This is a genomic window from Pandoraea commovens, assembly GCF_024704525.1.
In the GTDB taxonomy this organism is placed as follows: domain Bacteria; phylum Pseudomonadota; class Gammaproteobacteria; order Burkholderiales; family Burkholderiaceae; genus Pandoraea; species Pandoraea commovens.
The window spans coordinates 3793564-3851234 of sequence record NZ_CP102780.1 but is presented as its reverse complement, the minus strand read 5'-3'; the positions used below and the strand labels follow the sequence as shown (position 1 = coordinate 3851234).

The 57671-nt window shown below is 64.3% G+C and carries 48 protein-coding genes (2 of these 48 only partly in view); 26 read left to right on the top strand and 22 right to left on the bottom strand.

Annotation, left to right across the window (positions count from 1 at the left end; genetic code table 11):
- Both NTU39_RS17440 and NTU39_RS17435 read left to right on the top strand, forming a co-directional pair.
- Positions 1–380: the end of an EAL domain-containing protein gene (locus tag NTU39_RS17440; protein WP_174984367.1), read on the top strand. The gene continues 1216 nt to the left of window position 1, outside the view; 380 of the gene's 1596 nt are visible here — the last part of the coding sequence; its start codon lies off the left edge, out of view; the stop codon is at positions 378–380.
- A gap of 177 nt (positions 381–557) precedes the next feature.
- A complete protein-coding gene (locus tag NTU39_RS17435) occupies positions 558–836 on the top strand; it encodes a hypothetical protein (RefSeq protein WP_150663308.1) in 279 nt (92 codons plus the stop codon).
- Between the two features lie 122 nt (positions 837–958).
- On the opposite strand, the gene NTU39_RS17430 is transcribed toward NTU39_RS17435, so the two are convergent.
- A complete protein-coding gene (locus tag NTU39_RS17430) occupies positions 959–1648 on the bottom strand; it encodes a hypothetical protein (RefSeq protein WP_150663307.1) in 690 nt (229 codons plus the stop codon).
- Positions 1649–2226: 578 nt separating this feature from the next.
- On the opposite strand from NTU39_RS17430, the gene NTU39_RS17425 reads away from it, so the two are divergent.
- Together NTU39_RS17425 and NTU39_RS17420 are read left to right on the top strand one after the other, a co-directional pair.
- A complete protein-coding gene (locus NTU39_RS17425; RefSeq protein WP_150663306.1) occupies positions 2227–3594 on the top strand; it encodes an MFS transporter in 1368 nt (455 codons plus the stop codon).
- A gap of 185 nt (positions 3595–3779) precedes the next feature.
- The gene (locus NTU39_RS17420) at positions 3780–4994 is read left to right on the top strand and encodes a multidrug effflux MFS transporter (RefSeq protein ID WP_150663305.1); all 1215 of its coding nucleotides are present in this window, start codon (positions 3780–3782) and stop codon (positions 4992–4994) included.
- 52 nt (positions 4995–5046) lie between these two features.
- On the opposite strand, the gene NTU39_RS17415 is transcribed toward NTU39_RS17420, so the two are convergent.
- Positions 5047–7416, bottom strand: a complete 2370-nt coding sequence (locus NTU39_RS17415) for a cytochrome P450/oxidoreductase (RefSeq protein ID WP_150663304.1) — start codon at positions 7414–7416, stop codon at positions 5047–5049.
- A gap of 228 nt (positions 7417–7644) precedes the next feature.
- Here NTU39_RS17415 and NTU39_RS17410 point away from each other — a divergent pair, with 228 nt between their 5' ends.
- The 3 genes from NTU39_RS17410 (at position 7645) to NTU39_RS17400 (ending at position 11472) form a co-directional block, all read left to right on the top strand.
- Positions 7645–8556: an IclR family transcriptional regulator gene (locus NTU39_RS17410; RefSeq protein WP_246184451.1), complete on the top strand. Its 912-nt coding sequence runs from the start codon at positions 7645–7647 to the stop codon at positions 8554–8556.
- A 315-nt stretch (positions 8557–8871) separates the two neighbouring features.
- A complete protein-coding gene (locus NTU39_RS17405) occupies positions 8872–9699 on the top strand; it encodes a 4'-phosphopantetheinyl transferase family protein (RefSeq protein ID WP_150663303.1) in 828 nt (275 codons plus the stop codon).
- 150 nt (positions 9700–9849) lie between these two features.
- Positions 9850–11472 (top strand): ABC transporter substrate-binding protein, encoded by a 1623-nt coding sequence (locus NTU39_RS17400; RefSeq protein ID WP_150663525.1) that lies wholly within the window; start codon positions 9850–9852, stop codon positions 11470–11472.
- An 89-nt stretch (positions 11473–11561) separates the two neighbouring features.
- Here the strand turns inward: NTU39_RS17400 and NTU39_RS17395 are convergent, their stop codons facing one another.
- Genes NTU39_RS17395 through NTU39_RS17380 form a run of 4 tightly spaced genes read right to left on the bottom strand, consistent with a single transcriptional unit; the run spans position 11562 to position 16379 of the window.
- Positions 11562–12452 (bottom strand): NAD(P)-dependent oxidoreductase, encoded by an 891-nt coding sequence (locus tag NTU39_RS17395; protein ID WP_150663302.1) that lies wholly within the window; start codon positions 12450–12452, stop codon positions 11562–11564.
- Positions 12452–14194: a dihydroxy-acid dehydratase gene (gene ilvD, locus NTU39_RS17390; RefSeq protein ID WP_257958151.1), complete on the bottom strand. Its 1743-nt coding sequence runs from the start codon at positions 14192–14194 to the stop codon at positions 12452–12454. The genes NTU39_RS17395 and ilvD overlap by 1 nt, the downstream gene beginning before the upstream one ends.
- Before the next feature lie 53 nt (positions 14195–14247).
- The gene (locus NTU39_RS17385) at positions 14248–15036 is read right to left on the bottom strand and encodes an SDR family NAD(P)-dependent oxidoreductase (protein WP_257958150.1); all 789 of its coding nucleotides are present in this window, start codon (positions 15034–15036) and stop codon (positions 14248–14250) included.
- On the bottom strand, positions 15033–16379 hold the full coding sequence (locus NTU39_RS17380; protein WP_150663299.1) for an MFS transporter: 1347 nt from the start codon (positions 16377–16379) through the stop codon (positions 15033–15035). The genes NTU39_RS17385 and NTU39_RS17380 overlap by 4 nt, the downstream gene beginning before the upstream one ends.
- A gap of 272 nt (positions 16380–16651) precedes the next feature.
- On the opposite strand from NTU39_RS17380, the gene NTU39_RS17375 reads away from it, so the two are divergent.
- Positions 16652–17608, top strand: a complete 957-nt coding sequence (locus tag NTU39_RS17375) for a LysR family transcriptional regulator (RefSeq protein WP_150663298.1) — start codon at positions 16652–16654, stop codon at positions 17606–17608.
- Positions 17609–17681: 73 nt separating this feature from the next.
- On the opposite strand, the gene NTU39_RS17370 is transcribed toward NTU39_RS17375, so the two are convergent.
- Positions 17682–18509 carry an SDR family NAD(P)-dependent oxidoreductase gene (locus NTU39_RS17370; protein WP_257958149.1) on the bottom strand — a complete coding sequence of 276 codons (828 nt, stop codon included), beginning with the start codon at positions 18507–18509 and terminating at the stop codon, positions 17682–17684.
- Positions 18510–18737: 228 nt separating this feature from the next.
- Between NTU39_RS17370 and NTU39_RS17365 the strand changes: the two genes are divergently transcribed.
- The 4 genes from NTU39_RS17365 to NTU39_RS17350 all read left to right on the top strand — a co-directional run bounded on the left by NTU39_RS17365 (position 18738) and on the right by NTU39_RS17350 (position 22314).
- Entirely contained in the window at positions 18738–19685 is a 948-nt protein-coding gene (locus NTU39_RS17365) for a GlxA family transcriptional regulator (RefSeq protein WP_150663296.1), read from the top strand.
- Positions 19686–20103: 418 nt separating this feature from the next.
- Positions 20104–20718 (top strand): hypothetical protein, encoded by a 615-nt coding sequence (locus tag NTU39_RS17360; protein WP_257958148.1) that lies wholly within the window; start codon positions 20104–20106, stop codon positions 20716–20718.
- A 456-nt stretch (positions 20719–21174) separates the two neighbouring features.
- The gene (locus NTU39_RS17355; protein ID WP_150739907.1) at positions 21175–21975 is read left to right on the top strand and encodes a MetQ/NlpA family ABC transporter substrate-binding protein; all 801 of its coding nucleotides are present in this window, start codon (positions 21175–21177) and stop codon (positions 21973–21975) included.
- Between the two features lie 177 nt (positions 21976–22152).
- Complete coding sequence (locus NTU39_RS17350; RefSeq protein ID WP_174984361.1) at positions 22153–22314, top strand: hypothetical protein; 162 nt, start codon at positions 22153–22155, stop codon at positions 22312–22314.
- A gap of 51 nt (positions 22315–22365) precedes the next feature.
- On the opposite strand, the gene prpR is transcribed toward NTU39_RS17350, so the two are convergent.
- Positions 22366–24420, bottom strand: a complete 2055-nt coding sequence (gene prpR, locus NTU39_RS17345) for a propionate catabolism operon regulatory protein PrpR (protein WP_246184450.1) — start codon at positions 24418–24420, stop codon at positions 22366–22368.
- Between the two features lie 337 nt (positions 24421–24757).
- On the opposite strand from prpR, the gene prpB reads away from it, so the two are divergent.
- The 6 genes from prpB (at position 24758) to NTU39_RS17315 (ending at position 33114) form a co-directional block, all read left to right on the top strand.
- Entirely contained in the window at positions 24758–25648 is an 891-nt protein-coding gene (prpB, locus tag NTU39_RS17340; RefSeq protein ID WP_039397405.1) for a methylisocitrate lyase, read from the top strand.
- Between the two features lie 27 nt (positions 25649–25675).
- Positions 25676–26827 carry a bifunctional 2-methylcitrate synthase/citrate synthase gene (gene prpC, locus NTU39_RS17335; RefSeq protein WP_150663293.1) on the top strand — a complete coding sequence of 384 codons (1152 nt, stop codon included), beginning with the start codon at positions 25676–25678 and terminating at the stop codon, positions 26825–26827.
- A gap of 160 nt (positions 26828–26987) precedes the next feature.
- A complete protein-coding gene (gene acnD / locus NTU39_RS17330) occupies positions 26988–29588 on the top strand; it encodes a Fe/S-dependent 2-methylisocitrate dehydratase AcnD (protein ID WP_257958146.1) in 2601 nt (866 codons plus the stop codon).
- Between the two features lie 11 nt (positions 29589–29599).
- Positions 29600–30805 (top strand): 2-methylaconitate cis-trans isomerase PrpF, encoded by a 1206-nt coding sequence (prpF, locus tag NTU39_RS17325; protein ID WP_150663291.1) that lies wholly within the window; start codon positions 29600–29602, stop codon positions 30803–30805.
- Between the two features lie 49 nt (positions 30806–30854).
- The gene (locus tag NTU39_RS17320; protein WP_257958145.1) at positions 30855–32312 is read left to right on the top strand and encodes a bifunctional 2-methylcitrate dehydratase/aconitate hydratase; all 1458 of its coding nucleotides are present in this window, start codon (positions 30855–30857) and stop codon (positions 32310–32312) included.
- Positions 32313–32325: 13 nt separating this feature from the next.
- Entirely contained in the window at positions 32326–33114 is a 789-nt protein-coding gene (locus NTU39_RS17315) for an NAD(P)-dependent oxidoreductase (protein WP_257958144.1), read from the top strand.
- Here the strand turns inward: NTU39_RS17315 and NTU39_RS17310 are convergent.
- Complete coding sequence (locus NTU39_RS17310; RefSeq protein ID WP_373275318.1) at positions 33051–34307, bottom strand: MFS transporter; 1257 nt, start codon at positions 34305–34307, stop codon at positions 33051–33053. The genes NTU39_RS17315 and NTU39_RS17310 overlap by 64 nt on opposite strands.
- Before the next feature lie 155 nt (positions 34308–34462).
- Between NTU39_RS17310 and NTU39_RS17305 the strand changes: the two genes are divergently transcribed.
- Positions 34463–35356, top strand: coding sequence for a LysR family transcriptional regulator (locus NTU39_RS17305; RefSeq protein ID WP_150663288.1), 894 nt, complete (start codon positions 34463–34465; stop codon positions 35354–35356).
- Positions 35357–35365: 9 nt separating this feature from the next.
- On the opposite strand, the gene NTU39_RS17300 is transcribed toward NTU39_RS17305, so the two are convergent.
- Entirely contained in the window at positions 35366–36517 is a 1152-nt protein-coding gene (locus NTU39_RS17300; RefSeq protein WP_150663287.1) for a glycerate kinase, read from the bottom strand.
- Positions 36518–37013: 496 nt separating this feature from the next.
- On the opposite strand from NTU39_RS17300, the gene NTU39_RS17295 reads away from it, so the two are divergent.
- The 4 genes from NTU39_RS17295 (at position 37014) to glpK (ending at position 41780) form a co-directional block, all read left to right on the top strand.
- Positions 37014–37517 (top strand): hypothetical protein, encoded by a 504-nt coding sequence (locus NTU39_RS17295; RefSeq protein ID WP_150663286.1) that lies wholly within the window; start codon positions 37014–37016, stop codon positions 37515–37517.
- A 115-nt stretch (positions 37518–37632) separates the two neighbouring features.
- Positions 37633–38466 (top strand): DeoR/GlpR family DNA-binding transcription regulator, encoded by an 834-nt coding sequence (locus NTU39_RS17290; RefSeq protein ID WP_246184449.1) that lies wholly within the window; start codon positions 37633–37635, stop codon positions 38464–38466.
- A gap of 213 nt (positions 38467–38679) precedes the next feature.
- Entirely contained in the window at positions 38680–40200 is a 1521-nt protein-coding gene (gene glpD, locus NTU39_RS17285; RefSeq protein ID WP_150663521.1) for a glycerol-3-phosphate dehydrogenase, read from the top strand.
- Positions 40201–40277: 77 nt separating this feature from the next.
- A complete protein-coding gene (gene glpK / locus NTU39_RS17280; RefSeq protein ID WP_150663285.1) occupies positions 40278–41780 on the top strand; it encodes a glycerol kinase GlpK in 1503 nt (500 codons plus the stop codon).
- 764 nt (positions 41781–42544) lie between these two features.
- Here glpK and NTU39_RS17275 read toward each other — a convergent pair.
- Positions 42545–43249: a fumarylacetoacetate hydrolase family protein gene (locus NTU39_RS17275; RefSeq protein WP_150663284.1), complete on the bottom strand. Its 705-nt coding sequence runs from the start codon at positions 43247–43249 to the stop codon at positions 42545–42547.
- A gap of 119 nt (positions 43250–43368) precedes the next feature.
- Complete coding sequence (locus NTU39_RS17270) at positions 43369–43788, bottom strand: VOC family protein (protein WP_150574797.1); 420 nt, start codon at positions 43786–43788, stop codon at positions 43369–43371.
- A gap of 168 nt (positions 43789–43956) precedes the next feature.
- On the opposite strand from NTU39_RS17270, the gene NTU39_RS17265 reads away from it, so the two are divergent.
- Positions 43957–44883 carry a LysR family transcriptional regulator gene (locus NTU39_RS17265; RefSeq protein WP_150663283.1) on the top strand — a complete coding sequence of 309 codons (927 nt, stop codon included), beginning with the start codon at positions 43957–43959 and terminating at the stop codon, positions 44881–44883.
- On the opposite strand, the gene NTU39_RS17260 is transcribed toward NTU39_RS17265, so the two are convergent.
- The 4 genes from NTU39_RS17260 to NTU39_RS17245 are packed head-to-tail and all read right to left on the bottom strand — an operon-like array spanning position 44855 to position 49581.
- On the bottom strand, positions 44855–46438 hold the full coding sequence (locus NTU39_RS17260) for an efflux transporter outer membrane subunit (RefSeq protein ID WP_257958143.1): 1584 nt from the start codon (positions 46436–46438) through the stop codon (positions 44855–44857). The genes NTU39_RS17265 and NTU39_RS17260 overlap by 29 nt on opposite strands.
- Positions 46439–46442: 4 nt before the next feature.
- Positions 46443–47609 (bottom strand): ABC transporter permease, encoded by a 1167-nt coding sequence (locus NTU39_RS17255; protein ID WP_257958142.1) that lies wholly within the window; start codon positions 47607–47609, stop codon positions 46443–46445.
- Positions 47606–48634: an ABC transporter ATP-binding protein gene (locus NTU39_RS17250; RefSeq protein ID WP_257958141.1), complete on the bottom strand. Its 1029-nt coding sequence runs from the start codon at positions 48632–48634 to the stop codon at positions 47606–47608. Before NTU39_RS17250 ends, NTU39_RS17255 begins: the two co-directional genes overlap by 4 nt.
- Positions 48631–49581, bottom strand: coding sequence for an HlyD family secretion protein (locus NTU39_RS17245; RefSeq protein WP_257958140.1), 951 nt, complete (start codon positions 49579–49581; stop codon positions 48631–48633). Before NTU39_RS17245 ends, NTU39_RS17250 begins: the two co-directional genes overlap by 4 nt.
- A 274-nt stretch (positions 49582–49855) precedes the next feature.
- Between NTU39_RS17245 and folE the strand changes: the two genes are divergently transcribed.
- On the top strand, positions 49856–50422 hold the full coding sequence (gene folE, locus NTU39_RS17240) for a GTP cyclohydrolase I FolE (protein WP_150663278.1): 567 nt from the start codon (positions 49856–49858) through the stop codon (positions 50420–50422).
- Positions 50423–50528: 106 nt separating this feature from the next.
- On the opposite strand, the gene NTU39_RS17235 is transcribed toward folE, so the two are convergent.
- The 6 genes from NTU39_RS17235 to NTU39_RS17210 form a co-directional block, all read right to left on the bottom strand.
- Positions 50529–51137, bottom strand: coding sequence for a YbhB/YbcL family Raf kinase inhibitor-like protein (locus NTU39_RS17235; protein WP_257958139.1), 609 nt, complete (start codon positions 51135–51137; stop codon positions 50529–50531).
- A 10-nt stretch (positions 51138–51147) separates the two neighbouring features.
- Positions 51148–51357: a hypothetical protein gene (locus NTU39_RS17230; RefSeq protein ID WP_257958138.1), complete on the bottom strand. Its 210-nt coding sequence runs from the start codon at positions 51355–51357 to the stop codon at positions 51148–51150.
- Positions 51341–52339: a cytochrome d ubiquinol oxidase subunit II gene (cydB, locus tag NTU39_RS17225; protein ID WP_257958137.1), complete on the bottom strand. Its 999-nt coding sequence runs from the start codon at positions 52337–52339 to the stop codon at positions 51341–51343. The genes NTU39_RS17230 and cydB overlap by 17 nt, the downstream gene beginning before the upstream one ends.
- Positions 52330–53703: a cytochrome ubiquinol oxidase subunit I gene (locus NTU39_RS17220; RefSeq protein WP_257958136.1), complete on the bottom strand. Its 1374-nt coding sequence runs from the start codon at positions 53701–53703 to the stop codon at positions 52330–52332. Before NTU39_RS17220 ends, cydB begins: the two co-directional genes overlap by 10 nt.
- Before the next feature lie 271 nt (positions 53704–53974).
- Positions 53975–54646, bottom strand: coding sequence for a DUF1345 domain-containing protein (locus NTU39_RS17215; protein WP_257958135.1), 672 nt, complete (start codon positions 54644–54646; stop codon positions 53975–53977).
- Positions 54647–54747: 101 nt separating this feature from the next.
- Entirely contained in the window at positions 54748–56580 is a 1833-nt protein-coding gene (locus NTU39_RS17210; RefSeq protein WP_257958134.1) for a CPBP family glutamic-type intramembrane protease, read from the bottom strand.
- A 325-nt stretch (positions 56581–56905) separates the two neighbouring features.
- Between NTU39_RS17210 and NTU39_RS17205 the strand changes: the two genes are divergently transcribed.
- On the top strand, positions 56906–57671 hold the 5' portion of the coding sequence (locus NTU39_RS17205) for a hypothetical protein (protein WP_257958133.1). Its footprint extends 143 nt past the window's final position; 766 of the gene's 909 nt are visible here — the first part of the coding sequence; its start codon is at positions 56906–56908; the stop codon falls past the right edge of the window.

Here is a 57671-nt window from a genome sequence, read left to right as displayed (position 1 = left end):
TCGACCGACTGCGCGTGGACGGCTATCAGATTCACATCGACGATTTCGGCACCGGGTTTTCGAATCTGGCGTATTTGTCGACGCTCAATGTCGATGCGTTGAAGATCGATCGCATGTTCACGCAGGCCATCGGGACCGATACGGTGGGCAGCGCCATCGTCGACCAGATCTGCAAGATGGCGGCGCTGCTGAACGTCGAGGTCATCGTGGAAGGATTGGAAAGGCAGGCGCAGGCGGACTACATGCTGGCGATTTGCCCCGATGCAATCGGTCAGGGATGGTTGTTCGGCAAGGCGGTACCGGCGGACGAACTTGAGGATTCAGGTCCGCGTATCAGGCAAATTACCGAGAATAACGACAGCGATTCGGGACTAGAGTGAAATCACCGTGGTCCTGATGTGCCCCCGACCTCCACGGACTGTCCGGCTCGCCGCCCTGGCGAGCCGCTTTTTTTTTCGAACGTCGGTCGGAATTGATGAACATGTTACGATTCCTCAAAAAACAGCATCGGCTGGCAGGCCGGCAGACCTTTAGCTGTCGCTTGAGAGAGGGGACATATGACAGATTCGTTCAAATTCCAGTGGCACTATGTCAGCAATACGGCGCCTGGACGTCCGTTCGAACTGACGGGTGCAATCACACCGCGTGCCGACAAACGCTTTGACGGCGCAGTCGACGCGTATTGCGAAGGCGATTACATCGGCCGTTGCGAGTTTTCGAGCATCGACGCGGATTGCGCGTCCGATGCCGCCGCACAGATCCGAAAACGTATCGAATGCCGCATCGAGGATCGCGTCGCGAGAGAGAACGAGACGGCGCGCAATACGACGCATTAAGCGCAACGTCCCGCGCGACGACACGCAAGCCGCTCGGCTTGCGTCGCTCATCCACCACGCGTAATGACGCGCAGCCTCAGCGCGCTTTAAACGCTCGCGTTGCCTGAGCGGCCTACGGCCGTTTAGCGCCAGCGATGACAGCAACGGCCACCCCAGCCGCCCCAGCCACGCCCCCATGAGAACGAAAGCGACACATTGCTGAGCCACGGCGATGGGGCGTATGCCGGATAGACCGGCGCGTACGCAGGGTAAGCGGCATAGGCGGGGTAGGCCGCATATGCAGGATAGGTAGGATAAGCGGGATAAGCGGCGTAAGGCACGAAGCCCGGATCGGGCGAATACGACGAGTAGGCGGAATACGTCGAGTAAGCGGCATTACCCTGCGGCGGTTGCGACGTCTGCGGCGGCACGTAGTCGGGTGGCACCGGCGAACCGTTCGGATAGTTCGGATAGGCTGGGGTTGCACCAGGACGTGCTGTTTGCCCCGAAGGTGCGGGCGGCCGATAGTCCGGTGGGACGGGCGAGTTGTTGCCGGGCTGGAAGTCGCGCGGCACAGGTGAGCCGTTCGGATACACCGGGGCAGGCGTGGGCGCGGGGCGGACCGGCGTCGCCGCTACGGTCGGTGTCGGCACGGGCGCCGTCGCAACGTCGCCGCTCAGGACAGTGCCCGGTGCAGCGCGCACGGCTTGCGGCGCTGTAGGCGTTGGGGAAAGCGTCAGCGCGCCGCCGGGGTACTGCACGACGTAACAGCCGGCAAGCGAGCCGACCAGCGGCACAACACAAAGCAGGGTGGCGAGCGGTGCAATTTTCATGGCGTCGAGTGTAGCGCAGGAAAGTGCGTCTGCTACGTCGCTGCCCGTGCGCGTGCATTACGTTCGATTAGCGCCCCTGCGCCCTGACGCGATGTGCCGAAGACGTTACGAATACGACAGGCAAAAAAAACGGCCAGCGCGTTGCTGGCCGTGAAATCCACCAGGAGGAGGTGGAGGAGACAGGTGCAACTATATCAGGGAAATCCCTAGACGGGTAAACCTTTGTCAAAAAAATCTGTAGAAAAACCACATCTGCGACAATTCGTCGCTTTTTTGCTCGCGAATCGCCCAATTCCCCGTCCCATATAGCCATTCGGTGCATCACCGGGGCGTCCTCCCATCGTTCGGATGGAGAAAAACCACAAAGATAACGACCGTTTGCCACGGCGACGGACATTTCGCGCGCTTCCAAGCGACATCCGACGCGCATCCGACAGTACTCGCAACCCCTGGAAATCTAAGTGTTTACACCGAGCATTGATTTACGTTCGGCGATATAAACTTCCGCAAAGCGTAATTTCGCCGGCGACTCGACCGGGACGCAAAACCACGAAGTTGCGAGAACGTTTGGAGACAGGATGAAAGCAGCAGAAGTGAATGTGGGCGCTTTGATCGACGAGAGTCGACTGGGCGGCTATCAGTGGTGGGTGATCGCGCTGTGCGCGATGTGTCTGGTCGTGGACGGTTTCGACGTTCAGGCCATGGGCTATGTTGCGCCGGTGGTCATTCGCGAGTGGGGCATTGCCAAGGAAACGCTCTCGCCGGTCTTCGGCGCGGGGTTGTTCGGCATGCTGGTCGGCTCGCTGACGTTCTCGGCGCTGGCGGACAAGCTGGGTCGCCGTCCGGTGCTGATCGGCGCGACGCTGTTCTTCTCGGTGTGCATGATCGTCACCGGCTTCGCCAACTCGATCACCGAGCTGATCGTCTGGCGTTTCGCTGCCGGGCTGGGGCTGGGTTGCATCATGCCGAACGCGATGGCGCTGGCAGGTGAGTACAGCCCGCGTCGTATCCGCGTCTCGCTCATGATGATCGTGTCGTGCGGTTTTACGCTGGGCGGCGTGGTCGGCGGGCTGATTACGGCCGCCATCATTCCTGATCTGGGCTGGCGCGCCGTGTTCTATATCGGTGGGGCCATCCCGCTGGTGCTAGGCCTGCTGATGTGGGTCTCGCTGCCGGAATCGATCCAGTTCCTGATGTTCAAGAAGGGCACGAAGCCCAGCGATAACGCGCGTATTCGCAAGCAGTTGCTGCGTGTCGCGCCGGGTGCGAACGTCCCGACTGACGCCCGTTTTGTCCTCGACGAGCAAAAGGCGAAGGGTGTGCCGTTCATCGAGCTGTTCAAGGACGGCCGCGCACGCGTGACGATTCTGTTGTGGGTCATCAACTTCGCCAACCTGCTCGACATGTACTTCCTGTCGAACTGGCTGCCGACGGTGATCCGCGACGCCGGATATTCGACGCAAGTCGCCGTGATGGCAGGCACCGCCTTGTGGGCGGGCGGCGTGATCGGTACGTTGTTGCTCGGACGTGTGATCGACCGCGTGGGCTTCACCAGCGTGCTGGCGGTGACGTTCCTGATCGCGATTGCGGCCACGGCGGCCATCGGCAATCCGGTGGTGATGGTGTCGATGGTGGCGGTATTCGTAGCGATCTTCTTCGCAGGCTTCTCGATCATCGGCGGCCAGCCGGCGCTCAATGCACTGGCCGCGACTTACTATCCGACATCGCTGCGCTCGACGGGCATCGGCTGGAGCCTGGGCATCGGCCGTATCGGCTCGGTGCTGGGGCCTGTGCTGGGCGGCGCGCTGATGCACCTGCAGTGGTCGTCGTCGTCGCTGTTCCTTGCGGCAGCGGTACCGGCATGCGTCTCCCTGATCGGCGTGCTGGCGATTGCCCGCACCCAGCGCGGCGACGGTGGCAATCTGCGCACCGCCACGGCGAGCTGAGCGCCGTAGTGCAACGCGCAATGACGGACACATGCACGCGGCAGCGACATAAGCAGCGGTTAAGTGTCCGATAACCATCGAGTATGAAAGTGCGACGCCCGCCAGCGTTATCATGGCGGGCGTCGTCGTTTTTGCGACGTCTCCTGCGATGCGTCAGGCGTCGCACAGCATAATCAAAACGATAAATGACCTCGACGTCCGAACTCTCTCCTGCCTTGCCATCCGAGCGCGTGCTGTTGGGCATTCTCGGCCTGTTCATGATGATCGCGCCTGCGTCGACGGATATGTATCTGCCGGGGCTGCCGACGATGCGTCACGAACTGGGGGCGAGCGCTGCGGCCACCCAACTGACTCTCTCGTATTTCTTCCTCGGCTTTGCGTTCGGACAGTTGGTCTGGGGGCCGCTCGCGGATCGCTTCGGGCGTCGCAAGCCGATGGCGGCGGGGATCGCGTTGTACATCTTCGGCAGCATCGGCTGTGCGTTCGCTGACAGCATCGATCACATGATGATGTGGCGCTTCGTGCAGGCGCTCGGCGGTTGTGCAATGCCGGTGATTGCGCAGGCCATCGTGCGCGACGTCTACGGGCCGCGTAATAGCGCGCGCGCCTTCTCGATCATGTTGCTGGTAATGAGCGTCGCCCCCATCGTTGCGCCGCTGGTCGGCGGACAGATGCTGCGCTTCACGACTTGGCGCGTGATCTTCGGCATTCTCGCGGTGTTCGGCGTGGGCGCGTTGATGGCGCTTTGGCGTCTGCCGGAGACGGGCAACTTGAATGGCCGTCAGGCGGGCGGGCCGCGCGCCATCGCCATGTCGTACTGGCACTTGCTGCGCGACAAGCATTTCGTCGGCTACATGGTGGCGGGCGGTGCCGTGTTCGGGGCATCGTTCACTTACATTACCGGCACGCCGCTCGTGTACATGGAGTACTTCCACGTCTCGCCGCAATTCTTCGGTGTGTTGTTCGGCATCAATATCGTCGGCATGGCCGCGATGACGATGTTCAATTCGCGACGCGTCGGACAGATGGGGCCTTACCGGCTGATGCGCATCGGCATCATCGGGTGTGCGGTGGTGACGTCGGTGTTATGTGCCACGGTGTGGATGGGCTTGGTCCTGCTGCCGCTGATGGTGGCGATGTTGTTCCTGTTCATGTCGCTGCGCGGCATCATCACGGCGAATTCCGTGGCGGGCGCGCTCGCGAATCACCCGACGCGTGCCGGGGCTGCGGCGGCGCTCGTCGGCAGCGTGCAGTACGGCTTCGGCTTTGCAGCGGGCGGCTTACTCGGTCTGCTGGGTGACGGCTCGCCCCGCCCCCTCGTGACGGTGATGTGCGGCTTCGCGATCCTGGCGCTCGTGTCGCTGATGACGATGTTGCGTAAGCCGCAGAGCGCGCATTAACAAGAAGGGGGCCGCAGCCCCCTTTTTATTGCCCTCCAACCCTCGCTTCGACTTACAACGCCAGCACCAGCTTCTTGCCGCAGGCGCGCGAGCAGCAGGACATCATCTTCGTGTTGGCGTCGCGCTCCGTGCGGGTGAGCACCACGTCGCGGTGATCCACGTCGCCCTCCAGCACCTGCACTTCGCACGAGCCGCACAAGCCTTCCTCGCAGTCGCTCTGCACGTCGATGTTCGCCGCACGCAATGCCGTGAGCAGGGTCTGGTCGGCGGGCACCATCACCGTGATGCCCGAATCCTTCAGCGTGACCTCGAACGCATGTTCCTTCTCGGGATCGAGCGTACCCAGTTGCGACTGGAAGTGCTCAACGCGAAGCGTGTCGTCCGGCCAGTGCGCGCAGCATTGCGCCAGACCGTCGAGCATGCGCACCGGACCGCAGGCGTACACCTGCGTGCCGTGCTGCGGCGTTGCCAGCAGCGTCGCGTAGTCCGCGCGTTGCCCTTCGTCCTTCACCCACAGATGCAGACGGTCGCCATGCAGCGCTTGCAGTTCGTCGACGAGCGCCATCGTGCGGCGGCTGCGGCCACTGTAGTGAATCTCGTAGTCGATGCCCAGCACCTTGGCGCGGCGTGCCATCGCGGCAATCGGGGTGACGCCGATACCCCCCGCAACGAAGATGGCGCGCGGCGTCGTTTCGTCCAGACGGAAGTGATTGCGCGGCCCACGAATGCGCAGACGGTCGCCGACCGAGACCTGCGTGTGAACCCAGTTCGAACCGCCACGGCCTTCCGGCTCGTGCAGCACCGCAATTTCCAGTGCGGCGGCGTCCGTCGGGTCGCCGCACAACGAATACTGACGCGACAGCCCCGTCTCGCCGCATTCGATATCGATGTGCGAGCCCGGAGCCCAGCGCGGCAGGGCGCGGCCGCTAGGTGCGACCAGACGCAGCTTGACGATGCCCTCGGCGACCGGCGTGACCGACTCGACCACGACAGGGCGCGTCACGCTATGGCCCGACGGCTCGCCGATGCGCACCGGCGCATGACGCTCCAGCACGGCCGGATCGCGACGCTCCGGATTCTGCGCCGGATCCCATTCCACAAAGACATGCTCCGGACCGCGGAATGACGTGTTGGGCACGTACGTGAATTTCTGCTCGGCCAGCGTCATGTGCGGCAGGCGGCGCGTGAACTCTTCGAGGAAGATCTGCATCTCCATGCGGGCGAGGTTCTTGCCCATGCACTGATGCGAGCCGTAGCCGAACGTCAGTTGATCGCTGGCGTTTTCGCGGCGAATGTCGAACAGGTCGGCGTCGGCGAAATGCGCTTCGTCGTGATTCGCAGACGACGTCACGATCAGCAGCTTCGACCCGGCGGCAATCTCGATGCCGCCGATGTTGACGTCCTTCGTTGCGAGACGACGCCATGCCGCCACCGAACCGTTGTGACGCAGGCATTCTTCCACTGCGTTCGGAATCAGCGACGGATCTTCGCAGATCTCGCGCCAGACGTCCGGATGCGAGAGCAGCAGCTTCATCGCGTTGGCTGTGGCGTTGGCCGTCGTTTCGTGCGCGGCCACAATGCCCGCCATCATCATCGAATGCAGATAGGAGTCGGTCACGACTTCCGGGTGATCTTTCTGCTTGCGAATGCCGTATTGCATCCAGCCCGGGCCGTCCGGGTTCTGACGCATCTTGTCGAGAATCTTGCCCGCGAGTTGCCAGAAATTGCCCACGGCATGCGCCACCGCGACTTGCTCTTCGGGCTTCGGGCGTCCCCACGTGTTGACCGTGTGCGCAATCGAATACTCGCGCAGCTTGTCCATGTCTTCCTCGGGCACGCCGAGGAAGTGGAGCGCCACCGTCAGTGGGACTTCCCACAACATCTGGTCGACGAGATCGGCGCGGCCGTCGTTCACGAAGCGGTCGACGTATTCGCGCGCGAGCTGACGCACCAGCGGCTCGTGATGCTTCAGATGTTCAGGCGTGAACGGCTCCATGAGCACACGGCGGCGCGGCATGTGCGCGGGCTCGTCTTCGTTCACCAGCGTGCGGTTTAGCGCGAAGCCATAGGAAGCGAGCACCTCGTTGGCTTCCGGGCCGGTCGGCGTGATCTTTTCCAGCGCAATCGACGGGCTGAACGTAATGTTGTCGCGGAAGATCGCCTTGATGTCGTCGTAACGGGTCACGACCCAGTAGCCGAGCTTCGGGCTGTAGAACACCGGTTCCTGCTCGCGCGCCCAGCGCACGTATTCGGGCGGGTCTTGCTGATAGCCGTCTTCGAACGGATCGAAGTCGGCCGCGCGGGCACTCACCGGGCAGCCGTTCGGGGCCTTAGCAGCCGACGGGGCCGACGTTTGATGAAACGGGCAGCCGCCGGCGCTGGCTGCCGTGGCGTTGGAAGTGGGGGAAACTGTCTGGCTCATCCGCTCGCTCTCTGAGGCGTTTAGTCCGGTGCGAGAATACGACAGCGACCTGCGAAGGGCCGCGCGGCGACGCACACAATGAATCAAGTGTAGAGGAGCGTAGCCTGTCACATTCTCTGAATCTGTTAAGCGTAAATATAATACGCATAGCGTAAATTAGTGGACTGGGGTTAACCTCTAGACTTGTCGACATCGAGCAACATTGGTTTGCATCTTAAAATCTCGCCGATGACGACAAGCAAACGACCCACAGCAGGCCGCCCGCGAAGTGCGGCTACGCTTTCCCGCGAGGCAGCCGCCGACGCTGCCGCCGTCTCGACCGGCGACGCCCTAGATGCGCCCCGCGAGCGCGGCCGCCGCCAGCGCGTGCAGTCGGCAGAGACCGGCATGGTGGTGCTCAAAGGACTGGCCCGCCTGGGCGGCCGGGCGAGCCTGACGGCACTGGCGCTGCACGTGCAGCAAAGTCCCGCCAAGGTTCACCGCTATCTAATGAGTCTCGTGGAAGAAGGGCTCGTCGCGCAGGACGCCGACTCGCAACACTACTACCTCGGCCTCGAAGCGATGCTGCTCGGTGTCGCCGCAATGCGTCAGGCCGACCCGGTGCGGGCCGCCGAACCGGCACTGGTGCGTCTGCGCGAAGCCTTCGATGTGACCTGCTTCATTGCCGTGATGGGCAACAAGGGGCCGACCATCGTGCGCTTCGAGGAGCCGGGCCTGCCGGTGACGATCAACGTGCGGATCGGCTCGGTGATGTCAGTCCTCTGGTCGGCCGCCGGTCGCGTCTTCCTCGGCCTGCTCGACGACCCGCAGGTGCTGGCCATGGCCGAGAGCGAACTGGCGCACGCCACGCCGGAACACCGCACGCAACTCGACGCCTCGGATCCTATCGGGGCACTGCGAGCCTCGGTGCGTGCGGCGCAAGGTGCCAGCGTGCGCGACACGAACCTGACCGGCATCAGTGCAATCGCCGCCCCCGTCTTCAATTACGACGGCCGCCTCGTCGGCGTCATCACCGCGCTCGGGGCAACGGGCGGGTTCGACGCCCGCATGGACAGTCCCATTGGCGAAGCGGTACGTCGTGAGGCGCTGGCGGCGAGCCACGCGCTCGGCTACCGGCCGCCGCTGCCCGCCGGGGCCTGAAGCGACCGGGGCACCCCGGTCAGCCTCCGAAATTTCCCAATCCGATGCGCTCATGCGGTCGCCGCCTTCGCGGCTGGCCGCGTCTGGGCGTTCTCCCGTTTAAACAAGCGAATTCCCACGCCTTTGTCACTCCTTTCGCGTAGACCTTTGTGTTACTATTTGATAATGATTCTCATTAACAAATAAGCGATTGCCGATGGCGCAGCCTCAAGCGGTGCAAGTCGTCGGCAGTCACGTCTGTGGAGGTCGTCATTGTTGATGTTGAAACGAACGGTCGATCTAACGCCGCGCGTAGCATCGATTCCCACACCTTCCATGACTTACGTGCCGCTCGGGCAGTTCGGACAGGGCGACCGCAAGCTCACGGGTGGCGCGCAGAATCGCGCGCTGGCGAGTAGCGACATCGAAGCAGCAAAGCAGGGCAACGGCGGGCAACACACCGCCGTTTCGCCTTCCCCTCAATGCGGCAGCGACGAGCTTTGGCTGTGGCGTTTTCTGCTGGCGGGTCGTCCCTTCGGGGCGACGGGCGCGGCGGCCGGTGGCCCGGACGACGGCGCGACCTGGCTCTCGGCGGCCGAGCACTCACTGGCGCGCCGGTTGCCGCGCACGCAAATGCGTCATCGGTTTCTGTCGGAGCGCATTGCGTTGCGCTGGATCTTCGGGCGCTGGTTCCGATGCTCGCCTGCGCAGGCCCCCGTGCCGACGGCGACGCCGGGCGTCTCGTCGCTGGAGTGCGACGGTCCGCACGGCAAGGTGTGGATCGACATGGCGCACGCGGGGCTGTGGCTCTTCGTCGCGATGGGGCAGGGCCCGGTCGCACTGGCCGCACACGCGCCGACGCCAGTGGGCACCGACGAAAATGCGTCGCTGATCGCGCACATGAGCCCGACGCCGAGCGCGCTCGATCCGTTCGCTGTGGCGCGCGACACTGCGCATCGCTTGTGTCTGGCAAGACTGGCGGGCGAGGGGGAGTCGTTGACGTCCGGGGCGGATGTGCCGCTGCTCGCGCATCCATATGTCAGCGTCCCGTACGCCGGGCAAACGCGCTACCTCTACGATATGTCCGTCAGTTCGCGACTGACGGTGGTGGCCGCACGTGACAGCATCGTCCATCGGATGCGCGCTTTCGGTTGGCAGAACTGACTTTCCCTTTTTGCGTTCCCTTTTGGTATTTGCACGTGCATATCTATGCATATGCTGCGACGCAAAGGCAGGGGTCCTGAATTTGCGCTATTCTGGCCCGTTGTTTTGCCATTCGTCCTGCCCGTCATCGACTTCCTGGAGAAGAAGCTCATGCGTCGTCGCTCGCTTGCATCCCGCCATCCTCGCCATACCCTCGCCGCCGTACTCACCGCGCTCGCTTTGCCGCTGATTCCGCTGGCAGCGAACGCCAAACCGCTCACCGTCTGCACCGAAGCCAGCCCGGAAGGGTTTGATGTCGTGCGCTATAACTCGCTCACCACGACCAACGCATCGGCCGATCCGGTGTTCAACCGTCTGGTCGAGTTCGATGCCGCGCAAGCCAAGGTCGTGCCGAGTCTGGCGACGAAATGGGAAGTGACGCCGGACGGCCTCACGTACACGTTCACGCTGCGCCCGAACGTTAGCTTCCACAGCAACGATCTCTTCAAGCCGACGCGCGCATTCAATGCCGACGACGTCGTCTTCACGTTCGACCGCATGCTCAACGACAACGCGCCGTGGCACAAGCTCACGCCGTCGGGCTTCCCGCATGCGCAGTCGCTGTCGCTGGGCAAGCTGATCAAGTCGGTGCAGAAGGTCGACGACAACACGGTGCGCTTCACGCTCTCCGAGCCGGACGCCGTGTTCCTCTCGATGCTGTCGATGGGCTTCGCGTCGATCTATTCGGCCGAGTACGCCGACAAGCTCGTCGCGGCGAACAAGACGGATGAACTCAACGCGCGTCCGATCGGCACCGGTCCGTTCGTCTTCCGTAGCTATCAGAAGGACAGCGTGGTGCGGTACGACGCCAACAAGGCGTACTTTGGCGGCGCACCGGCGTCCGAGCGTCTGATCTACACGATCGTGCCGGACCCTGCTGTGCGTGCGCAGAAGGTCAAGGTCGGCGAGTGCCAGATCGCGTTGTCGCCCAAGCCGCTCGACGTGCAGGCCGCGCGTGGCGACAAGGCGCTCAAGGTGGTCGAGACGCCCGCCTTCATGACGGCCTTCGTCGCCATCAACACACAGCACAAGCCGTTGAACGACGTGCGCGTGCGTCAGGCGCTGAACCTCGCGTTCGACAAGACGAGCTACGTGAAGCAGGTGTTCGAAGGCACGGCGACGCCGGCGGTGAACGTGTATCCGCCGAACACGTGGAGCTATGCGAAGAACGTGCCGGACTATCCGCACAACATCGATCGCGCGAAGAAGTTGCTGGCGGACGCCGGTTTCCCGCAAGGTTTCGAGACGACGATCTGGACGCGTCCGGCAGGCAGTCTGCTCAATCCGAACCCGCGCGTGGGTGCCGAGATGCTGCAAAGCGATCTGGCGAAGATCGGCGTGAAGGCGCAGATCAAGACGGTGGAGTGGGGCGAGCTGATTCGTCGCGGCAAGGCAGGCGAGCATGACCTGCTGTTCATGGGCTGGTCGGGTGACAACGGCGATCCGGACAACTTCCTCACGCCGCAGTTCAGCTGTGCGGCCGTCACCTCGGGCACGAACTTCGCTCGTTTCTGCGACGCCAATCTCGACAAGCTGATCAGCGACGGCAAGCGCACGCACGACATCGCGGCGCGCACCGCCAAGTATCAGGCGGCACAGAAGACGATCAAGGACGACGCGCTGTGGATTCCGCTGGCGCATCCGATCGCGGCCGTGATCACGCGCACCGACGTGTCGGGCTATCAGGTCAGCCCGTTCGGCCGTCAGGACTTCTCGGCGGTGAAGGTCAAGTAAGTCTCCAACTCGTAGCAGACGTCCCCGAAAGACAAAAAGCCATGCCCATCGACGGGCATGGCTTTTTTCATGGGGCGGCGAGCCTGACGTCAGGCGTCCGGCGCGCTCTCCGCTTCGCCGATGCGGAACACTTGCGACAGGTCCCAGTCCGCCATGCCGCGCTCTGCGGCGTCCTTCAGCAAACGACGCACTTCCGGCAGCACCCGCTGCACGGTCGCGCTCGCGTGCGCCAGTTCGGCAATCGCATCGAGGTCCTTCAGAATCACGCGCACCGTGCCGGTGGCGAACTCGGGCGGCGTGACCATGCGCGGCCAGAGCGTCTGCATGAGGACGGAATCGGCCCAGCCGCCTTGCAACGCCGACGGCACCGCCGCCGTGTCGATGCCGCTACGCTTGGCCAGCACGAAGGCTTCGGCCAGACCGGCGAGCGTCGTCGCGACGATGGCCTGATTGGCGAGCTTGGTCGTCTGACCCGCGCCAATGTCGCCCATGCGAGTGACGCGCGACGAGAACGCGCGCAACACCGGCGTCACGGCTTCGATAGCCTCGGCGGGACCGCCTGCCATGATAGCCAGCGTGCCTGCCTGCGCGCCGCCCGTGCCGCCGGAGACCGGGGCGTCGATCCAGACGCTGCCGGTGGCCTCAGCCCAGCGCTTTGCGAGATTGCGGGTGAGGGCGGGCGAGAGCGTCGAGTGATCGACGAGATAGCGCGGGGGCGTTGCGGCGTGCACGAGCCCGTGCTCACCGAATACCACCTGCTCGACAGCCTTTCCATCACCCAGACAGAGCAGGGCGATGTCGACGCATTCGCCGAGCGCCTGTGGCGTCACACAGGCCATCGCACCGGCATCGGTCAGCGCGCCGAGCTTGGCGGCAGAACGGTTCCAGACGGCGACGTCGTGGCCAGCGGCGAGCAGCCGCTGCGTCATGGGTTCGCCCATGCGGCCGATGCCGCAAAAGCCTACGCGTGGGGTAGTCATCAATTCGGGTCCTCGTGGGTTGGCGTCTCCCCGATAGCCGCTTCGTAGGGCCATTCCACGGCCCCCGAATGGGTCACCGCGCCCAGCTTGGCGGGCCGCACGAGCGCTTCGTACTTTTCCAGTACGCCGCCCAGACGGCCGCGCACGAACGGTTTGGCCTCGGCGGCCCGCGCGGCGAGTGCTTCGTCGGAGAGTTCGACGTCGAGCTTACCCTCGATTGCGTCGATGTGGATGGTATCGCCGTCCCGAAGTAGGCGAATCGGCCCGCCCGCCGCCGCCTCGGGGCCGACGTAACCGATGCACATGCCGCGCGTCGCACCCGAGAAGCGGCCGTCCGTGAGCAGCGCGACCTTCTCGCCCATCCCTTGCCCGTAGATCGCTGCCGTCACGCTCAGCATCTCGCGCATGCCCGGTCCGCCCTTGGGGCCTTCGTTGCGAATCACGAGCACATCGCCCTCGCGGTACGTCTGCGCGGACACCACGGCCATGCAGTCCTCTTCCGTCTCGAACACGCGGGCGGTGCCGGTGAACGTGAGGTGCTTCAGGCCTGCGGTCTTGAGCGCCGCGCCGTCGGGCGCGAGGTTGCCGCGCAGCACGACCAGTCCCGCGTTGGGCGAGAGCGGTTCGGTGTGCGGCTTGACCACGCGGCCGTCGGGGCCGGGGAAGGCGCGCAGCGCGTCGGCGAGCGTCTCACCCGTTTGCGTGAGCGTGTCGCCGTGAATATGTCCGCCTGCGAGCAGCGCGTTGAGCACCGCAGGCACGCCGCCGACATGATGCAGGTCGACGGCCAGATAGCGTCCGCCGGGCTGCATGTCGCCGATGAGCGGCGTGCGGGCGAGGACCTCAGAGACGTCGTCGAGCGTGAACTCGATGCCCGCTTCGTGGGCAATGGCGGGGATGTGCAGCATGGCGTTGGTCGAACCGCCGGTCGCGGCCACGGCGGCGCAGGCGTTCTCGAGACTCTTGCGCGTGACGAGGTCGCGCGGCAGCGGTCCGCCATTGCGCAGCGCACGCATCACGTTCTCGCCAGCGCGACGCGCAATCGCGATCCGTTCGCTGTAGACGGCAGGCACCATCGCGGACCCGAGCGGCGCGAGGCCGAGCACTTCCGCGACCATCGCCATCGTGTTGGCCGTGAACTGACCGGGGCACGAGCCTGCGGTGGGCGTGCAACGCTTTTCGATGCCGCGCAGCGTCTCGGCGGACATATCGCCGCGCTGGGCCGTGCCGACCGCTTCGATGGCGGTGAGGATGGTGGCCTGCGAGCCGTCGGGGACAACGCCGGGCAGCATCGCGCCACCGAAGAGGAACACGCCGGGCACGTTCACGCGCACCATGCCCATCAGAATGCCGGGCAGCGTCTTGTCGCACCCCGCCACGCCAACGAGCGCGTCGTAGCAATGCGCGCGCACGAACAGCTCCACGCTGTCGGCAATCGTTTCGCGCGAGACCAGCGAGAAGCGCATGCCCGAATGGTTCATCGACGTGCCGTCGGATACCGAGATGGCCGAGCCGCGAATCGGTACGCCGCCACCGGCGGCCACGCCCAGGCGCACGTTGTCCGAAATCTGATTCAGCGACATGGAGCAGGGCGTGTTCTCGCCGAACGTGTCGACGATAGCGACGAACGGTTTGTCGATGGCGGCGTCGTCGAGGCCGGTCGCGCGCAGGAAGGCGCGATGCGGGGTGCGCGTGACGCCTTCGGTGACCGTGCGGGAGCGGTGTTTGTGCAGATCTGTCATGGGGACTTCCTTATGCTTTTGTGGCGGCTGTGCATGCGTCGACCCGAGGTCGATCAGGTATTGAGCAGCAGCCCGTTCTCGATGGCGAGCACCTGACCCGTCATCGCCGGTGCGCGGGCGGCGAGGAACCACGCCAGTTCGGCAACTTCAGACGGTTGCGAGACACGCTTGAGCGGCGAGTTCTCACGCATGCCTTCAACCACGCGGCCGTACGCCTCGTTACCGAGCACGCGGCGCAGCAGGCCGTCGTCGACCATGCCCGGCGCGATGGCGTTCACACGTACTTGCGGCGCGAGGTTGCGGGCGAGCGAGAGCGTGAGCGCGTTGACCGCGCCCTTCGAGGCCGCGTAAGCAATCGACGACCCCGTGCCGTTGAGCGACGCCAGCGACGAGATGTTGACGACCGATGCCGACATCGCCGATGCCGCAGACACCGGACGCTCCCGCAGCAACGGCGCAGCGGCGCGCGTCATCTGGAACATGCCGATGAGGTTCACGCGATAGATGCGCTCGAACTCGACGGCGTCGATGGCGTCGAGATCGCCGTGCGGGATCACGCGCGTGGTCCCGGCGCTGTTGATGAGGGCGTCAAGGCGCCCCCATTTCGCGCCGACGGCGTCCGCCATGCGGCGGCAGGCGGCGTCGTCACCCACGTCGGCATCGACGACGAGCGTTTGCGCACCGGCGTCACGGCATTGCGCCGCGACCGCTTCGGCGGCCGCACGCGTGCTGTCGTCGAAATTGTTGATGGCCACGGCCCAGCCGTCCTGCGCAAAACGCAGGGCGGTGGCCGCACCGATGCCAGTAGCGGCACCGGTCACGAGACAGACGGGAAAACTCATGCACGACTCCGTTGAGGCTTGAGCGACATCACGATGCATGCCCCGCCGACCAGCGCACACGCCAGCACGATCATGCCCGGCAGCAACTGCCCGGTGCTGTCTTTGAGAAAGCCGATGACGTACGGGCTGACGAAGCCCGCGAGGTTGCCGGTCGAATTGATCAGCGCGATGGCGGCGGCCGCGCCTGCACCGCCCATCATCGCCGTGGGAATGCCCCAGAAGACCGGCGCAATCGAGTTGATGCCGATCGCCGCGACGATCAATGCCGCCATCGACCACCAGAGATGCTGCGCGAGCAGCACCGAGGCGACCATCCCGGCCGCGCCCAGCAGGCAGCACACGGCCACATGCATGCGGCGTTCGTTGTGCCGGTCGGCATGACGCGCGACGAGAATCATCGCAACAGCGCTCACCAGCGACGGCACCGCAGAGAGCAGGCCGATGTTGCCAAGGTTGGCGACGCCTGCAGCGCGAATCATCGTCGGCAGCCAGAACACGAGGCCGTAGTTGCCCATCGCGATGCAGAAGTACAACAGGCCGAGCAGCCACACGCGGCCGCTGCCGAACACCTGACGCACGCTGTGATGCGCGCGGGTGCTGTCGTCGGCGGCAAGGTCTTGTGCGAGCAGACGTTTTTCGTCCGCGTTCAGCCACTTGACCGTTTCGATCCGGTCCTGAAGCACGAAGAACGCTGCGATGCCGACGAGCAGCGATGCAATGCCTTCGAGCAGAAACAGCCATTGCCAGCCTGCATAACCGTGCATGCCGCCGAAGTGCTGCATGATCCAGCCGGAGAGCGGGCCGCCGATGGCGCCCGAGACGGGAATGGCGACCATGAACAGCGCAATGATTTGCGAGCGCTTGTTCGACGGGAACCACGTGGCCAGATAGAGCACGATGCCGGGGAAGAAGCCCGCTTCGGCCACGCCGAGCAGGAAGCGCAGCGCGTAGAAGGACATCGGTCCCTGCGTGAACATCGTCAGGCAGGAAATGATCGACCACGTCACCATGATGCGCGCGATCCACATGCGCGCGCCCACGCGATGCAGGATCAGGTTGCTCGGCACCTCGAAGAGGAAATAGCCCAGGAAGAACACACCCGCACCTGCGCCATACACGGTCTCGGACAGCGACAGGTCGGAGAGCATCTCCAGCTTGGCGAAGCTCACGTTCACGCGGTCGATGTACGCGACGATGAACGCGAGAAAGAGGAACGGGATGATGTGCCAGGTCAGCTTGCGGTACAGCGCGTCGCGCTGTTCGGCACTGGCCGCCACGGGGGCAGCGCTGTTGCCGGGATGCGGCTGTGCACCGCCCGGGTAGGACGAGGGGGACGAGCTCATGGGTGTTGTCTCCGTGGTGCGTGCCGTGCGGCACGTCGAGTTATTGGGCAGCCTGACGCGCATCCGGAGAACATTCGGTTATGCGAAGGAGATTCGGCGATGTGCGATGGATCGTCGCTCCGGCGCATCGAATAACCCTGTGCGGCCATGCTGCTCGTACGAAGGGTAAGGGGTCGGTCGGCGTGACGGCAAATCACACTTTGCGCACACGGCATTACCGTTTGGTTATGATCTCGGCTTGGGCGTTCCCACAGAAGCTTTCCGCATCCGTCATGACAACGACCGACAACTCGATTGAGCGCTTTTTCCGCAGTGGCCTGAAGCTCGGCCATCTGCGCATGCTGGTGACGCTGGGCGAACTGCGTCAGGTCACGCGCGTGGCGGCGGCATTTCACGTCACGCAGCCCGCCATCTCCAAGCAGATCGGGGAGATCGAGGAGGCGCTGAGCGCGCCGGTGGTGCGGCGGGTGGGCAATGCGGTGGAACTCACTGGCATCGGACGCGTGCTCGTGGAGCGTGGACGCGAAATCCTGCGGCAGATCGAACTGGCGCGTCGCGACGTGAGCGCGTTGACCACGGGGACGGCCGGGCATGTGCGCTTCGGTGCGGTGGTAACGATTCCCCAGCCCCTGATCGCGCATGCGGTCGAGCTGTTCACGCGACGTGCGCCCAATGCATCGTTCTCGTTCGTGGAGGCTACGCTGGACCGTCTGCTCAAGATGATGGACGAGGGCAATCTCGATCTGGCGCTCGGGCGCAATCGTGTGACGGGCCATCTGGCGGTGATGCGCAACGAGTCGCTGCACCACGAGCCGTTCGTGTTCGTCGTCGGCACCCAGCACCCGCTGGGCGCGGCAGAGGCAGCCGTCTCATGGCGAGACTTGCAGGACGTGCGTTGGATTACACCGATGCGTGGCTCGCCCGCCTTCACCACGATGGCCGAGATTCTGGCCGAGCATGGGGTGACGTTGCAGCGTCCTGCCATCGAGTCGAGTTCGCTTGCGTTGAATCTGTCGCTGCTGCGCGGCGGCGGGTTCGTCTCGATCCTGCCGCTCTCGCTCGCACGACGCTATGCTCAGCGCGGGACTATGCGCGTGCTGCCGCTGCCGCCGTTAGGGCCGCTGGGCGACGCGATTCTGTATTGGCGTGAAGACACGGCAACGCCTGCGTCGCAACTGTTTGCGGCGTGCCTGCGCGAATCGTCGGCAGAGTTGATCGACGCAAACTGACGACGGATTGCGCCGGTGCATGCGTGCCTTGGGTTGGCAGGGGACGCATGCACGGCTTCAACACCCGTGCGCGTCAGGCCGCGTTGGCGACAGCCTTCAATCCGTAACGCTTGCCCGGCGAGGTGTTGCTCAGTCCTTGCGACATCTTGCGACGCAGGGTGTCGTACGCGGTCCATTCGTCACCATCCTGCAACGGCGGGATAGTGACGGTTTCGCCCTGATCGAGTCCGGCCAGCGCCGCGTCCACGAGATCGTCGGACGTCATCAGCCATTCCAGCGGCAACTCCTGATGCGACTTGCCTGCGATATTCCAGAACTCCGTGATCGTGGCACCCGGCAACACGGCTTGCACGTGCACGCCCGTATCGGCGAGCTGATGTTGCAGCGATTGTGAGAACGCGAGCACGAACGCCTTCGAACCGCCGTACACGTCGTTGAGCAGTTCCGGTGCGATCGCGACGACCGACGCGATGTTGATGACGGTGCCGCGCCCGCGTGCCACGAAGCCCGGCACGGCCGCGTAGGTGAGACGCGTGAGCGCGGTCACGTTGACTTCGATCATGTCGGTCAGGTGATCGACGTCCGCTTGCAGCAGCGGTGCGACCGCGCCGAAGCCAGCGTTATTCACGAGTGTGTCGATGCGAGTGTCTTCGCGCAGACGCGCTTCCACGAGCGCCTGCCCTTCACGCGTGGAGAGATCCGCGCTCAGGATATCGACCCGACGGCCTGTCTCGACGTGAAGGCGCTGGGCCGCTTCGAGCAGACGCGCCGTGTTGCGGGCGACCAGAATGAGGTCGTGGCCGCGACGGGCGAGGCGGTCGGCGTAAATTGCGCCGATGCCGGAGGAGGCGCCGGTAATCAGTGCGGTGCCCGGCTGATGGGTTTGAGTGGATGCGTTCATGGTTGTTACGGTTCCGGTTGTTGGGTCCATGACGTCCAGTGTGGTCGGTCATCGCAATGTCTCAAATGACATGAAAACCACTTTTTAGGACAAGCGTGTCCGACACCCGTCCAGCATGCCAACTACAATCGACGCATCGGTCATGCGGTGGCTGTTGGTGTCGCGGCGTGTCCTCCCATTGCGTTGTTCCGGAACCTCCCGTCCTTAGCCTTAGCGGCCCTTTGCGTCATGACGAAACGAATTGCGTTGGTGGTCTATCCCGACTTTCAGATGATGTCGCTGGCCTCGATGTCGGCATTCGAGATGGCGAACTTTGGGCGCGACGAGCCGCTGTACGAAGTGCAGACGCTCTCGGTCGAAGGCGGACTGGTGCGGGACTCTGCCGGGATTGCGGTGGCCACGGAGCCGATGGGCAGGCATCGTTACGACACGGTGTTGGTGGCGGGCGCCACGTACGTGGTGCCGACAGAGCCGGATCTGGTCGAGGCTTTGCGGCGGCTCGCGCCGAAGGTGCGACGCATCGGGAGCATCTGCTCGGGGGCGTTTGTTCTGGCCGACGCCGGGTTGCTGAACGGACGGCGCGCCACGACGCATTGGGGGCAGGCGACGGCGTTACAGCAACAACACCCGGACGTGATCGTCGAAGACGACCGGATCTACGTCAACGACGGGTCGATATGGACGTCGGCGGGCATGACGGCCGGTATCGATCTGGCGCTGGCGCTGGTCGAAGCCGATTACGGCAGCGATGTCGCGCGCGATACATCTCGCCTGCTGGTGGTGCACTACCGGCGCACCGGTGGTCAGTCGCAGTTCTCAACGCTGTCCACGCTCGAACCCAGCTCCGACCGGGTGCGCGCAGCGCTCGCATACGCGCGCGAGCATTTGCGAGAGCCGTTATCGGTCGAGCAACTTGCGGCACAGGTGCACTGGAGCGCTCGCCATTTCAGTCGTGAATTCACGTTGCAGACCGGACTGACACCGGCCAAGGCCATCGAGAAATTGCGGCTTGAAGCGGCGCAGGCGTTGCTCGAAGCGGGCGAGGCGTCGATTGCGCGGGTCGCAATCGTGACGGGTTTCGGCGACGAGGAGCGTATGCGCCGTGCTTTCGTCCGTACGCTGGGCAAGCCGCCGCAGGCCTTGTTGCGCGAGGCACGCGAACGCATGCGTGCATGAACCTTCCCTGTGTTTCATGCGCCTCACGCACCACTCATCTGTCTTTCAGCCAGGCTTCATGAGGGCACCGTCCGTCAGGTTGAGCGCCGAATGCCGTTGCATTGCGTTGTAAGCGTTTCACGAACGATACGTTTTCGGCAGGGGACGTATCGATGTCTCATAAGTTGAGTTATTAATTTCTTTTAAATCAATGGGTTGAATCCGCTGGCACGGAATTCGCGTATGTGAATCGTGTATGGCGAAGCGCCAACCCGGATTCTCCGCAGGCTGTTGGCAAGGGACTCCTGTGCTGTTAAGCACGGGCGGGCCCGCTATTGCCCGCGATTTCTGCTGACGCGCTCTCGTCGTAACGCTGGACCTTCTGGCGGGGTCCGGCGTGTTCCGAAGTGAGTGTGTGCGCGTGCGCGGGGAGGGGACCATGAACAGGTTCAAGGCGACTCTGGTAGGGGCGGCAGCAGCAGCGATGCTCTGCGGCATTTCGATCAATGCGTCATACGCCGCCGGTGGTGGTGGCGGTGGACGTGGAGGAGGCGGTGGCATCGGCTTTGGCGGTGCGGGCGGCCTTGGCGGGTTGGGCGCATTCGGCGGCCCTGGCGGCCCTGGCGGGACCGGCGTCGGCATCGGTATCGGCGGCGCTGGCGGTTGCGGCTGCGGTGGCCACAGTGGCGGCGGCGGTGGTGGTGGCGGCGGCGGTGGTGGTGGCGGCGGCGGTGGTGGCGGTGGCGGCGGTGGTGGTGGTGGTGGTGGTGGTGGTGGTGGTGGTGGTGGTGGTGGCGGTGGTGGCGGCGGTGGTGGCGGCGGCGGTGGTGGTGGTGGTGGTGGCGGTGGTGGCACCGGCGGCGGCGGCGGCACTGGCGGTGGTGGTGGTGTTGGCGCAAGCAGCGGCGGCGGTGGCGCCAGTGGTCCAGGCGGCCTTGGCATCGGTGGCGCTGCAGGCGGAGGCGGATTGGCAGCATTCGGTGGCCCCAGCGGCTTCGGTGGTGGCGGCGGATGCGCGATGAACGGCCAGGCTGGCGAGGAGCCGTGTCCCTGAGCTAGTGGTGGGTGTGGGGCCTGCACGCGTTCGGCACAGCGCGTGCAGGCACTGGCCCTCGCATCGGTTGGTCTTGATGGTGTAGCGAGTCTCGCAGGTTGTTCGTCGGTTCCTGACGCGACCGGCTGACGGCATTGCCGCCAGCCGTGCCACCCCCCCGGCCCGTGATCAGGCTGTTCTCCCGGCGAAGCGCCCCTTCGGTGATCCGAGGGGGCGTTTTTTTGATGGACGCCGTCTATCGATGCGCTCGGGGGGATATCGAAATGCCGATTATGTATTTCGTGTAAACCCGCAGTTGTGGCAGCATCCGGGGTCTGGGTCGCCCGACATGGCCATGCCGCTATATGGCTGGTATGCCTGCGTCGCGCGTGACCGTTGCTGGCTCAACAGGCCCGCTCCCCCTCGCACAGATGCCCAACAGGCGTCGGATCACATAAGCACAAGGAGAATTCGCACATGCTGTCCCGTCAACTGATCAATGCGTTCCTCGGCGCAACGTTTGCGCTGGCCTCTCTCGGCGCCTCGGCCCAGACGGCCGACAAGCCCCTCAAGGTCGGCACGATGGCCGGCTCGGACGCGCAGATCTTCGAAGTGGTGAAAAAGGTGGCCGAAAAGCGTGGCCTGTTCATCAAGATCGTCGAATTCAGTGACTATGCACAGCCGAACGCCGCGCTCGACGCTGGCGACCTGGACGCCAACGGCTTCCAGCACAAGCCGTTCCTCGATAGTCAGGTCAAGGATCGTGGCTACAAGATCACGACGGCTGGCCTCACCTACGTTTCGCCGCTGGGCTTCTATTCGAAGAAGTACAAGTCGCTCAAGGATCTGCCGAACGGCGCGCAAATCGGTATCCAGAACGATCCGTCGAACGGTAGCCGCGCGCTGCGTTTGCTCGCCAAGGAAGGTCTGATCAAGGTGAAGCCGGGGCTGGATGGCAAGAACATCACGCCGCTCGATATCGAGAACCCGAAGAAGTTCAAGATCCGCGAACTGGAAGCCGCACAACTGCCGCGCGCGTTGCCGGATCTGGACGCTGCGTCGATCAACACGAACTTCGCCGCACAGGCCGGACTGGTGCCCAAGCGTGATGCCATCGCTATCGAAGACCTGAAGGGCCCGTACGCCAACCTGATCGCCGTGCGCACGCAAGACCTGAACAAGCCGTGGGTCAAGCAACTGGTCGACGCCTACCATTCGGACGAAGTGAAGCAATTCATCGACACGCAATTCAAGGGCGCACTGATTGCGACGTGGTAAGCATTGAAATGCCGTGGGATGCGCATCTTGCGCATCGCTTGGTAGCGGCTCGCGTCAAATGAAAAACCGGGGTTTCGACCCCGGTTTTTTTACGTCCGCAAGCCTGAGATTTTGCATCGCTGGCATGGTGGCGTTTGACTAGAATGGAAGCGTGATTCCTTTCGACGGGAGGCCGCCATGTCCATGATCAATGTCTCGATGATGCTGGTAGCGCTGCTCGTCGGCTTCGCCATCGGCATGCTGGTCGACCACTTCTGGGTCACGCATCACGATGAGCCTGCCGCGCACAAGCGTCTGGACTGGCACGAGATGTGGGACCGTATCCGTCATCAGCACTGAGCTCAGCACTGAAGTGTTCGCGCCGGGGGCATCGCCGATGCCCGATGCCCGTTACCCGGCGCGAAGTTTGCGCCAGAGCGTCGAGCGGCTGATGCCGAGTGCTTCGCACGCGGCATTGCGATCGCCGCCGCATGCGGCCAGCGTCGAGTGAATGCGTGCCAGCTCCTCGGCGGCACGGCGCTCGCGTCCGGTCATGGGGGCGTCGGGTGCATCGACGGTTGCAACACTCGTCACATCTTTTATCCGGCCACCGTTCGTTTTTGAAACGTCGAACGCGGGCGGTGACGGCGTCGTGCCAAGTTCCGGGGCAATCTCGATCAATCGCGCACGGCTGATTTCGCGGGCATCGACCACATCGGCGCAGACGACCGCGATGCGCTCCAGCAAATTCTCCAGCTCCCGAACGTTCCCCGGCCAGCGATAGCTCGCAAGCAGCGGCAATAGCGACGCCTGCAAGGCATCGACGCTCATGCGCGCACCCGCACGGGCTAGCGCACGTTCCAGGAACAACGGCGTGAGGCGCGGCAGGTCGTCCATGCGTTCGCGCAACGCGGGCAGCACCATGCGCAGGATGTTCAGACGGTAGTAAAGGTCTTCGCGAAACAATCCGGCCGCGACTTGCTGACGAAGATCGCGGTGCGTGGCGGCGACCACGCGCACGTCGCACGGCACCGGTTCGTTCGCGCCAAGGCGCAGGACTTCGCGCTCCTGCAACACGCGCAGCAGCCGAGTTTGCAGCGGCATCGGCATCTCGCCGATTTCATCGAGAAAGATCGTGCCGTTGTGCGCTGTTTCGAACAAACCGGCCTTGCCACCGCGTCGCGCACCCGAGAACGCGCCATCTTCATACCCGAACAACTCGCTCTCGAGCAGCGTCTCCGGAAACGCGGCGCAGTTGATGGCGACGAACGGATAGTCGCGGCGGCGGCTCGCGTTGTGAATCCCCTGTGCGAGCAATTCCTTGCCCGTGCCGCTCTCGCCATGCACGAGTACCGTCGAGTCGGTCTGCGCATATCGGCGCGCGAGTGCGCGGACTTGCGTCATTGCCGCCGAATCGCCGATCAGATCGTCGAGCCGGTAGCGCGCCACGAGATGCCGCGGACGATGCCGTGAGCGCAACGAACGATCCACACGGGCGAACGACTGCGAGTCCTGACACGTCACGAGCGCACCCGTGAGCGTGCCTTGATCCAGCAAGGGAATGCGGTTGATCACCCACGTCTTGCCCGCCATCGAGACGATCGCTTCCAACTCGGCGCTCGCGCTCTCCAGTGTGCGGGCGATGTCGAGCGCTGGCGCGATAGCGTCGAGCGTTCGCCCGACGGCGTCCGCCACCGTGACGCCGAGAATCCCGGCCATCGACGCGTTGATCGCTTCGATGCGTCCGTTCAGATCGACGGCGGCCACGCCTTCGTGCAGATGCCGCAACACCGTATCGAGACGTTCGCGCCGTTGCGCTTCGATGCGCCCGAGACGCGCCACCTCCAGTGCCGTGTCGAACGCTGCGCGCACCGAATCCTGCGAGTAGAGAAAGATGCCCGTGAGGCCGGCGCGCTCCGTCAGTTGCGTGACGAGACCCGGCCCAACGATGACTGCCATGCCGTCGTCGCGCAACCGGTGCACGAGGTCTTCGGCGTTCTGGGCGTCGACATAAGTGTGCTGAGAGATGTCGAGGTGAAAGGCGCTCTTGAAGCGCTCGAACTCGGCTGCGGGGCGTGCGTAGGACACGAGCGCGATGCGCGAGTCGGGAGACGACGCGGGCAGGGCGCGTCGCGCGCGGGCCAGTGCGTGCATGACGTCCGAGCCGGTGACTTTGACCAGCACCACAGGCAACGCAAGCCGTTCGCGCAGAAAGTCGCCGTTCGATCCGGCCGCGACAATGCCGTCGACGCTCCCGGCGGGCAAGCGCTCCAGCGCTTCGATCACGGCTTCGTACCCCTTGTCGACGATGTGAACGTCGGCCTGCGCAGCGTAGTCCGGCACGATATCGCGATACAGCTCGCCAAGCTTGCTGATGCCGACGGCCCAGATCACCGGCTTTCGCATCGCGGGGACCGTGGGCGCTCGCGCCACGCCTGCAGCGGTCGCGGGCAGACGGGACGGCATCTCGGCGGGTATCGAATTCGGCATAGCGGTTGGCAGCAGGGGATTTGAGTTGAATCGTAGCATGTTGCGACTATACGTTTCATTTTGCGTTTCAAATTGAAACGAAATGCGGCCGCCGCATCCACCCTTAAGTGACATTTACCTTGACGTAAACGTCATGCAGGCGAAGAATTTCCGTCGATAAATGAATGCGTTAGCGCGGCGAAGGGATTGGCGATGCGCGAGCGCACGACCTGCTGGCACGGCCATTGCTATTCAAAAGCCTTGCTACTCAACCCACGTGCGATCCGGTGGCATTCCGTTCATCCGGCGCGCAAGACACGACCGAGGGATTCAAGTGACGCAAACCATTCGTTCGGCCGGCGCCGCCTTCCGCGAGGCCGTCAAGACCGAGCAACCGTTGCAGGTTGTCGGTGCCATCAATGCCAACCACGCCCTGCTCGCCAAGGCGGCCGGTTTCAAGGCGATCTATCTGTCGGGCGGCGGTGTTGCGGCCGGTTCGCTCGGCCTGCCCGATCTGGGCATCTCGACGCTCGACGACGTGCTCACCGATGTGCGCCGCATCACCGACGTATGCGACCTGCCGCTGCTGGTGGACGTCGACACGGGCTTCGGTCCGTCGGCCTTCAACATCGCGCGCACGGTGCAGTCGCTGATCAAGTTCGGCGCGGGGGCGATGCATATCGAAGATCAGGTGGGCGCGAAGCGCTGCGGCCACCGTCCCGGCAAGGCCATCGTGACGCAGCAGGAGATGGTCGACCGCATCAAGGCGGCCGTCGACGCGCGCACCGACGAGAATTTCGTCATCATGGCGCGCACCGATGCGCTGGCCGTCGAAGGCCTTCAGGCGGCCATCGACCGCGCGTGCGCGTGCGTTGAAGCGGGGGCCGACATGATCTTCCCCGAAGCGATGACGGAACTGCCGATGTACCGCCAGTTTTCCGATGCCGTGAAGGTGCCCGTGCTCGCGAACATCACCGAGTTCGGCTCGACGCCGCTGTTCACCGTGGAAGAACTCAAGAGCGCGCAGGTCGGACTGGTGCTGTATCCGCTCTCGGCGTTCCGCGCGATGAACAAGGCGGCGGAAAACGTCTATCACACGATTCGTCGCGACGGCACGCAAAAGGCGGTGCTCGACACGATGCAAACGCGCGCCGAGCTCTATGAGAGCATCGGCTACCACGCATACGAACAGAAGCTCGACGCCCTGTTCGCCCAACAGAAATAACGAACCCCTGATCCTGGAGGAAAGAGCATGAGCGAGACGACTGCCACCGGCTTCAAGCCGAAGAAATCCGTCGCCCTGTCGGGTGTGACCGCAGGCAACACGGCACTGTGTACCGTGGGGCGTTCGGGCAACGATCTGCACTATCGCGGCTACGACATTCTGGATCTGGCGCAGACCTCGGAATTCGAAGAAATCGCGTATCTGCTGGTCTACGGGAAGCTGCCGAACGTGGCGGAACTGCGCGGCTACAAGGCCAAGCTCAAGGCGCTGCGCGGTCTGCCCGCCGCCGTGAAGGACGCCCTTGAAGCCGTGCCCGCCGCCGCACACCCGATGGACGTGATGCGCACCGGCGTGTCGGTGCTCGGCACCGTGCTGCCGGAGAAGGACGATCACAACATTCCGGGCGCACGCGACATTGCCGACCGTCTGATGGCCAGCCTCGGCTCGATGCTGCTGTACTGGTATCACTACAGCCAGAACGGCGTGCGTATCGACGTCGAAACGGATGACGACAGCATCGGCGGTCACTTCCTTCATCTACTTCACGGCGAGAAGCCGTCGGACCAGTGGGTGCGTGCGATGCACACGTCGCTGATCCTGTACGCCGAGCACGAGTTCAACGCGTCGACGTTCACCGCGCGCGTGATTGCGGGCACGGGATCGGACATGCACTCGGCGATTACCGGCGCAATCGGTGCGCTGCGTGGTCCCAAGCACGGCGGCGCGAACGAAGTCGCGTTCGAAGTGCAGAAGCGTTACAACTCGCCGGACGAAGCCGAAGCCGACATTCGTCAGCGTGTTGAGAACAAGGAAGTGATCATCGGCTTCGGTCACCCGGTCTACACCGTGAGCGATCCGCGCAACAAGGTCATCAAGGAAGTCGCGCACGAGTTGTCGAAAGAACAGCAGAACACGGCGATGTACGACATTGCCGAGCGTCTGGAATCGGTGATGTGGGACGTCAAGAAGATGTTCCCGAACCTCGACTGGTTCAGCGCCGTGAGCTACCACATGATGGGCGTGCCGACCGCGATGTTCACGCCGTTGTTCGTGATTGCGCGTACGTCGGGCTGGAGTGCGCACATCATCGAGCAGCGCATCGACAACAAGATCATTCGCCCGAGCGCTAACTACACCGGTCCGGAAGATCAGCAGTTCGTGTCGATCGACAAGCGTTAAGTCTGTCCCGCGCCTCGGCGATGGCCGGGGGATGGCAGCGGCGGGATTCCTGCTGCCAGCCCGCGACCTCGCCGGGGCGTCGCTGCTCCGTTATTCGCATCGCGCATCGCACACACCGTGCGCGCCAACTTGTCACCGGCCGGGCCGACACCTTCCTCACATGATGAACACCGAATACCGTAAATCCCTGCCCGGGACGTCGCTCGATTACTTCGACGCCCGTGCTGCCGTCGAGGCCATTGCTCCGGGCGCGTACGACACGCTGCCGTACACCTCGCGCGTGCTGGCCGAGAACCTCGTGCGCCGCTGCGATCCGGCGGCGCTGACCGATTCGCTCAAGCAACTGATCGAACGACGTCGCGACCTCGATTTCCCGTGGTTCCCCGCACGCGTGGTGTGCCACGACATCCTCGGCCAGACGGCGCTCGTCGACCTCGCGGGCCTGCGCGACGCCATCGCGGCGCAAGGCGGCGACCCGGCGCTGGTCAACCCGGTCGTGCCGACCCAACTGGTGGTCGATCACTCGCTGGCCGTCGAATGCGGCGGCTTCGATCCCGATGCGTTCGCGAAGAACCGCGCCATCGAAGATCGTCGTAACGAAGACCGCTTCGACTTCATCAACTGGACGAAGAAAGCGTTTCGCAACGTCGACGTGATTCCGCCGGGCAACGGCATCCTGCACCAGATCAACCTGGAGCGCATGAGCCCGGTGATTCAGGTGGCGGACGGCGTCGCTTACCCCGACACGCTCGTGGGCACCGATTCGCACACGCCGATGGTCGATGCGCTGGGCGTGATCGCCATTGGTGTGGGCGGGCTGGAAGCGGAGAGCGTGATGCTTGGGCGCGCGTCGTGGATGCGCTTGCCGGACATCGTCGGCGTGGAGCTGAAGGGCAAGCCGCAGCCGGGTATCACCGCCACCGACATCGTGCTCGCGCTGACCGAATTCCTGCGCAAGGAAAAGGTCGTATCCGCGTATCTGGAGTTCTACGGGGAAGGTGCGGCGAACCTCACGCTGGGCGACCGCGCGACGATCTCGAACATGGCGCCGGAGTTCGGTGCGACGGCGGCGATGTTCTACATCGACGCACAAACCATCAAGTACCTGAAGCTCACCGGCCGTGACGACGCGCTCGTCGCGCTGGTCGAGACGTATGCAAAGCAAACTGGCTTGTGGGCCGACACGCTGACGAGGGCCGAGTACGAGCGCGTGCTGACGTTCGATCTGTCGAGCGTGGTGCGCAACATTGCCGGTCCGTCGAACCCGCACAAGCGTGTGCCGACGAGCGAACTCGCCGCACGCGGCATCAGCGGCACGGTGGAGAACGAGCCGGGGCTGATGCCCGACGGCGCGGTCATCATCGCCGCCATCACGAGCTGCACGAACACCAACAACCCACGCAACATGATCGCAGCGGGTCTGTTCGCGCGTAACGCCAACCGGGTGGGTCTCGTGCGCAAGCCGTGGGTCAAGAGCTCGCTTGCGCCCGGCTCGAAGGCCGTCACGCTGTATCTGGAAGCGGCGGGCCTGCTGCCGGAACTTGAGGCGCTCGGCTTCGGCGTGGTCGCTTATGCGTGCACGTCGTGCAACGGCATGTCGGGTGCACTCGATCCAGTGATTCAGAAGGAAGTCGTCGAGCGTGACCTGTACGCGACGGCTGTCCTCTCGGGCAACCGCAACTTCGATGGCCGCATCCACCCGTATGCGAAGCAGGCGTTTCTCGCCTCGCCTCCGCTGGTGGTCGCTTACGCCATTGCCGGGACCATCCGCTTCGATATCGAGAAGGATGTGCTCGGTGTCGACGCCGATGGCAAGCCGATCAGACTCGCCGACCTGTGGCCGAGCGATGAAGAGATCGACACCATCATCGCGAGCAGCGTCAAACCGGAGCAGTTCCGTCGTGTGTACGAGCCGATGTTTGCCGCGTCGGTGGACCACGGCGAGCGGGCCGAGCCGCTGTACGACTGGCGCGAGATGAGCACGTACATCCGACGTCCCCCGTACTGGGAGGGCGCGCTTGCCGGTGAGCGCACGCTGCGCGGCATGCGCGCGCTGGCGGTGCTGGGCGATAACATCACGACCGACCACCTCTCGCCGTCGAACGCCATCATGGCCGACAGCGCAGCGGGCGAGTACCTCGCGAAGATGGGCCTGCCGGAAGAGGACTTCAACTCGTACGCCACGCACCGAGGCGATCACCTCACGGCGCAGCGCGCCACGTTCGCCAACCCGACGCTCAAGAACGAGATGGTCGTGGTCGACGGACAGGTCAAGGCAGGGTCGCTCGCTCGCATCGAGCCGGAAGGCCGCGTGACGCGCATGTGGGAGGCCATCGAGACGTACATGGCGCGCAAGCAGCCGCTCATCGTGATCGCCGGGGCCGACTACGGTCAGGGGTCGTCGCGCGACTGGGCGGCGAAGGGCGTGCGTCTGGCGGGCACCGAAGCCATCGTCGCAGAGGGCTTCGAGCGCATTCACCGCACCAATCTGGTTGGCATGGGCGTGTTGCCGCTGGAATTCAAGCCGGGCACGAACCGCAAGACGCTGGGCATCGACGGCAGCGAGACGTTCGACGTGATCGGCGAGCGCACGCCGCGCGCCGACCTGACGCTGGTCATCCACCGAAAGAACGGTGAGCGCGTCGAGGTGCCGGTGACGTGCCGTCTCGACACGGCTGAAGAAGTTTCGATTTACGAGGCGGGCGGGGTGCTGCAGCGCTTCGCGCAGGACTTTCTGGAATCGTCGCAGGCAGCCGCCTGAGGAGAGATGTGATGGCGCATCAGCCACAAATTCGCATTCCCGCCACGTATATGCGTGGCGGTACGAGCAAGGGCGTGTTCTTCCGCCTGCAGGACCTGCCCACCGCCGCGCAGACACCCGGTGCGGCCCGCGACGCGTTGCTCATGCGCGTGATCGGCAGCCCGGACCCGTACGGCAAGCAGATCGACGGCATGGGCGGCGCGACGTCGAGCACCAGCAAGACGGTCATCATCGCCAGGAGCGAGCGGCCCGGGCACGATGTGGACTACCTGTTCGGGCAAGTCTCCATCGACCAGAAGTTCGTCGACTGGAGCGGCAACTGCGGCAATCTGTCGGCGGCCGTCGGCCCGTTCGCGATCAGCGGCGGACTGGTGGACCCGGCGCGCGTGCCGCGCGATGGCGTGGCCGTCGTCCGCATCTGGCAGGCCAACATCGGCAAGACGATCGTCGCCCATGTGCCGATGACGGACGGTGCTGTGCAGGAAACGGGCGACTTCGAACTCGACGGCGTGACGTTCCCGGCCGCCGAAGTGCAGCTCGAATTTCTCGATCCGGCCGCCGAAGAAGAGGGTGACGGGGGCGGTGGCGCCATGTTCCCGACCGGCAATCTCGTCGACGATCTCGAAGTCCCCGGCGTGGGCACATTCAAGGCGACGATGATCAATGCGGGCATCCCGACCATCTTCCTGAACGCCGAAGAGATCGGCTATAAGGGCACCGAATTGCAGGACGCCATCAACAGCGATCCGAAGGCGCTTGCCATGTTCGAGACGATCCGTGCACACGGCGCGATTCGCATGGGACTGATCAAGGATGTGTCGGAAGCGGCCACGCGCCAGCACACGCCGAAGGTCGCGTTCGTGGCGAAACCGGCGGGCTACACGGCGTCGAGCGGCAAGGCTGTGAATGCCGGAGATGTCGATCTGCTCGTGCGCGCGATGTCGATGGGCAAGCTGCATCACGCGATGATGGGGACGGCGGCCGTGTGTATCGGTGCGGCGGCCTCGATTCCGGGCACGCTCGTGAATCTGGCGGCGGGCGGTGGCGAGCGTAATGTTGGTAGTGCTGTACGCTTCGGTCATCCGTCCGGCACATTGCGTGTCGGGGCGGAAGCCAACCAGGAAGGCGGCGAATGGACGGTCACGAAGGCCATCATGAGCCGCAGCGCGCGCGTGTTGATGGAGGGCTGGGTGCGCATTCCGGGAGATGCCTTCTGACCGGACGCGGGTCCGGTACCGAACCGTCTCACCTCACAGGAGGTCGTCAATGTCCGCAGGTGCTTCGAACGTTGCGAATGTGCGTCCCTCGCCCGACAAAGTCCTGACGGACATTGCCGACTACGTCCTGACCTATGAGATCCGTAGCGATCTCGCCTTCGACACCGCACGCAACTGTCTCATCGACACGCTTGGGTGCGGTTTCGAAGCGCTCTCCTATCCCGCGTGTACCAAACTGCTCGGCCCGATTGTGCCGGGCACGGTCGTGCCCAACGGCGCGAAGGTGCCCGGCACGCCATATCAACTCGATCCGGTACAGGCCGCCTTCAGTCTGGGGGCGATGATTCGCTGGCTCGACTTCAACGACACGTGGCTTGCGGCCGAGTGGGGGCATCCGTCGGATAACCTCGGCGGCATTCTGATGACGGCCGACTGGCTCTCGCGCACGGCCGTCGCGCAGGGGCAGCCGCCGCTGACAATGCGTCACGTGCTCGCGGCGATGATCAAGGCGCACGAAATTCAGGGATGTCTCGCGCTGGAGAACTCGTTCAATCAGGTCGGGCTCGATCATGTGGTGCTGGTCAAGGTGGCGTCGACGGCAGTCGTCGGCGAAATGCTGGGCCTGTCGCGCGACGAACTGATCGCTGCGCTCTCGCTGGCGTTCGTCGACGGGCAGAGCCTGCGCACGTATCGTCATGCGCCGAACACCGGCAGCCGCAAGTCGTGGGCGGCAGGCGATGCGACGAGCCGTGCGGTACGCCTCGCGCTCATGGCGCGCACCGGCGAGATGGGCTATCCGTCGGTGCTCACGGCAAAGACGTGGGGCTTTTACGATGTGCTGTTCAAGGGCAAGCCGTTCGCGTTCCAGCGGCCTTACGGGTCGTATGTGATGGAGAACGTGCTGTTCAAGATTTCGTTTCCGGCCGAGTTTCACGCACAGACGGCTGCCGAGGCGGCGATGACGTTGCATCGACAATTGCTGGCGATGGGGCGTAGCGCACAGGACATCCGCTCGGTGAAGATTCGCACGCATGCGGCGGCGATTCGCATCATCGACAAGCAGGGGCCGCTCGCCAATCCGGCGGACCGCGATCACTGCATCCAGTACATGGTGGCTGTGCCGTTGCTGTTCGGACGGCTGACGGCGGCCGACTACGAAGACGATGTGGCGGGCGATCCGCGCATCGATGCATTGCGCGCGAACATTGTGTGCGAGGAAGATCCGCAATTCACCCGCGACTATCACGATCCCGACAAGCGCTCGATTGCCAACGGACTCACTGTCACGCTGAACGACGGTACGGTGCTCGACGAAGTGCTTGTGGAGTACCCGATCGGGCATCGGCGACGTCGCGACGAAGGCATCCCGTTGTTGGTGGAGAAGTTCAAAACGAATCTGGCGCGCCGCTTCGCCGCACGGGCGCAGACGCGCATTCTCGACGTGGCACTGGATCGGCAACGGCTCGAAACCATGCCCGTCCATCAGTTTGTGGACTTGATGGTGTGAGGAGGCGAGGTGTATGACGTACGTCCACGCGATAGGAACGGCGCTGGTCGTAGGTGCGACGGGCGCAACAGGACGATTGCTCGTGCAGCAACTGCTCACGCGTGGTTGGCATGTGCGGGCGATTGTGCGCTCCGGCAAGCCACTTGATGCGTTAGCCGGTCACGCACAACTATCGCTTGTGCAGGCCAGCGTGCTAGATCTGAGCGACGCCGCGTTGGCCGACCATGTCGCTGGTTGCGACGCGGTAGCGTCGTGTCTCGGACACAACCTCACACTCAGCGGTATCTACGGCGAACCGCGTCGACTCGTCACCGAAGCGACGCGTCGTTTGTGCCGCGCCATCAAGGTCAGCGGTCGGGCATCCGCCGTTCGCTTCGTGCTGATGAACACCTCCGGCAATCGCAATCGCGATCTGTTCGAGCCGGTATCGGTTGCGCAGCGGTGCATCATCGGCGCAGTTCGCCTGCTGCTGCCGCCACATGCCGACAACGAGGCGGCTTCGGATGTGCTGCGCGTCGAAATCGGTCGCGACGATCCTGCCATCGAATGGTCGGTGGTGCGTCCGGACAGTCTTGTCGATCATGTCGACGTCACCGCTTACGAAGCGCACCCCTCACCCATCCGAAGCGCGCTGTTCGACGCTGGCAAGACCAGTCGCATCAACGTCGCCCACTTCATGGCCGACCTGATGACGCAAGACGATGTCTGGTGCCGATGGCGGCACCAGATGCCGGTGCTCTACAACGTCGACACACCTTTGCCCGGCGCCTCAGACCTACCGCGCAGTCCGCCGACCCAGTGAAGCGCGAGGGCCAGCACACCGAGCGCAACGCCCAGACTCACGACGCCCGTCCATCCGAAGCGCGCCATCAGCCATCCGCTCACCGTCGCGCCCACTGCGCCGCCAAAGAACGTCGCCGTCATATAGAGGCTATTGATTCGCCCCTGCGCTTTCGGGTCCACCGCGAAAGCACGTGTCTGGTTGGACACAAGACCTGCTTGGACGCCGATGTCGAGCACGATCACCCCGATCACGAGCCACGCCAGCGAGAGGTTCGCGCCCCCGAGCAGCACGTAACTGAGCGTGACGATGGCGATGCTCACGCCGACCACGCCGCGCGGCCCCAGCTTGTCGGTGGCACGTCCGCCGAAAGACGCGGCGAACGCACCCGCCGCGCCGATGATACCGAACGCGCCCGCCCACGCGCTGCCGAGATGCCACGGCCCGTCGGCGAGCAGTGCCGCCAGATTCACCCAGAACGCGTTGAAGCAGGCCCAGAGCAGCGCCTGAATCGTCATCGATTCGCGCAGGGGGCGATGGTCGCGAGCCAACGGCCACAGTGACGCCAACAGACGACCATACGAAAGGTCCGTGCTGGGGCGCCCCTTCGGCAACAACAGTGCGGCGGCGATCCACACCGGGATCATGAAAGCGGCTTCCACGCCGTAGACGGCGCGCCATCCGAACCCTTCACCGACAACGCCCGCAATCGTTCGTCCGAGCAGAATCCCGATCATGATCCCGCTCACGACGGTGCCCACCGCCCGGCCGCGCTGACTCGGCGCCGACATGACGGCGGCGAACGGCACCAGTTGCTGCGGCACACAGCACACGATCCCCAGACCGAACGATGCGCCGATCAACGCCCAGATGCCCGGGGCAAATGTCGCGGCCAGCGCGAAGCAGAAGGCCAGCGCAATTTGCGCGAGCACGAGTTTGCGGCGGTCGTAGCGGTCGCCCAGCGGCAGCAATAACGCGAGCCCGGCGGAGAAGCCCAGCAACGCGGCGGCCGCGACGAGGTCCACCGTCCCGAGATCGACGCGCATGTCCGCAGCGATCAGCGGCAGGATCGGCTGCGTGCAGTAAATGTTGGTGACGACCGCGCCAGCAATCACCCCCATCATCACGATCTTGCTGTGCGAGGCGATTTCCTGTGCCGCGTGTGGCGGGGCGGTAGTGGTGGAAGGGGCGGTGGGGGAATTGGGCGGACGCACGATGCTCTCCTGATGTGACGATGACCGGTGCGGGAAGGGGCGGTGTCGTGTGACGACCGTGACTCACCCCGCTCAGGTCTCGACATTACGTGGTTGCATCCACGTAGAGAATCCATCAAGATCGGGAATCATCTTTCCAAAATTTGGTAGGGTCCATGAATCGACTCGAATCCATGTCGATCCTGATCGCAGTGGTCGATGCGGGCAGTTTGTCGGCCGCAGCACGCGGACTCGGCATGCCGCTGGCGACCGTCAGTCGTAAAGTCGGGGAACTGGAAGCGCATCTGAAAACGAGGCTGCTGCATCGCACGACGCGCCAGTTGTCGCTGACCGAAGCCGGGAGTGCGTACGTGGCCGCGTGTCGCAGAATTCTCGAAGAGATTGGCGAAGCGGAGCGCACGGCGACGGGCGAATATGCCACGCCGAAAGGCGAACTGGTGCTGACCGCGCCCGTCGTCTTCGGGCGTCTGCACGTGCTGCCGGTCGTGGCGGAATTCCTCGCGCAGTACCCGGAGATCGACGTCAGTCTTCTGCTGACCGACCGCGTCGTGCATCTGATGGACGAGCAGGCGGACGTAGCGCTGCGCATCGGTCATTTACCGGATAGCTCGATGGTGGCGTCGCGCATCGGGACCGTGCGACGCGTTGTCTGCGCCAGTCCGGAATACCTGGCGACGCATGGCGAACCGAAGAAGCCGCAGGATCTTACCGGTCAGGCGTGCATTACGTTCGAGGTGCTGGCGTCGCGCCGTGCGTGGGAGTTCGGCGAGGGACGAACCGGGCAGTCGGTGCCCATTCGCTCGCGGCTCGCGGTGAATACCGCCGAAGCGGCGATCTCGGCGGCGGTGCTCGGTGTGGGCTTCGTGCGGGTGTTGTCGTATCAGGTGGCGCAAGCGGTGCGCGACGATGCGCTACGCGTGGTGCTGGACGACTTTGAAGCCGCCCCGCTCCCCGTCAATCTGGTGCACAAGGGGCAAACGCCGTTGCCCCTGAAACTGCGTGCATTTCTCGACTTTGCCGTGCCACGTCTACGGGCACGCATCGCCTGATCCTTGCGCTCAACCCTTGTGCGTATAACGCAGCCGCGTCATCTGTTCGGCGCTATCGGTCAGCAGACCGGCAGCGTCGGCAATGGCTTTCTCCAGCGTGGTCGGACCGAACGTCAGCGAGAAGCAGCCCGAGAAGACGCGCGACAGACTCTCCAGCGCCGTGCGGTCGATGGCCCCTGAGAGCAGCGATGCCGTCGCGCCTGCCTTGATGGCGACCTGTGCGGCGATCATCGGCGTCTTGCCCGAGAGCGTCTGACCGTCGCTGCGGCCTTCGCCGGTGATCAGCCAGTCGGCGCCCTCTACCGCTTGCGGCAGTCCCACGCGCTCGGCCACCACTTCCGCGCCCGAGCGGAACTGCGCGCCCAGCAGGTGCAGCGCGAAGCCAAGACCGCCCGCTGCGCCTGCGCCCGCGCGACTCGCGGCTTCGCTGGCGTTGAACGCGCGGTGTGCGTGCCCGGCGAAGTGGGCGATAGCGCGGTCGAGAGGTTCGACCTGTGCTTCGCTCACACCTTTCTGCGGGCCGAAAATCGCCGTCGCACCTTGCTGGCCGTTCAGCGGATTGTTGACGTCCGACATGGCCACCAGCTCGCAATCCTTCAGACGTGCATCGAGCCCGTTCAAGTCGATCGACGCTACGCGATGCAGTGCCGCCGGGACCGGTTGCACTTCTTCACCGGCTTCGTCGAGCAAACGGGCGCCGAGGCCGACGAGCAGACCTGCGCCGCCATCGTTCGTGCTGCTGCCGCCCAGACCGATCAGCACGCGGCGCGCGCCGGTGTCGAGCAGGGCGCGCAGCAGCTCGCCAAGGCCGACCGTCGAGCGCTCGGCCACCGGCGTCTGCATGCCGACCGGATCGGTAATGCTGACGACATTTGCACTTTCCAGCACGCCCGTACCGTCGGGCATGACACCGTACTCGGCCGTCACCGACGCCTTGCCCGCGCCACGCACGGACAACGGCACGCGTCGCCCGCCTGCGGAGAGCAGGGCGTCGAGCGTACCTTCGCCACCGTCGGCCATCGGGCGCAAGCGCAGATCGGCATGCGGCAGCACGCGGGCGATGCCTGCGGCGATGGCTTGCGCCACTTCAGGCGCGCTCAGCGAACCTTTGAAAGAATCGGGGGCGATGACGATGATCGGGGCTTGCGCATTGCTGGACATGGAAATCGGGACAGTCGCAAAAAGTGAAACGGGTTGGCTGGCGTCACGCGTGCTCGCTGTCCGCTTATTGTTATCGCTTATGGCGTTCCGGCGAGGCGGTGAGTTATCCGCGAACCGGTGGCAGAGCACACGCTGACTCGCTGCCGGATGGGGCGCGAGGCGGTGCGGCGAGTGTGACAGAAACCAGCAATATACGCGATTCGGGCCTGCGCGCATTGCGCGAATTGCCATGCTATGAATAACGCGAGTAAGATGAGCGCCAACTGGCGTCGCCCGATAGGCTACAAGGCCCGTGCAATCGAAGCGCGGGACATGTGCGGGTGAGTGCCGGGCCAGTTGTCTTACAGATCGCGATTTGGCGGTAATCGGGACGACGGGTCGATCAACAAGACCAAGACGGCGCGCGCGATGGCTTCGCACGGATGCATCAAGACATCCGCTGGCCACCGCACCATCGCGCGCCGGGATCAGATACCAGCATGTGTGGAGCGGGGCAATGGACCGGGGCATCAACACGAATTCCGACACGGCGCGCGGGGCGCAGCGCCGTGTGGCCAGCGCGCTTGCCGCGGCGGGCGTGACGTTCGCGGTGCTGCTCGCCGGGTGCGCGCAAACCGCACCCGTCGCCGCGCATGACGATCCGCCTGTGGGCAGCGTCGCCGATGTGGCCCCGGAGAATGTCAAAGTCGAGACCTTGCCCGCGTACCGCGACACCATCGACGACGCGCGGGGCAACGGCGCCGTGTGGCAGGGATCGTCCAAGAAGGCTTTCGCGCGCGTGAGCGCCTGCACGGCCCGGCTGTGGAAGAAGCAACTGCCTTACGCGCGACTGCAACGCGTGAAGGCGGGCACGGGCCAGACCCTCGAACTCTCCTCGAACGACGACGGCATTCTCGCCATCCTCGACCTCGCGCCGCGCAAGCCTGGCAGCGAAGGCTCGCTCTATCTCGGCTCGACCGGCCCGCAATCGCTCGCCGACGCCGTACGCCAGTGCCTTTGACGGCATGACCGGACACACGCCGGTCACGGTGGTGTCATACAACGACGGGGTATCATGACGGCGAACGCGCAGCCAGCCGGGCTGCGCGATGGTTTTTCTTTGCGCGTGCGTGCCGATGTCTCATAACGAATCCGCCGAATCCGTCGATGTCTCCGAAGGTCCGATCGCGGCTGGCGATGCTGGCCAGGCGTCGCTGAACCCGCGTCAGCAGGCGCTTTTCGACGCAGTGCGCCGCGACGGTTTTCTCACGGTCGACGAACTCGCCGCCCGCTTCGACGTCACCCCGCAAACCATCCGGCGCGACATCAACTTCCTCGCCGAGCGCAAATGGGTACGTCGCTATCACGGCGGTGTCGGCTTGCCCGGCGGCGCTGAGAACGAAGCTTACGACGCCCGTCAGACGCAACTGGCCGACGAAAAGCGCCGCATCGCTGTGCGCCTCGCCGAGCAAATTCCCGATCACGCCTCCCTCTTCATCAATCTGGGCACCACGACGGAGGCCGTGGCGCGGGCGCTGTCGCGTCACCGGGGGTTGCGCGTCATTACGAACAACCTGCATGTGGCGGCCATGATGAGCGGTTATGCCGACGCCGAGGTCATCATCACGGGCGGCGTGGTGCGCGCCCGGGATCAGGGCGTGACCGGCGAGGCCACACTCGATTTCATCCGCCAGTTCAAGGTCGACTTCGGCATCGTCGGTATTTCAGCCATCGATGCCGACGGGACGCTGCGCGACTTCGATTACCGCGAAGTACGTGTGGCCGAGGCCATCATCGCGCAGTCGCGCACCGTGTTTCTGGCGGCCGATCACAGCAAGTTCGGACGTCCGGCGCTGGTGCGGCTGGGGCATCTCTCACAGGTCGACGCGCTGTTCACCGATCGCCCGGTGCCTGCAAGCATGGATGCCGTGATTGCCGAGGCCGGCACGCTGGTTCACATCGCAGATTGATCGACGCTGCGAATTCGCACATCGGCCCAATGAAATGTGCGAATTCGAAACTCATGGCGCGTGATCTGTTAGAATTCGAATGTTGATGTTCGGAAACGAACATTGCAACGCATCAAAGCGAACATTTTCGAACTTTCCTGATTTGACCCCCATCGCTGGGAGTAACACGTGCAGACACCCGCTCAAACGCCATTGGACAACGGCTCGGCCCCTTTGGCGTCGGCTCCAACTTCCGCCCCTTACGATTTGCTGGTCGTCGGTGGCGGCATCAACGGCACCGGTATCGCGCGTGATGCCGCCGGTCGCGGTCTGCGTGTATTGCTTGTCGAGCAGGACGATCTGGCGTCGCACACGTCGTCGGCCAGCACCAAGCTGATTCACGGCGGTCTGCGCTATCTCGAGTACTACGAATTCGGACTGGTGCGCAAAGCGTTGCAAGAGCGCGAAGTGTTGTTGCGCGCGGCCCCTCACATCATGTGGCCGCTGCGTTTTGTCATGCCGCACATGCCGAACCTGCGTCCCGCCTGGATGATCCGCGCGGGGCTGTTTCTTTACGATCATCTGGCGCGTCGTGAAATTCTGCCTGGCTCGCGCGGCATCGACCTGCGCCAGCATCCGGCGGGTGCGCCGTTGCGTCAGGACCTCACGCGCGGCTTCGTCTACTCGGACGGCTGGGTGCAGGATGCACGACTGGTGGTACTCAACGCGCAGGACGCGGCCGAGCGAGGCGCGACCGTCCTTACGCGCACGCGTCTGGTGGGCGCAGAGCGCGGCGAGCACTCGTGGACGGCGCAACTGGAGACGACCACCGGCGAGCGTCAGACCGTGCGCGCGCGCGCCATCGTCAATGCAGCGGGGCCGTGGGTCGGTCATCTGCTGGGCGACGTGTTGCGTCAACCGGCAACGCATCGCATCCGCAACGTCAAGGGCAGTCACATCGTGACGCGCAAGCTGTTCGATCACGACCACGCCTACATCTTCCAGAACCCCGACAAGCGCATCATCTTCGCCATTCCGTACGAGCGCGATTTCACGCTGATCGGCACGACCGATCTGGAGTACCTCGGTGACCCGGCGAAGGTCGAGATCAATGAAGACGAGATCGCTTACCTCTGCAAGTCCGCCAGCGAGTACTTCACCAAGCCGATCGTGCCCGCCGACGTTGTGTGGACGTATGCGGGCGTGCGTCCGCTAATGGAGGAAGATGTGTCGAATCCGTCGGCCGTCACGCGCGATTACAAGCTCGAACTCGATGCCCCCGGCACGCGCGCGCCGCTGCTCTCCGTGTTCGGCGGCAAGATCACGACGTACCGGCGTCTTGCGGAAGAAGCGATGTCGCATCTGCACGGTGCGCTGGGTTTTACGCATGGCGACTGGACGGCGGGCGCACCGCTGCCGGGCGGCGATATGGCCGAGCCCGACGCGGGCGCTTTCGAGACGTCGCTGCGCGCGCAGATGCCGTGGTTGCCGTCGTCGCTGGCTCAGCGCTACGCGCATACCTACGGCACGCGCACGCATGTGCTGGTCGGCGACGCGAACTCGCTCGACGGCCTCGGCACCCGCATCTGCGGCGATCTCTACGAAGCCGAATTGCGCTATCTGGTGCAGTACGAATGGGCGCGCACCGCGCAGGACGTTCTGTGGCGTCGTACGAAACTCGGTCTGCACGTCGGCAAAGAAGGTGCGGCCAGCGTTGAGCAATGGTTTGCTCAGCATCTGGAAATGGCCGCCTGAGTCCGTCGGGAAGTCATCGCACTATCGCAACATCGCACAAGCAAGACTAAAAAAGCTGGATCAAGGAGACGAATGCAATGGCAGGAGGCGCCTACATCCTCGCGTTCGATCAGGGCACGACGAGTTCGCGAGCGCTGCTGTTCGATCGCGACGGTCACGTCGTCGCGACCGCGCAGAAAGAGTTCCGTCAGATCTACCCGCATCCGGGCTGGGTCGAGCACGATCCCCGTGAAATCTGGGCGACGCAAGCCGGTGTCGCCGCCGAAGCGCTCACGCACGCGGGCGTCGGTGGCAGCGACATCGCGGCCATCGGCATCACCAATCAGCGCGAGACGACCATCGTGTGGGATCGGCGCACGGGCGAGCCGGTGTACAACGCCATCGTCTGGCAGGATCGTCGCACGGCCGATTTCTGCGACGCGTTGCGTGCGCAAGACAAGGAGGCGCTCGTCGCGCAGCGCACCGGTCTGCGCATCGATTCGTACTTCTCCGGCACCAAGATCCGCTGGATTCTCGATAACGTCGACGGCGCGCGCGAAGCGGCCGACGCGGGGCATCTCGCGTTCGGCACCGTCGATAGCTGGCTCGTATGGCATCTGACCGGCGGCAAGCTACACGTGACCGACGTGTCGAACGCGTCGCGCACGATGCTCTTCAACATCCACTCGCTCGAATGGGACGAAGCGCTGCTGGCGCTGCTCGACGTGCCGCGCAGCATGCTGCCCGAAGTCCGTTCGTCGAGCGAAGTCTATGGGCACACGGCTACACCGTTATTCTCTGCGCCCGTGCCGATTGCGGGCATCGCGGGCGATCAGCAGGCCGCGCTGTTCGGGCAGATGTGTCTGTCGCCGGGCATGGTGAAGAACACCTACGGCACGGGCTGCTTCATGGTGATGAACACCGGCGACAAGCCGCAGGCGTCGAGCCATAACCTGCTGACGACGGTCGCCTGGAAGATCGGCAATCGGGTGGACTATGCGTTGGAGGGCAGCATCTTCATCGGTGGCGCGGTGGTCCAGTGGCTGCGCGACGGGCTGGGCATCATCCGTCATTCGCGCGATGTCGAAGCGCTCGCCACCAGCGTGCCCGATGCCGACGGCGTGGTGCTCGTGCCCGCGTTCGCCGGTCTCGGCGCGCCACACTGGCAGCCGCGCGCACGCGGCACGCTATTCGGCGCGACGCGAGGCACGACCGCTGCACACGTGGCGCGTGCCGCGCTGGACAGCATCGCGTTCCAGACGCTCGACGTGCTGCGCGCCATGGAAGCTGACGCTGGTCTGCATGTTTCGGAATTGCGCGTGGACGGCGGTGCTGCGGCCAACGATCTGCTGATGCAATGGCAGGCCGATCTGCTCGGCGCAGACGTCGTTCGTCCCAAGGTGATCGAGACGACGGCCGCAGGCGCGGCATACCTTGCGGGACTCGCGGTAGGGTATTGGCCGGACATCGACACGTTGCAGCGTCAATGGCAATTGCAGCGGCGCTTTTCGCGCAAGTTGTCCGAAGACGACGTCAATCGCGCGGTCGCTGGCTGGCAGCGCGCGGTGCGTGCGGCGAAGGTCTGGGCGGAAGAAAGCTGATCGGAAATCGCTGATCGGAAAAACAGGCGCACCGCACTCGCGGGCGCCTGTCGCAAAAGAAGTCACCTGACGAGGGAAGACTTCAGACGCAAATCGCATTAACGCAATGCCCGCCCGGGCGCGACATGACGGCGGTCTCCGGCGGCATCATGCCGACGGTGCCGCCAACTCGCACATCGTTCGCGGGGGTGACGTCGGGCCGACTTGGCAGGACTCGCAGGCGCGAGCGACCTGACGCAGGGACTTAGGGCGCAAGGCCCGGTGCGGCGCATTTGCATGATCCTCTCCCCGAATATTCCCAACGCACGATCCGTCTCTTCACACGACGGTCACTGGTGCAATCCGTCCGCACCCGGGGCGCTCCCGGCGAGGGGATAGGCATCGGGCGTGCCGGGGCCATGTGGCGTGCATGGCTTGATTCCCGAGGCGGTCGGCCAGGCGAAGAGACTTCCCCGAGGGCGGACGGCTTGCATCTTCCTTAATGCGAGAACCGTGCCAAAGCACGCAACCCATTGAATCGACAGGGGAGTTCGGCAAATGAAACGGGAGATTTGTCGCTATGCAGCGAAAAACGTTTCAGGAATGAACGAGGACGAACGAGGGGCGGGGAAGGAAAATTCGTGACGCGTCTGACGGCAATTTAGGCAATGCACTTGACAGCCAATGCCGACGGGCGATTGCGCCGTCGGCATGGCACTTATGCATAGGGTTATCAACAGTTGCTGTGGATATCCTTGCCGTCAGAGGTAAGGTTCGTTGCGAACTCAGGCGGCGGGCTTCCGGCCGACGGTGAACGCGATTTCACCGACCCCGGCAACACCGGCGCTCACCTTGTCGCCCGGCTCCAGCGGGCCGACGCCGGCGGGCGTGCCGGTGAAGATCAGGTCGCCTGCGGCAAGTTTCACGCTGCGCGAGATCTCGGCGATCAAGTCGGGCACCGACCAGATCAGTTCGTTGAGATCACCGGTTTGACGGTTTTCACCGTTCACGTCGAGCCACACACGGCCTTCGTTCGGATGACCGACTTCGTCCACGGCGTGCAGCGGGCCGCACGGTGCCGACGCGTCGAACGCCTTGCCCCAGTCCCACGGACGGCGCGTGTCTTTCGCCTGCTGTTGCAGATCGCGACGCGTGAGATCCACACCGACGCCATAACCCCACACCAGAGACAGCGCATCGCCCACATCCACGTTCTCGCCGTCGGCACCGATGGCGACTACCAGTTCGATCTCGTGATGCAGCTCACTGGTGAGCGGCGGGTAGGGCAGCGTGCCCTCGGCGGCGACCACGGCGTCAGCGGGCTTCATGAAGAAGAACGGCGGCTCGCGGTCCGGATTGCTGCCCATTTCGCGGGCATGCGCGGCGTAGTTACGGCCAACGCAGAACACGCGGCGCACGGGGAAACGGGCATCGCTGCCAGCGACGGCGACCGACGCTTGGGGCGGGGCCGAAATAACGAATTGGCTCATGAGAGGACTCTCGACTGATATGAGACGAATACCGACAACAAACACAAAACAACAAACGTCGTCCGACTATCAAGTGCCGGACGACGTGGGAAATTCCGATGCTACGCGCCGTGCGCCGATTACTTGGCGAACACCTGCGACATGTCCGCGAACGCCTTGAACTCCAACGCGTTGCCCGACGGGTCGTAGAAGAACAACGTCGCCTGTTCGCCGACTTGCCCCGCGAAGCGGATATGCGGCTCGATCACGAAGCGGGTGCCAGCGGCGCGCAGGCGCTCGGCCAGTGCGTGCCACGCAGGCATGTCAAGGATAACGCCGAAATGCGGAACGGGAACCTCGTCGCCGTCGACCGGGTTCGTGATGCGCTTACCTGCCTCATCGGGCGAGAGGTGCGCGACCAGTTGATGCCCGAAGAAATCGAAGTCGATCCAGTGATCCGAGCTACGGCCTTCGGCACAGCCCATCACGTTGCCGTAGAACTGGCGGGCAGCGTCGAGATTGTGGACGGGGAAGGCGAGGTGGAACAGCGGCGTTGCCATGAGAGTCTCCGGTGCAATGTGGGGTTGAATTCGGGGAGCGGTTTTTCCGTACGACGCCCCGCGTTATGACGCGTCACCTGCGTGCGCCGATTTCCGGTAAATTCTATCTATCGATAAAAATAATTAAAAACGAATAATTCGACCACTCAGTAGCAAAATTTTCGATTAATGATCCGTTACCTCAAAACCTTTGTCACGGCAGCCGAAACCGCGTCGTTCTCCGCAGCGGGCGCGCGTCTCGGACTGACACAGTCCGCGGTGAGCGCGCAGATCCAACGCCTGGAAGACGACCTCGGGGTGCAGCTCTTCGAGCGCACCGGACGCGCCGTGTCGCTCTCCGACGATGGCCGCCGACTGCTGTCGCAGGCGCAGGGCGTGATCGCGGGCTACCAGTCCATGCGCGGCGAGGCGGGCGCGTTCGGCGGTCAGGCGGCGCTCGCGCCGATCAACGTCGGCGCGATTCTGACTGTGCAGTTGGGGCTACTGCCGGGCGCAGTGCAACGCTGGACGGCGCTGGGGGCGATGCCTCATCTGAACATCGTGCCGGGGATGTCGGTGCAACTGCTGGCTCAACTCGACGCCCGGGAACTGGATCTGGCCGTCATGATTCGTCCGCGCATCGGCGTGCCCGTCGACATGAAGTGGCTCACGTTGATGCACGAGCCGTATGTGGCCATCGCGCCGAAAGGCACGCGCGGGACGGTCGCCGACTGGAGTACGACGCTGCCGTTCGTGCGCTACAACCGGCGCTCGTACGGCGGCGATCTCGTCGAGCGATACCTGCGACGGCATCGGCTCTGGGTGCGCGAGGGCGTGGAGCTGGACGAGCCGGAAGTCATCCTGCGCATGGTGCGCGCAGGGCTGGGCTGGTCCATCGTGCCTGCGACGCTCATCGGATTGCCTGTCGACGCCGACATGACCCGCACGTCGCCGAAGCAGGGTAAGTCTGGGGGCGTGGGCGTTCAGGTATTGCCGCTGTCGGGCGCGCCGCTCACGCGTGAGCTTGGGGTGCTGGCGCGTCAGTCGGCGCTCAAGCGTGCGCCGGTCAATGCGTTGATGAAATGCCTCAGCGAGGAGGCGGCGTCGCGGGGGTAACCGGCCCATGAGGCGTGTCGCCCGCACCGGCGTCGCCATCGCCATCGCCATCGCCATTGGCAGACGGCACGGTGGCCGCCCCTCCCAGCGCTTGCCAAAGCGCCGCAGTATCGGCCAGCCGTGCGCCTTGCGTCTCCAGCCGTGCACGGGTGGCGTCAAGCGCCTGACGTTGCGCGTCGAGCAGGGCGAGATGACTGATGCCGCCTGCACGATAGCGAGCCTCGGCGATGCGGTAGGCATGCTCGGTGCGTTGCGCGGCGTCGGCCTGTGCGACCAGCTTGTCGGCATCGGCGTCGAGCGCACGCATCGCATCGGCGACTTGCGCGAGACCGAGCAGCACCGTGTCCTGATACGACGCGAGCGCTGCGTCATACGCGGCCACCGCCGAGCGACGTTGTGCGCGCAACTCGCCGCCACGCAAGAGCGGTTGCAGCAAGTTCATCCCGATATTCCAGATGTTGATGCCGTTGCCCAGATCGGCGGTGCGCATGCGTTGCGTGCCGAAACTGCCGGACAAGGTGAATTGCGGATACAGGTTCGCCGTTGCGACGCCCACGTCTGCGCTGGCCTTGTGCAATAGCGCTTGTGCTGCGCGGATGTCGGGGCGTCGGCTGGCCAGCGTGGAGGGCAGCGATACCGGCACCGTTTGCGGTAGTTGTAATGTCGTCAGGTCGATCGTCGGTGACGTGAACGCCCCCGGCGGCTGACCGACCCAGCGTGCCAACTGATGGTCGTACTGTGCGATTTGCTGACGAAGCGGCGGCAATTGCGCCGACGTTTGTGCGACCAGCGCGGCCTGATTCTGGACGTCGAGCGTCGCGACGCCGCCAGCTCGTTCCCGCGCGCGCGTGATGTCGAGCTGCTGACGCTGTGCACTCAGCATGCCGTCCAGCGCGGCAAGTTGGGCGCGGGCACTGGCCTGTCGCAACGCGGCCGTTACCACGTTGCCCGCGAGCGAGAGGCGTGCGGCGTCGCGTTCGAAGCGTTGATAGTCGATCTGTGCGGCAAGCCCTTCGAGCGCACGACGGTTGCCGCCGAAGACATCGAGCGTGTACGACACATCGACGCTCGCGTTGTACAGCGTAAACGGGCCGGGACTCGGCACACTGGTGATACCGAACGACGCGAGATCGACCTGCTCGCGCGTGCCGGAGAGCTTCAGGTCGGCGGACGGCAGCAGGCGCGCCCCCGCCTGCGCGCGATAGTCCTCCTGCGCCTGACGCAGTTTCGCCTCGGCTTGCCGAAGCGTCGGACTGTCGGCCAGCGCCTGCGCGACCAACGCGTTCAGCGCGGGCGAACCGAAGCGCGTCCACCATTCGGCGGGCACCTCGTCGCCGGTGATCAGCGTCTGGGGGCCGCTCTGATGGGCGACGTCGCCTGAAGTCCCCGCCGTTGTGACCGGTTGCGTCCCGCTGGTGTACTGCGCGACGGTCGGGCTATCGGGCGTGTGGAAGTCGGGGCCGACGGCGCAGGCCGACAGCGCGCCGGTCAGCCCGATCAACAGACCGAGCTTGAGCGGTGCGAAGCGAGAGGGCGGTGGGCGCATGGCGAGCATGGAGCTAGTCGAGCGTGCGTTTATAGAACCTGACGGCCACCGTCATCAGCACGGCGCAGAAGACGAGTAGCGGCCACAGGTCGTGCCAGGCGTCGGCCCAGCCATTGCCCTTGAGCAGAATGCCGCGAATGAGCCGGTTGAAATACGTGAGCGGCAGCACGTTGCCGATCGCCTGTGCCCATGCGGGCATGCCGCGAAACGGAAACATGAAGCCGGAGAGCAGCATGTTCGGCAGAAAGTAGAAGACCGTGAGTTGCATCGCCTGCAACTGATTCTGCGCGAACGACGACAGCGCGATGCCGACCGTCAGATTGGCGGCAATGAAGACGAGTGCCGACAGATAGATCGCGATCACGCTGCCTTCGAAGGGCACGTGAAACACGAAGCGCGCTGCGATCAGGATGATGCTCGCCTGAATCAGGCCGATGGCGATGTACGGCACGATCTTGCCCGTCATGACCTCGATGGGCAGCACCGGTGTGGCGAGCAGATTCTCCATCGTGCCGCGCTCGCGTTCGCGCACGATGGCCAGACCGGTCATCATCGCGAGCGTCATCGTTAGGATCACGCCCATCAGCCCGGGAATGATGTTGTACTGCGTGATGCCCTCGGCGTTGTACAGCCGATGCACCTGAACGTCGAAGGGCGCATTACCGGATGAAGCGGATGATGAGCCAGACCCACCCAGCGACGCCAGCGGCCCCGTCAGATCCTTCTGCGCGACGGACTGGGCGATGGCGGGCAGCGCGCCAAGCGCCGAGGCCATGGCCATCGGGTCGGTGGCATCGGCTTCGACGAGTAGCGCCGGGCGCTCGCCGCGCAGCAGGCGGCGTGTGAAGTCGGTCGGGATGTTGAGCACGAACTGCACGCGGCCTTGCGCGAGGGCGGCGCGTCCGGCCTCTTCGCTCGTGAGCGTCTCGGTAAAGCGGAAGTAGCCCGAGTGCTGCATGGCGGCGGTGAAGCTGCGTGTGAACTCGCTGTCGTCGTGCATCAGCACCGCCGTGGGCATGTGCTTCGGGTCGGTGTTGATGGCGAAGCCGAAGAGTGTCAGTTGCACGAGCGGCACGGCGACGATCATGGCGAACGTCACCCGGTCGCGGCGCAACTGGAGAAACTCCTTGCACACGATGCTCCACCAGCGCGCGACGGAGAAGCCCAGCGGTGCGCTCATGAGCCGTCTCCGAAGTTGTCTTTCGCGTGACTCATCAGATAGATGAAGACATCTTCGAGACTCGTCTCGATGGGCGTCGCACGCAGCCCGCGCTCGGTTTCGAGGCGGCGCAGGAGCTTCTCCAGTGCGTCGGCGTCGGTGCCGCTCACATGCAAGGCGCTGCCGAACGCGACCGTCTGCGCGACGGCCGGTTGTTCGCGCAACTCCCGCGCGAGATCGACAAGGTCGTCGCCATGCACGGTCCACGTCGACAGATGCTGGCTTTCGATGACCTCGGCCGCCGAGCCTTGCGCGAGCAGTTCGCCGTACGAGATGTAGGCCAGCTTGTGGCAGCGTTCCGCCTCGTCCATGTAGTGCGTGCTGACGAGCACCGAAATACCCTGGGCCGCCAGTTCGTGCAGTTCCTCCCAGAAGTCGCGCCGTGCCGTCGGGTCGACACCTGCGGTCGGCTCGTCGAGCAGTAGCACTTGCGGCTCGTGCAGCATGCACGCCGCGAGCGCGAGCCGTTGCTTCCATCCCCCTGAAAGCGAGCCGGTCAGTTGCTTCGCCCGCGCTTTGAGGCCAAGGCGCTCGATAGCGTGTTCGACGGCCTCGCGCCGGTTGGGCATGCCGTAGACACGGGCGACGAAATCGAGGTTCTCGCGGATCGTCAGGTCTTCCCAGTACGAGAAGCGCTGCGTCATGTAGCCGACGTGCCTTTTGATCTGTGCGGACTCACGCACGATGTCGAAGCCGAGGCATGTGCCGCTACCCGAGTCGGGCGTGAGCAGGCCGCACATCATGCGAATGCAGGTCGTCTTGCCGCTGCCGTTCGGCCCGAGAAAGCCGAAGATCTCGCCGCGCCGCACCTGCATCGACAGGTCCTTGACGACATGTTTGTCGCCGAAGTGCTTATTCAGGCCGCGCACGTCAATGGCGAGTGTGTCGTCGTCCTGCGGGACGTTTTGCCGTCCCCTCTCGGGCGACGATGCGTTTCGTTGCGCGGCGGCGCGATCTGAGCGATTCGCGTTGTGAGGGGCGGTCATCGGCGCGTCACCTGCACGGGCTGGCCGGGGTTCAGCTTGATGGCGTCTGTGGCTGCCGGATGCGCCTCGATCATGTACACGAGCTTATCGCGCGTGTCGTTGCTGTAGATGACGGGCGGCGTGTATTCCGCCTGATTGGCGACGTAGGTTACGCGCGCATCCACGCCCGCACCGCAGCCGTCGCAGGCGATGTGTACGGTCTGCCCGGCGCGCAGTTCGCCGAGCGCGGCCTCGGGCACGAAGAACCGCACCTTGATGTTCGCGGGCGGCAGCAGACGCACGACGGGACTGCCCGCCGCCACCCATTCGCCGACGCGGTACATCGTGTCGAAGACGCGACCGGCGGCGCTCGCGACGGCGTGCTTCTGCGAGAGTTGCCAGTCGGCCTGCGCGAGCGACGCGCGTGCTACGTCGACCTGCGCCGCTTGCGACTGGCGCTGAGCCTCGCGGCCGGGCAGACGGGCGACGGCCAGACTGGCCTGCAATTCCTGCACCCGTGCTTCGGTGGTGCGGGCGTCGGCCCGGCTGGCTTCGAGTTGTTCGCGGGAGATGCCGCCAGCGGCGTATTGCGCCTGATCGCGGTCGAACTGGCTGCGCGCTTTGTCGCGGGCGGCGATGGCCTGCGTGAGCTGGGCCTTTGAGACGTCGATTTCGTCGGGACGTTTGCCTATGCCGAGATCGCGAAGTTGGGCTTCGGCGCTCGCAAGTGTCTCGCGTGCGTGGGCCTGAGCAGCCCTTTCAAAGGTGGATTCGAGATCGAAGAGGACATCGCCCGCTTTCACCTCCTGGCCGCGCGCGACGGCAAGCGACAGCAAGGTGCCCGCCTGCGAGGAGGCGACGTAGACGAACTCACCTTCGACATAGCCTTGCCACGGCTCGGGGCCACGGTTGCCGCAACCGGCCAGCAGCGCGAGCGCAGCGATGGCGGTCGAAGAAGCAAGGGTCATCGCTTTGTTGCACATGCGTGGGAGTGCCGACATGGCGCGCCTCGTGCGTTGCGGTTGTCCGTCGCCACCTTAGCGCAAAAGCGAACCCGGCGGCAATCGGGGCGGGCCGTGTCCGGTGTGCTCAGGACTGGCCTTACGACCGGACTCGCAAACCGGGAAGCCGCATGCGTGCGATGTGACTCTCTGTTATTGTGCGCACATGTCCGGCAGCGCGGGGATGCGCAAGATGCAGCGGCGCAGCGCTGCGGATCCAATGTATGGGAGCTTGATTGATATGTCTCACGACACGTTCGACGAAAACGACTGGAAGCGATTCCTGAAACACATCGGCGAAGATCCGGAACGTTCCGGTTTGCATGAAACACCGGCGCGGGTACAAAAAGCGTGGCGTCAATGGACGGCAGGTTACGGCCAGGATCCGGCCGAAGTGCTCAAGGTCTTCGAAGACGGAGCCGAGCAATACAACGAACTGATCGTGGTGCGCGGCATTCCGGTGTACAGCCACTGCGAGCACCATCTCGCGCCGTTCTTCGGTAAGGCGACCATCGGCTATCTGCCCAACGGCAAGATCGTCGGCCTGTCGAAGCTCACGCGTCTGGTCGATTGCTTTGCGCGTCGCCTGCAAGTGCAGGAGCGTCTGACGACGCAAGTCGCAGAAGCGCTGATGACGCACCTTCAACCGAAGGCCGTCGGTGTCGTGGTGTCGTGCCGTCACATGTGCATGGAGAGCCGTGGCATTCGCACGGCAGGCGAAGAGACGGTGACGTCGGCGATGCTCGGCGAGTTGCAGCCCAACCTGGCGCTGCGCACGGAATTCCTCGCGCTCGCCCGTGAGCGGTAATCGCGTGTAAGGCTGCGTCGGGCGAACGTTGTTCGCACCGTGAAACGAAAAACGCCAGTGGACTATCCGCTGGCGTTTTTTATCGTTGCATCGAAGCGCGCGCCGGTCAGCGGCCGTATCGCGCCACGATGGTTGACCCGTTCAGCGTGTGACCGGCAAGCGCCACAGTGAGTCCGGCGGCGTCGAGGCCCGGCGGCAGGCTGCCCGGCGCAATGTCGGTCGCCGTCACCGTGATGATGTAGTGATGCGGCGTATCGCCCACCGGCGGGCACGCACCGCGATAGGCTTCGGCACCGGAAATGTTCTTCCCGACCGTGATGTTGTCGCCCGACTTGTTGCCCGCACCGGCCGCCAGTGACGTCACCGAAGCCGGAATGTTGTAAGCGATCCAGTGGACCACGCCGCCGCCCTTGGCACCGTCAGGGTCCGTCATCCGGATCACGACGCTGTGAGTGGCTTGCGGCAGATTCTTCCATTCCAGCGGCGGGCTTGTGTTCTTGCCGCCGCATTCGTTTGCGCCCGCGTGCTCCGCAGGCAGCAAACCGCCATCTTTGAATGCGCTGGACGAAACGCTCATGCCTTCGGCATGCGCCGTCCCGGCAAATCCTGCAAATCCGACGACGCCGCCGAGGAGGGCCGCAGCGACGGCCGTGGTGCCTGCCATGCGTTTGACGCCCTTCGTGCGGGTTGCGTCCTGAGATGAAAGCCGATTCATAAGCTGTCTCCTATTTGGCCGTGGCGATGATCAGTTTGAACGGGAGTGCGAGGAGGGCGGTGCCTGCCACACCCGCACACCATAACGCAATAAACCATCCCCAGCCGATCAGCCGTTGTTGCCACGACGTGCGGACGTTCGGCAGCATCGTCTGCGTTGCCGCCGTGGCTTCGCGCTGACGGCGCACACCGGGCCTGACCAGATCAGTGATAGTGCGCATCGTGAGCCACCTTGCCGCGAAAGACCCAGTACGCCAGCATCGTGTAACCGAGGATCACAGGAATGATGAAGGCCGCGCCCCACATCGTGAACGACAGACTGGAGCGGGGGGCTGCGGCGTCCCACAGCGTGATGCCCGGAAGAATCGCGTACGGGTAGGCGCTGATGAGCAGGCCGCTGTAGCCGAGAAACACCAGACCGATGGCGAGCCAGAACGGCGTGGCGTCGTGCGCGCGCTGCAACACACGGCGCATTGCGAACGTCACCCCGGCCACCACGAACGGCACCGGCAGGCAGCGCCAGAACCATTCGCCGTCGAACCAGCGCTCGGCCACGAGCGGCAGGCGCAGCGGCGTCCAGAGGGAGACGATCGCCATCGTGGCGACGAGCGCAAGCGTCAGCGGCCACGCGACCACGCGCAAACGACGTTGCAGATCTCCCTCGGTCTTGCCGATCAGCCAGCACGCGCCGAGCAGCGCATACGTCACGAGCAGGCCCAGACCGGTGAAGAGATTGAAGGCCGTCACCCAGGCGAAGGCGTCGCCCGCGAACTGGCCGTTCTCGACAGGAATCCCCGACAGGTAAGCGCCGAGTGCTACGCCCTGAAAGAACGTTGCACCTGCCGAACCGCCAATGAACGCCAGATCCCACCATTGGCGCGTGCGACGCGACTTGCCGCGAATCTCGAACGCGACCCCACGGAAGATCAGGCACACGAGCATGAGCACGAGCGGCAGATAGAGCGCGGAGAGCAGCACCGAATAGACCATCGGAAACGCAGCGAGCAGCCCGGCACCGCCGAGTACGAGCCACGTTTCGTTGCCGTCCCACACCGGGGCGACGGAGTTCATCATCGTGTCGCGCTCACGGGCATCGGGGAAGAACGGAAAGAGAATGCCGATGCCGAGGTCGAAGCCGTCGAGCACGACGTAAAGAAACAGGCCGAGCGCGATGATAGCGGCCCAGGCTAAGGTCAGATCCATGAGAGTTCTCGCTTGGGTTGGGGGGCGTCGTCGTTCGATTGGCCCGGCAGTACCGGGCCGCCGCGCAGAATCTTGAGCAGGTAGTAGACGCCGGTGCCGAACACGAGGAAGTAGGCGAGCACCAGCACTAACAGCGAGACCTGCACCTGCTGCGCGCTCACCGGCGACATGGCGTGCGCCGTGCGCATCACGCCGTAGACCACCCACGGCTGGCGTCCGGCTTCGGTTGTCACCCACCCGGCGAGCAGGGCGATGAAGCCGGTCGGCGAAAGCAGCAACATCACACGGGCGAAGTTGCGCGAAGCGAACAACGTGCCGCGACGGCGCAGCCACAGCGCTGCGAGCGCTGCACCGATCATCGCCAGACCGAGACCGACCATGATGCGGAAGCTCCAGAACACCAGCGGCACGTTGGGACGCTCGTCTTTCGGAAACTCCTTCAGACCGCGCACTTCGCCGTCCCAGCTATGCGTGAGGATCAGGCTGCCCAGATGCGGGACTTCGAGCGCATAACGTGTGGTCTCCGAATCCATGTCGGGCCAGCCGAACAGGTTGAGCGGCGTGCCGCCCGTCTTCGTCTCCCACAGACCTTCCATGGCGGCGAGCTTGGCGGGCTGATGCTCACGCGTGTTCAGGCCGTGGAGATCGCCCACGAACGCTTGCAGGGGCGCGAAGATCAATAGCAGCCACATCGCCATCGAGAACATGGTCTTGACGGCAGGGTCGCGGCGTCCGCGCAGTAAGTGCCATGCGCCGGTGCCCGCCACGACAAGCGCGGCGACCACGAACGCGGCAATGCTCATGTGCGCGAGACGGTAGGGGAAGGACGGATTGAAGATCACGTCCCACCACGACAACACGACCACACGACCATCGACGATCTCGTAGCCCTGAGGCGTTTGCATCCAACTGTTCGACGCGAGAATCCAGAACGTCGAGATCAGCGTGCCGATGGCGACGCACAGCGTGGCGGCGAAGTGCGCGCGCGGACTAACGCGGTTCCAGCCGAACAGCATGATGCCGAGGAAGCCCGCCTCAAGGAAGAACGCGGTCATGACCTCATAGGTCAGCAACGGCCCGGTGACCGCCCCGGCGAAACTGGAGAAGCCCGACCAGTTCGTGCCGAACTGATAAGCCATCACCACACCGGAGACGACGCCCATGCCGAAGCACACGGCAAACGCCTTCGACCAGAAGCGGCACAGATCCAGATAGTGTTGCTGACGGGTCTTGAGCCAGAGCCCTTCAAGGACGGCGATGAAGCTCGCCAGACCGATGGAGACGGCGGGGAAAACGATGTGAAACGAGACCGTGAACGCGAATTGCAGGCGTGCGAGGTCGATGGCATCCGGAACGGCAGTCATGTTGCGCTCTATGTATGCAATTAAACCCTGTCTTGTATGGTGACATTGGCGAAATATCACCGCTTGTTTGCATGCATATTAGGCGTTGCTGCGGCGCAGCATGCGTGACAAGTCGTCACATGTGGCGCATTGACGCGGGATGTGATCCGTCGACGCTACGATCTATTTGTATGTTTTTAAACGTGTTTATGTCCGCAGGCGGTGCGGCGTCATGCCACAGGGTGACGCACCTGCCGCGAACGGCAGGTGCGTGCGAGGCACGTGCAGACGTTCAGCTGAGCAGCCCGGCGCCGATGTTGATCGACAGGCCGAGGACCGCCAGATTGAAGAAGAACGAGAGGATGGCTTGCGCGAGGGTGGCGCGTCGCATACGTCGCGACTTCAGGGCGATATCGGCAGTCTGCGACGCGACCGCGATGGTGAACGAGAAATACAGGAAGTCCCAGTAATCCGGATCGCAGTCCTTGTCGGGCCAGGCGAGGGCGTAGGGCGTTTCGGTGTCGGTGAAGTACAGACGGGCGTAGTGGAGCGTGTAGATCGTCGGCACGAGAAACCAGCCGCCGATGAGCGTGACGGCGGCGAACAGTACATGCTCCGACGCGTGATGCGAGCCGCCCGCCTTGGCGCTGGCCAGCACATGAATGATGGCGGCCACGCTCGCGATGGCCGACAGGCTGACTACCGAGAGCACGAGGGCAGCGCTCTGGTCTTCCTGCTCGGCAAAGCGTTCGATGCTGCGCTTCGGGGCGGTGACCATCATGAACCAGATCATCGCGAGATACGACCACGCGCCCGCGTTCCAGCCGATCAGGATTCGGGTGACGGTGCTGAACTCGCCGCTCACGACCACTTGCACGAACAGCCCGGCGAGCAAGCCGATGGCGATGGCGACGAGCAGTCGCGGGTGAAAGAGAACGAGATGCGGGAAGAGCTTCGTGTTCATGGGCGATGTCCGTGGCGCAGCCGAGCGGCAATTCAAGCGAGTGCGACGATTATCGCCCACGCCGCATTGCCACGGTACGGGGCTGTGCCGAGGCTACCTGCTCAGCGCGACATCACCACCAGCACAAAGATCGCGTTGTTGAGCATGTGCATGGCGATCGGCACGGCCAGACCGTTGGTCTTTTTGGCGAGCCAGCCGGTTGTCAGGCCGAACATCACGAGGAACGGGAAGTGTTTGGGGTCGAAGTGAACGGAGGCGAAGATCACCGCTTGCCAGAGGTTGGCGGCGATGAAACTCATGTGCCGGGTCAGGCCGCCGAGCAGACATCCGCGAAACACGAACTCCTCGACGAGCGGCACGACGACGGCGACCAGCAGGAGCGCCAGACCGGTGCCGCCCAATTGCATCGCGCCTTTCACGACGTACTCGTTCCACGCCTGCGATTCGGCGCTGCGCACCGACGTGTGATGCGCCAGATACCACGCGGCGAGCGTCGACGTCAGGAGCAGTACGGCGGGCCAGATGAACCAGCGCGCTTTCCACTCGCCGTAGCCGGTCCACTGACGTCGGCCCAGCCGCCACATCGTGCGCGACAGCAGCAGGACCACAATGCCGAGCGTCACGAAGTGCGCCAGCGCGAGCTTGGGCAGCAGCGTGTCCATGACGGGGGCCGTGCCCGCGTGCATCTGCGTCGACTGGCTCACGACGAACGCGGGGATGACCCACGTGGCGAAACACAGCGCGGCCAGTCCATACCACGCGTGCCGCAGGCCGATGCGTTCGAAGAGCGGCGGCGTCGGACGCCCCTTGCGGGCGCGCACCGCACCCACGTAATGCACCGGGAACATCAGCAGACCGGGAAACAGCACGATGCACAGACCGGCAGTCAGCAGCGTGATCATCAACCCGGCGAAGGCGAAACGCATCCCGGCGGCCGGGTCGATGCTCATCAGCACGGCATACGACTGTGCCAGTGGCCAGCGGTTGCCCTTGTCGTGTTCGAGTGACGACTGGATCGCGGAGGCGGCGGCCTTCCCGTCGCGCGCGGCGAGCGCGACGGAGAGTCGCAACGCGCGGTTCTGCGCCGACTCCGGTGCGTCAACCTTTATCTCGGAGAGCGCCCGTTGTGCGCTGGCGGCGTCACCGGCCTGAAGGAGGGCGCGAGCGCTGGTGTAAGGATCGATCTTCAGCCCGGCCTTTTGCATGCGCAACAGCACATCGCGCGCCGTAGGGCCCGGCAGTACATCGAGCGCGGTGTTGATGCGTCCGGTCGCTTGCCAGGCGATCTTCGGCACAGGGGCGTCCATCAGCAGACGCCGTGCCTCCGTCTTCTCGCCGGTCGTGGCGAGATGGCGCACGGCGGTGAGCAGCACGGGGGTGTCGGGCGACAGTTCTGCGGCCTCCACGGCCTGAACACCCGCGTTGCGTTTGTCCTGCGTGGCCTGATACGCATTGGAGAGCGCAGCGTGCAGACGCGCGCGATATTCCGCTGGCCAGCGCTGGGATTTGGGCAGCAGCGCTTCGCCCTGTGCCACAGCGTCTTTGCCGTAGATGTTCTCCATCAGCGACACCGACACTTCCGGGTTGTCGGCGAATTTTTCTTTCAGATTTTGCAGACAGGCCGTCAGGTCCGACTGCGCTTTCTCGGCCCATTGCAGATCTTCGGCCCACGCGTAGTTACGCATGAACTGGCAGCGTGCGAGCGCGAGTGCTGCGTCGCCCGGCTGCGCACGGACGGCAGCATCGAACGTGGCGACGATCTCCCGGTACTTGGCGTAAGAGGCGTCGTCGACGCGCTGCATCATCCCTTGCTGATTGAGCAGCGGGTTGCTTGCCGGGGGGGTAGGAGAGGCGGCCGAAGGCGCAGCGAAGACGGGGGAGAGCGGCAGGAGGCCGAGTACCACCAGCGTCAGACAGAGGAAGAAGCGAGACACGCGAGATTTTCCGGAATGTTGTTGTTCTTGCCGACCGCCGCAGCGCAAGCAGCCCGCCTCATTGGCTTAACGACCGGATAGTGCCTGAACTGTAGTGCACCGGCTATTCGGAAACGACCGCGCGCTTGGAGGAAGTCCTCGGCATTGACCCTGCCGGGTCGCTTGTCGGTACTTCGGGCGCGGCGCATGATAGGCGTCGCCTGACGGGGCATTCGCAGGCAAGGGAGATGGACCGATAAGTGGGTTGATAACAACGAGGTCGATCAGGATGAGCGTGTTGCGGGAAACGCTGGCGGACTGGTGGCGACGCCGTGCGGACAATGGCGTGAGTGACTATCTCTTTTACGCGGCAGTCATTGGTATCGCGTTGATCGTCGGGCTGTTTGTCCTGTCCGGGGACGAGATGAGCACGCAGGGGTCTCTCATCGCACTTGCGAAGTTCGGCATTGTGGGCGCAGCCGCCGCATTGCTACTGAGGTGGGTGGTGCCACCCGCGCTGATGGAGGTCATCAAGGTCGCGGCGATCGTCGCGGTTTGCCTTGCCGTTCCCGTTGGGCTATTGGGGCTGCTGCCGAAGCCGAAGATTCTCCCACCGCCGCCTGCACCAGCGCTGGTGCATCTGGACGGCGACAGTGCAGAACTGCTTGGATACCGGCTCGGCGATCCGCTCACGGTGCCTGAGTGCAAGTTCGTTCAGGACACATTGCAACTCAGCTATCTCGGTCCGGACGGCGCGCCTTGTTTCCGTCACCGCACTAACGATCTGATCGGCAAGCCGATGGGGCTTAATGAGATGGTGGTTGTCGACCGGCTGGACCTCGAGCGCTTCCAGGCTTTCAGCACAGCGATGCCGGTGTGCATCTCGCTTCACGACGGGCGCATCGACGCCTTGTCTGTGCATGTACTGACACCATCGCTCATTAAGGACAAGCGTGATATGGTCAAGCGCTCCCTGACGGCGACGTTCGCCCGGCCATCGGCGAACAGGCGATGGATTCTTCGGGCGTGGGACGATCCGTCCTATGACTCGTATTACGAGCGCGATGTGTGGACGTCGGCGAGGGGCGTTAGCCGACTCTATGCGCTAGTGG

Coding starts and splice junctions, on each gene's coding strand:
- NTU39_RS17435 (WP_150663308.1), top strand. CDS start 558: ATGACAGATTCGTTCAAATTCCAGTGGCACTATGTCAGCAATACGGCG.
- NTU39_RS17430 (WP_150663307.1), bottom strand. CDS start 1,648: ATGAAAATTGCACCGCTCGCCACCCTGCTTTGTGTTGTGCCGCTGGTC.
- NTU39_RS17425 (WP_150663306.1), top strand. CDS start 2,227: ATGAAAGCAGCAGAAGTGAATGTGGGCGCTTTGATCGACGAGAGTCGA.
- NTU39_RS17420 (WP_150663305.1), top strand. CDS start 3,780: ATGACCTCGACGTCCGAACTCTCTCCTGCCTTGCCATCCGAGCGCGTG.
- NTU39_RS17415 (WP_150663304.1), bottom strand. CDS start 7,416: ATGAGCCAGACAGTTTCCCCCACTTCCAACGCCACGGCAGCCAGCGCC.
- NTU39_RS17410 (WP_246184451.1), top strand. CDS start 7,645: ATGACGACAAGCAAACGACCCACAGCAGGCCGCCCGCGAAGTGCGGCT.
- NTU39_RS17405 (WP_150663303.1), top strand. CDS start 8,872: ATGACTTACGTGCCGCTCGGGCAGTTCGGACAGGGCGACCGCAAGCTC.
- NTU39_RS17400 (WP_150663525.1), top strand. CDS start 9,850: ATGCGTCGTCGCTCGCTTGCATCCCGCCATCCTCGCCATACCCTCGCC.
- NTU39_RS17395 (WP_150663302.1), bottom strand. CDS start 12,452: ATGACTACCCCACGCGTAGGCTTTTGCGGCATCGGCCGCATGGGCGAA.
- ilvD (WP_257958151.1), bottom strand. CDS start 14,194: ATGACAGATCTGCACAAACACCGCTCCCGCACGGTCACCGAAGGCGTC.
- NTU39_RS17385 (WP_257958150.1), bottom strand. CDS start 15,036: ATGAGTTTTCCCGTCTGTCTCGTGACCGGTGCCGCTACTGGCATCGGT.
- NTU39_RS17380 (WP_150663299.1), bottom strand. CDS start 16,379: ATGAGCTCGTCCCCCTCGTCCTACCCGGGCGGTGCACAGCCGCATCCC.
- NTU39_RS17375 (WP_150663298.1), top strand. CDS start 16,652: ATGACAACGACCGACAACTCGATTGAGCGCTTTTTCCGCAGTGGCCTG.
- NTU39_RS17370 (WP_257958149.1), bottom strand. CDS start 18,509: ATGAACGCATCCACTCAAACCCATCAGCCGGGCACCGCACTGATTACC.
- NTU39_RS17365 (WP_150663296.1), top strand. CDS start 18,738: ATGACGAAACGAATTGCGTTGGTGGTCTATCCCGACTTTCAGATGATG.
- NTU39_RS17360 (WP_257958148.1), top strand. CDS start 20,104: ATGAACAGGTTCAAGGCGACTCTGGTAGGGGCGGCAGCAGCAGCGATG.
- NTU39_RS17355 (WP_150739907.1), top strand. CDS start 21,175: ATGCTGTCCCGTCAACTGATCAATGCGTTCCTCGGCGCAACGTTTGCG.
- NTU39_RS17350 (WP_174984361.1), top strand. CDS start 22,153: ATGTCCATGATCAATGTCTCGATGATGCTGGTAGCGCTGCTCGTCGGC.
- prpR (WP_246184450.1), bottom strand. CDS start 24,420: ATGCCGTCCCGTCTGCCCGCGACCGCTGCAGGCGTGGCGCGAGCGCCC.
- prpC (WP_150663293.1), top strand. CDS start 25,676: ATGAGCGAGACGACTGCCACCGGCTTCAAGCCGAAGAAATCCGTCGCC.
- acnD (WP_257958146.1), top strand. CDS start 26,988: ATGATGAACACCGAATACCGTAAATCCCTGCCCGGGACGTCGCTCGAT.
- prpF (WP_150663291.1), top strand. CDS start 29,600: ATGGCGCATCAGCCACAAATTCGCATTCCCGCCACGTATATGCGTGGC.
- NTU39_RS17320 (WP_257958145.1), top strand. CDS start 30,855: ATGTCCGCAGGTGCTTCGAACGTTGCGAATGTGCGTCCCTCGCCCGAC.
- NTU39_RS17315 (WP_257958144.1), top strand. CDS start 32,326: ATGACGTACGTCCACGCGATAGGAACGGCGCTGGTCGTAGGTGCGACG.
- NTU39_RS17305 (WP_150663288.1), top strand. CDS start 34,463: ATGAATCGACTCGAATCCATGTCGATCCTGATCGCAGTGGTCGATGCG.
- NTU39_RS17300 (WP_150663287.1), bottom strand. CDS start 36,517: ATGTCCAGCAATGCGCAAGCCCCGATCATCGTCATCGCCCCCGATTCT.
- NTU39_RS17295 (WP_150663286.1), top strand. CDS start 37,014: ATGGACCGGGGCATCAACACGAATTCCGACACGGCGCGCGGGGCGCAG.
- NTU39_RS17290 (WP_246184449.1), top strand. CDS start 37,633: ATGTCTCATAACGAATCCGCCGAATCCGTCGATGTCTCCGAAGGTCCG.
- glpK (WP_150663285.1), top strand. CDS start 40,278: ATGGCAGGAGGCGCCTACATCCTCGCGTTCGATCAGGGCACGACGAGT.
- NTU39_RS17275 (WP_150663284.1), bottom strand. CDS start 43,249: ATGAGCCAATTCGTTATTTCGGCCCCGCCCCAAGCGTCGGTCGCCGTC.
- NTU39_RS17270 (WP_150574797.1), bottom strand. CDS start 43,788: ATGGCAACGCCGCTGTTCCACCTCGCCTTCCCCGTCCACAATCTCGAC.
- NTU39_RS17265 (WP_150663283.1), top strand. CDS start 43,957: ATGATCCGTTACCTCAAAACCTTTGTCACGGCAGCCGAAACCGCGTCG.
- NTU39_RS17260 (WP_257958143.1), bottom strand. CDS start 46,438: ATGCTCGCCATGCGCCCACCGCCCTCTCGCTTCGCACCGCTCAAGCTC.
- NTU39_RS17255 (WP_257958142.1), bottom strand. CDS start 47,609: ATGAGCGCACCGCTGGGCTTCTCCGTCGCGCGCTGGTGGAGCATCGTG.
- NTU39_RS17250 (WP_257958141.1), bottom strand. CDS start 48,634: ATGACCGCCCCTCACAACGCGAATCGCTCAGATCGCGCCGCCGCGCAA.
- NTU39_RS17245 (WP_257958140.1), bottom strand. CDS start 49,581: ATGACCCTTGCTTCTTCGACCGCCATCGCTGCGCTCGCGCTGCTGGCC.
- folE (WP_150663278.1), top strand. CDS start 49,856: ATGTCTCACGACACGTTCGACGAAAACGACTGGAAGCGATTCCTGAAA.
- NTU39_RS17235 (WP_257958139.1), bottom strand. CDS start 51,137: ATGAATCGGCTTTCATCTCAGGACGCAACCCGCACGAAGGGCGTCAAA.
- NTU39_RS17230 (WP_257958138.1), bottom strand. CDS start 51,357: ATGCGCACTATCACTGATCTGGTCAGGCCCGGTGTGCGCCGTCAGCGC.
- cydB (WP_257958137.1), bottom strand. CDS start 52,339: ATGGATCTGACCTTAGCCTGGGCCGCTATCATCGCGCTCGGCCTGTTT.
- NTU39_RS17220 (WP_257958136.1), bottom strand. CDS start 53,703: ATGACTGCCGTTCCGGATGCCATCGACCTCGCACGCCTGCAATTCGCG.
- NTU39_RS17215 (WP_257958135.1), bottom strand. CDS start 54,646: ATGAACACGAAGCTCTTCCCGCATCTCGTTCTCTTTCACCCGCGACTG.